The sequence below is a fragment of the Arthrobacter sp. 05T420 genome, from assembly GCF_056396305.1.
Window position 1 is genome coordinate 1 of the sequence record NZ_JBFTLG010000026.1, and the last position, 56,496, is coordinate 56,496.

Below are 56,496 nucleotides of genomic sequence, written 5' to 3' on the forward strand. Positions count from 1 at the left end.
GCAACCTGGTCAATTCAACCAATTCAATACAATAAATTGGTATCAACAAACTTGGCACACTATTGAGTTCTCAAACAACAGACACACCCGGCACCACCACAACCACTACAGTCAAGGATCGCTCCGGAGCAACTTTTCAAACTTACCCGGCCGCTTCACCCTAGTCAAATCGGCGTTCCAAACTCAGCTTGCCATTGGCTTCTGGGTTTTTGTGGCCGTTCAACTCCGGGGAGCAGCGCGGAAATAAACTCTACCACCACTTCGCGTGGCTGACAAAGCAGCCTGGAAGAGGGTGCAGAAAAGCCCGGAATCACGCGGATTCCGGGCCTCTCACGGACCTACTTCGGCGCCACCCGCCCGGCTACCCGGGCGCTCCCCCTAGCCCAGCGGCTTGAAGTACGCCGCCCCGAGCGGAGGCAGGGTCACGACGAGTGCGGCCGGCTGCCCGTCGAGGGCGTCCTTCGTTGCAATCAGGGTGCCGGCGTTCTCCACCCCGGAACCGCCGTAGCTGGCGGCGTCGGTGTTGAGCACTTCCTGCCATTCGCCGGCCGCCGGAACACCCAGGAGATAGTCCGTGTGCGGGCCGCCGGAGAAGTTCACCGCGCAGACAAGCGGGTTGCCGTCCGCATCGCGGCGGATGAACGTCAGCACGTTGCGGTCCGAGTCTCCCCCGTTGATCCACTGGAAGCCTTCGGGTTGGTTGTCCTGCTCGTACAGGGCCGGCGTGGAACGGTAGAGCTCGTTGAGGTCCTTGGTCAGCAGCTGCATGCCCTTGTGTGCCGGGATGTCCGCCAGCCACCAGTCCAGGCCGTACTGCTCCGACCATTCCGCTTCCTGGCCGAATTCTGTGCCCATGAAGATCAGCTGCTTGCCCGGGTGGGCCCACTGGTAGCCCAGGAAGGCGCGCAGGTTTGCCAGCTGCTGCCACCGGTCACCGGGCATCTTGCGCAGCATGGAGCCCTTACCGTGCACAACTTCGTCGTGGCTGATCGGCAGGAGGAAGTTTTCCGTGAAGGCATAGACCATCGAGAACGTGATGGTGCCGTGGTGCCACCGGCGGTTGTACGGGTCCTCGGCCATGTACTTGAGCGAGTCGTGCATCCAGCCCATGTTCCACTTGAGGCCGAAGCCCAGGCCGCCGCCGCTCGTGGGGGCGGTGACGCCGGGGAATGCGGTGGATTCCTCGGCGATCATGACCGCGCCAGGGTGGGTCTTGTAGACGGTGGCGTTGACCTCCTGGAGGAAGGAGATCGCTTCTAGGTTCTCGCGGCCGCCATAGCGGTTTGGCTGCCATTGCCCCTCTTCGCGCGAGTAGTCGAGGTACAGCATGGAGGCGACGGCGTCCACGCGCAGTCCGTCGATGTGAAACTCCTCGAGCCAGTACAGCGCATTGGCCACCAGAAAGTTGCGCACCTCCGTGCGGCCGAAGTCGAAGATCAGCGTGCCCCAGTCCGGGTGTTCGCCCAGGTTCGGATCGGCGTGCTCGTAGAGGGCTTCGCCGTCGAACCGGGCCAGAGCCCATTCGTCCTTCGGGAAGTGCGCCGGGACCCAGTCAAGGAGGACGCCTATCCCGGCCTGGTGGAGTTCGTCGACGAGGTGGCGGAATTCGTCCGGGTGCCCGAAGCGCGAGGTCGGTGCGAAGTAGGAGGTGACCTGGTAGCCCCACGAGCCGCCGAAGGGGTGCTCGGCCACGGGCATGAATTCCACGTGGGTGAAGCCCAGCCACTTGACGTATTCGACCAGTTCCTTGGCCAGTTCCTTGTAGCCCAGTCCCACCCGCCACGAGCCGAGGTGGACCTCGTAGACGCTCATGGGCGAGTTGTGCGGATCGCGGGCAGCGCGGGCGTCCATCCACTCGGCGTCCTTGAAGACATAGGAGGGCTCAACCACGCGGGATGCCGTCAGCGGGGGGACCTCGGTCCCGAATGCCAGCGGGTCCGCCTTTTCCACCCAGTATCCATGCCGTGTCCGCAGTTCAAACTTATAGCACGCCCCTGCTACAACCCCCGGGATGAAGACTTCCCACACGCCGGTGGAACCCAGGGAGCGCATGGAGTGTTCGCGGCCGTCCCAGCCGTTGAAGTCGCCCTTGACGCGCACTGCCTGAGCGTTCGGGGCCCAGACGGCGAAGGACACACCGTCGACGTCGCCCAGCGAGGACTTGTAGTGCTGGACATGCGCGCCCAGCACATCCCACAGGCGTTCGTGCCGGCCCTCACCGATCAGGTGAAGGTCCACTTCGCCAATGGTCGGCAGGTAGCGGTAGGGCTCGTCCATGACCTGCGGCTCGTGGTCCTTGTACGTCACTTCGAGCCGGTAATCCGGCACGTGGCCGTGCTCGAGCGGTTCCATCACGGCCACCCACACGCCGCCCGATTCGTGCGTCATGGGCGTGGTGCCCGCCGACGTCACGACAGAAACTTCTTCCGCCAGGTGCTTGACCGTCCGGATCGTGACGTGGCCGTGGTCGTCAAGGTGGGCGCCCAGGACCGAGTGGGGCGCGTGGTGTTCGCCGCTGGAGACCCTCGCAAGGGTCTCGCCGTCCACGGGCAGTGGTGCGCCGGGCCGATCGATACGTGCTGATCCTGTCATTTTTATACCTTCCGCTGCGGCTTCGGCGGCGACGCCGGAACCTGTACTACCGAGGAGACGACGCGATGCATTCACCGGAATGGGGAGCCAGTCCGGCCTGTTCCTTAATTCGTAAATGACTTCGTAGAGGGCTTTGTCGAGCCACAGCGCCACAAAGAGCGGCGAGTCGCGGTCGATGCTGCCGGGGATGACTTCGGCGTAGCCGGCCAGGAAGGCCTCGGCGCAGTCATCCACCCAGGTTCCCGGCACCACGGCACCGGGATTTTCGCGGACGGCGGCGCCGGCGGCGTAGTCGAAGGACCGCAGCATGCCCACGACATCGCGAAGGGGGACGTCAGGGAAGTTGCGTTCCGAGATGGGGCGCAGAGGCTCGCCCTCGAAGTCGAGAATGGCCCAGCGCGGCGCGGCCCCGGGCTCGCCCGGGACGGTGCTGGCCGGGACAGTACTGGCCGGAACCTGCAGGATCTGCCCGAGATGGAGGTCGCCGTGGATCCGCTGGAGCGGTCCGGCACTGGTGCCTTCGAGCCGGCCGAGGAGAGCGTCCAGCGCTTCCTCGTACGGCCCGACGGCGTTGGACGCCTGGGCCCAGGACTCGCGGACACGCTGGGCTACTCCCGGAGCGATGTCCTGCCCCGGCACGGTTTCGGCGGCTGTACCCAGTGCCTCGGCAAGCCTCCGGTGCACGGTGGCTGTTGCGGCGCCCAGCGCGTGGGCTTCGGCTGTGAACCCGGTTCCCCGGCTGGCCGCGTCCACGGCGAGCCCCCAGGCATCGAGCCCACCGGCGAGGAATTCGTGCCCAACAGCGAGTTCGCCGCGGGCAGGTCGGGCGGCGCCCGACGGTTCCGTCCCGAGGGCGGCCGCCGGAGTCTCCCACTCACCGGTTACCCAGCCAAGGGTTGCCGGGACCTCCTCGGTGCGCCCTGCGGTCAGCGCCGCACCGATTTCAACCTCGGGGTTCTGGCCTTCCGAGAGCACACGGAAGAACTTCACGATGGCGGCCGAGCCGCCGTCGTCGACTATCACTGAACTGTTCGATTGCTCGCCGGCGAGCACCTTGACCTTGCCCGTCGCGAACGGCAGGCGGTAGCCGGACTCCACCAGGTGGCCGGTGGCATTCCCCGACGGCGTGCTCCCGCCGTGACGCATGAGCTCGAGCCAGGCGGCGACGAAGGCGGCGTCATGGACGCCGTCGTAGACCCACCGGTGCGCGGCATCAGCACGGCTGCCGGGAAGTTCGCCGATCAACGCGCGCTCTGCCCCCGGCAGGGGTTCCGGCCGGAAACTGAGCGGCACCTGGACGATGTCGGTCCGGCTGCCCCCGGGAGTGGGGTAGGACACCGCAACGAGCAACACCTCAAAGGCTGCCCCGCCGGGGACACCCTCGTCCGAGGCGGTCTCCAGGCGCAGGCTGCCCGCCGGCTCGAAGGTGAACTCGGCAGTCTTGACGGGGAACCATCGCTGGCGCGGAAGCCAGGCGCCAAGCAGTCCGCTCAAGGCTGGGGCAAGTGCTGGTCGAGTCATCTCAACCCTCAATGGACAGGACGGGCATCGCCTGCGTGAACGGTGATGCCGGGTTGGAGGCGGCGGACCGGATCCGCAGCCAGAAGAAATCGTGGCTGCCCAGGGTCAGCGTCAGGGTTCCGTCCTCGCCAATGCCCGGGAACGCCTGGCCGCCGAAGACATCCCGGAGGCCCCTGCCGGCAAAGCTTGGCACGCGCAGCGTGGTCGCCACGGGATGCTGGGAGAGGTTGAAGGCGCACAGAATGGTCTCAGCGTCCGCCCCGGCGGCGTTGCCTTCCGGGAGTTCACGCAGGTAAGCGAGGACGACGTCGTGGTCAGCCTCCACGTGCTTGAATCCGCCCAACCCGAAGGCGGGGTGGTTCTTGCGGACGCTCAGGATCTGCCGCGTCCAGCGCAGGAGTGAACCGGAATGGGCGGCCTCGGCCTCCACATTCGCCATGCTGTAGTTGTAGACCAGCGACTGGATCACTGGCAGGTACAGCTTGCCGGGGTCGGCGGCGGAGAACCCGGCGTTTCGGTCCGGGTTCCATTGCATCGGGGTGCGGACGGCGTCGCGGTCCTCGAGCCAGATGTTGTCCCCCATGCCGATCTCGTCCCCGTAGTACAGGAACGGGCTGCCCGGCAGGGACAGCAGCAGGGCATTGATGAGCTCAATTTCGGAGCGGGAGTTATCCAGCAGCGGAGCCAGCCTGCGTCGGATACCGATGTTGGCGCGCATGCGCGGATCCGGCGCGTACCAGCCGAGCATCGCGGCGCGCTCATCGGAGGTGACCATTTCCAGCGTCAGTTCGTCGTGGTTGCGCAAGAACGTTCCCCACTGGGCGCCTTCGGGGATGTCCGGCGTGTCCTTCATCGTCTCGATGATGGGGGCCGCCTTCTGGTCACGCAGCGCGTAGTAGAGGCGCGGCATGATCGGGAAGTGGAACGCCATGTGGCACTCCGGTTCCTCTTCGGTGCCGAAGTACTCCACCACCTCCGCGGGAGGCTGGTTGGCCTCAGCAATGATTACCCGGCCCGGATAGCTTTCATCGACCATCCGGCGCAACTGGCGCAGGAATTCGTGGGTCTGGGGCAGGTTCTCGCAGTTGGTGCCCTCTTCCTCGAACAGGTAGGGAATGGCGTCGGCCCGGAAGCCGTCGATGCCCTGGTCCAGCCAGAACCGCACGACGTCGAAGAGCGCGTCGATGACCTTGGGGTTCTCGAAGTTGAGGTCGGGCTGGTGGCTGAAGAACCGGTGCCAGAAGAACTGCCGGCGGATGGGGTCGAAGGTCCAGTTGGATTCCTCCGTGTCCACGAAGATGATGCGGGCGTCTTCATACTTCTCGTCCGTGTCGCTCCAGACATAGAAATCGCCGAACGGGCCGTCGGGGTCCTTGCGCGACTCCTGGAACCACGGGTGCTGGTCGGAGGTGTGGTTCAGCGGGAGGTCGATGATCACCCGGACGCCCCGGGCATGCGCCTCCGCCACGAGCCGTTTGAAGTCGCTGATGGTGCCAAACTCGTCCAGCACGGAGTTGTAGTCCGAGATGTCGTAGCCGCCGTCGCGCAGCGGTGACTGGAAGAACGGCGGGAGCCAGAGGCAGTCCACCCCCAGCCACTGCAGGTAGTCCAGCTTGTCGATCAGGCCGTGGAAATCGCCCGAGCCGTCTCCGTTGCCGTCGGCGAAGCCCCGGACGAGCACCTCGTAGAAGACCGCCTTGCGGTACCAGAGGGGATCGTGCTGGAGCCCTGGAGCGTTCAGTTCAAAGCTCCCCCTCGGGCTGAAGTGCTGGCTCGGGTTCTGCGGGCTGAAACTCACTGGCACTACCTCCGGATGCTAAGAACGTGAACGGGCTCGACGTGCGGGTCCAGGCGGACGTAGTTGTACTCCCCCCATTCCCAACTCTCGCCGGTCAGCAGGTCATCAACCATGAAGCGGCCGTTGTGGGTGAAGTTCTCCGGGTCCAGTTCCAGCGCCGGCAAATCCAGGGATACGGTGCTCTCCCGGGTGCCGTGCGGGTCCACGTTGACCACGACGATCAAGGTGTCCTTGGTCCCGTCCGGGAGGGTCTTGTGCTTGGAGTACACCACGGTGGAAGTGTCCGAGCTCTGGTGCACCGTCAGGTTCTGCAGGTCCCCGAGGGCCGGGTGCGCGCGGCGGATTGCGTTGAGCCGGGTCAGGTACGGAGCCAGGCTGCGTCCGGATTCGGCCGCCGCGTCCCATTCGCGGGACTTGTACTCAAACTTTTCGTTGTCGATGTACTCCTCGGCGCCGGGACGTGCCACGTGTTCGTAGAGCTCAAAGCCGGCGTAGACGCCCCAGATGGGGCTCGCCGTCGCGGCCAGGGCGGCACGGATCTTGAAGGCCGCCGGGCCGCCGAACTGCAGGTATTCGGTGAGGATGTCAGGGGTGTTGACGAAGAAATTCGGCCGGAAGTAGGCCGCCGATTCGTGGCTGACCTCCTGGAAGTACGTCTCCAGTTCCTCCTTGGTGTTCCGCCAGGTGAAGTACGTGTAGGACTGCTGGAAGCCGGCCCGGCCAAGAGCGTGCATCATGGCCGGGCGGGTGAATGCCTCGGCCAGGAACACGACGTCGGGGTGCTTCTTGTTGACCTTGGCGATCAGCCATTCCCAGAACCACACGGGTTTGGTGTGCGGATTATCCACCCGGAAGATCTTGACGCCGTGGCTAACCCAGAGCATCACGATCCGGAAAATTTCGTTGGACAGCCCGGCGGGGTCGTTGTCGAAATTCAGCGGGAAAATGTCCTGGTATTTCTTCGGCGGATTCTCCGCGTATGCAATAGTGCCATCGACGCGGGTGGTGAACCATTCCGGGTTGCTTTGCACCCATGGGTGGTCCGGCGCTGCCTGCAGCGCCAGGTCCAAGGCCACTTCCAGTCCCAGTTCGCCGGCCCGGGCCACGAAGGCGTCGAAGTCCTCGAAGGTGCCCAGATCCGGGTGGATGGCGTCATGGCCGCCCTCGTGGGACCCGATGGCCCACGGCGAGCCGGGATCGTGCGGCCCGGCGATCAGGGTGTTATTCGGTCCCTTGCGGTGCTGGACACCGATCGGGTGGATCGGCGGCATATAGATGATGTCAAAACCCATGGCGGCGACGGCGTCGAGGCGCCGCGCTGCCGTGCGGAAGTTACCGGAGGTCCATTCGCCCGTCTCGTGGTTGCGCACGGCGCCTTCGGAACGCGGAAAGAATTCGTACCAGGAGCCGGACCCGGCCAGCGCACGCTCCACCAGCAGCGGGTAGGGCTCTGAAACCGTCACAAATTCCCGGATGGGCTGGCGTTCCACCACGGCAGCGACGTCGGCGCCGAAGCCGGCGGCGAGGCGCTCCTCGGGTGACCGGGAAGTATCGGAGAGGACGACGACGGCCATCCGCAGCGTTCTGCGGTCACCGGAGGGGCGCGAGGCGTCCTCGGAGGCCTCCGCCAGCAGTGCGGCGCCTTCGGCCAGCATCAGCTCGACGTCGATCCCGGCCTCCACCTTGACCTCGGCGTTGTGGTGCCAGGTGCCGTAGCGGTCGTGCCAGGCTTCGATGACGAAGGACCAGTTGCCGGTGGCGGGCGGGGTCAGGAGGCCTTCCCAGCGGTCCGTGCCCATCCCTCGCGGTCCGCGCGGCGGGGCGAGGCGGACTCGCTGCCGCTCTTTGCCGCGGGGGTCGAGCAAAACGGCGCTGACGCCGAGCTGATCGTGTCCCTCCCGGAACGCAGTGGCTCCCACGACTATGGTTTGGCCCTCGACGGCTTTGGCGGGGAACTTTCCGCCCTCTACCGAAGGCTGCACGGCGGTGATCGGAAAGCGGCCAAATCGCAGGCCATCCGTGATCAGGGCCTTGGGCTTTTGCTTGGACACGGCACTGGTTCGCGAGTTATTTGTCACAGGCTCGACGTTATCTACAAAACGGCCAGAATGCTAAGCCCCCGAACCTTTTTGGGACGTTTCCGGTTCTGGCGGACCCATAACCGTCATTTACGGGAAAGAATCTTAAAGTCGTTCCGGGGCAACGACTTGTCCGTTAGTGTTTCGCTGGTGAAGGCAATCCGCAGATTTACTGTTCGAACCGTTCTCCCGGAGTCGATCCGGCCGCTGGCCCGGCTCGCCACCAATCTCCGGTGGTCCTGGCACCGGCCCACCCGGGAGCTTTTTGAGGGGCTCAACCCCGGGATCTGGGCGGAGAGCGCCCACGACCCCGTGACTTTCCTGGGCCTGGTCAGCCGGGAAGAGCTGCAGCGGCTCGCGGCGGACCAGGATGTGGTTCAGCGGGTCCATGCCGCGGCCGACGACCTCGACCGGTACCTGGAACAGCCGCGCTGGTACCAGGGCCTGGGCGACGGCGCCCCGGCATGCATCGCCTACTTCTCGCCCGAATTCGGCATCACCGAAGTCCTGCCCCAGTACTCCGGCGGCCTTGGCATCCTGGCCGGCGACCACCTGAAAGCGGCCTCGGATCTTGGCGTCCCGCTAATCGGCGTCGGTCTCCTCTACCAGGCCGGCTACTTTAAGCAGTCGCTCTCCCGGGACGCTTGGCAGCAGGAAACGTACCCGGTTCTCGACCCGGACGGTCTGCCCCTGACGCTCCTGCGCGAGGCCGCCCCGGACGGCAACGGCAAACCGATCCAGATCTCCCTGCCCCTCCCTCAGGGCCGCCGCCTGCTGGCGCACGTGTGGCGGGCCGACGTCGGGCGCGTTCCGCTGCTGCTTCTGGACTCCAACGTTCCGGGCAACGACGAAGCCGCCCGCGGCATCACCGACCGTCTGTACGGCGGCGGCGGTGACCACCGGCTCCAGCAGGAACTCCTGCTGGGCATGGGCGGGGTCAAGGCGCTGCGCGAGTTCCAGCGGCTCACGGGCGTCCCCGCGCCGGAGGTGTTCCACACCAACGAGGGCCACGCCGGGTTCCTTGGCGTCGAGCGGATCCAGGAATTGATGTCCGGCACGGCGCCGTTGAGCTGGGAGGAAGCTCTGGCCGCCGGGCGGGCGTCCACGGTCTTCACCACCCACACGCCGGTCCCCGCGGGGATCGACCGCTTCGAGATTTCCCAGATCCAGCACTTCTTCGAGGCCGGCCTCGCCCCGGACGTCCCCGTGGCAAAGATCCTGGACCTGGGCCGGGAAGACTTCGCTGACGGCAACCCGTTCGTGTTCAACATGGCCGTCATGGGACTGCGGCTGGCCCAGCGGGCCAACGGTGTGGCCAAACTGCACGGCGTAGTCTCCCGTGGAATGTTCTCCGCCCTGTGGCCGGGCTTCGACCACTCCGAAATCCCCATCACCTCCGTCACCAACGGCGTGCATGTCCCCACCTGGGTGGACCCCCGGATCTCGGCGTTGGCGCGGGACCAGTTCGGCGCCGAGGCGGAGGCGCAGGGCCGCTGGGACCTGGCGTACAACGTCACCGACGAGGACCTGTGGGCATTGCGGCGCGAGATGCGGGTGTCCCTGGTCGAAGATGTCCGGCGCCGGCTCCGGGCAGCCTGGAAGAAGCGCGGCGCGGCCGACGCCGAGCTGGCCTGGACGGACTCCGTCCTGGACCCGGACATCCTGACCATTGGCTTTGCCCGCCGCGTGCCGACGTACAAGCGGCTGACCCTGATGCTGCGGGACCCCGAGCGCCTCAAGGCGCTGCTGCTGCACAAGACGCACCCGATCCAGCTGGTCATAGCCGGGAAGTCGCACCCGGCCGACGACGCCGGCAAGAAAATGATCCAGGACCTGGTCCGGTTCACCGACGACCCCGCCGTGCGGCACCGGATCGCGTTCCTGCCCAACTACGACATCGCCATGGCCCGGACCCTGTTCCCCGGCTGCGATGTGTGGCTGAACAACCCGCTGCGCCCGCTGGAGGCCTGCGGAACGTCCGGCATGAAGGCTGCCCTGAACGGTTCGCTGAACCTCTCGGTCATGGACGGCTGGTGGGATGAGATGTACGACGGCGAGAACGGCTGGGCGATCCCGACCGCCAACAATGACGCCTCCCCGGAAGAACGTGACGACATCGAGGCGGCGGCACTGTACGAGCTGCTCGAGACGCAGGTGGCACCGCGGTTCTACGGGCTCACCGTGTCCGCCGAGGCCGGAGCCGCCGGACCGTCCCAGCCCGGCCCGCAGAAGGTTCCCACCCACTGGGTCTCCATGATCAAGCACACCATGTCCCACCTTGGGCCGGCGGTCTCCGCGGAACGGATGCTCCGGGACTACGTCAATGTGCTGTACCGGCCCGCCGCAATCGCGGGACGCCACGCCGTGGCGGACAACTACGCGCAGGCCAAGGCGCTGGCGGCGTGGACGTCCCGGATCCGGACCGCGTGGCCGCAGATCCAGGTGGAACACGTCGACTCTGTGGGGGTTTCCGAGGACCCGCAGATCGGCGATCTGCTGCAGGTCAATGCGTACGTTGCCCTGCGTGAGCTCTCCCCGGACGACGTCTATGTTGAAGTGGCCTACGGCCGGGCCGGGGACACGGACGAGCTGACGGACATCACGGTCGCGGAGCTGAAGGCCGCCGAGGACCTCGGCAAGGGCCGGCATCTCTTCAGCGGCACGCTGGTGATCGACCGTTCGGGGTCCTTCGGCTACACCGTGCGCGTGCTCCCCAAGAATGAGGCGCTGGCCTCCAAGGCGGAACTGGGCCTGATCGTCAACGCCTGATGTCCTCTAAAGGCAGACGGCGATGACGTCCAGGCTCTTGCCGGCATAGCCTTCGGCGTCCTGCAGCGTTTCGCAGATGACTGCAAACGAGAGATCTGCGCGGAAGGCGGCAGGCACCTGCCAGATGAAGGTGACAGGGGCCTCGCCGTCGTCCGTCACCGCATCCGCGACGTCGTGCAGCGAATCGTGCAGGGCATCCAGGTCGGTGCCGTACTCATCGGGAATGTCCAGAAGTTCGCCGAACCTGTCCAGGACCCCTTGCTTGGTATCAGCGGCGGGGACCACCAAGGCGCGGCGGCCGGCGTCGCCGATTTGGGCCGTGAGTTCTTCGATGGTCCAGGTCTCGGCCGAATAAATCTTCATGGGGTCCTTAATCTCGAAATAATTACGTGCGGTAGATATTGATCGTGTTGGCCTGGACGAGGTCCCGTTCACCGGAGGCAACGCGGGCGCCCTGACGCCGGTCATGGAGTTCGGAGGTGGTCACGCGAAGCTCGAAGAGCCGGTGCCCAGTTCCGTCCTCGTTCCTCAGCTGCGGCAACGTGACCTTGACATCGTCGGCGCCGCCGTTGACCACCACGAGGCCGTCCACGTGCCCATCGTCGGAGCCGAGCAGGAGCTGGATCACCCGGTGGCCGGGGTCATGCCACGTGTCCGCTGACATCGGCTTGCCGTCCACATCGAACCAGTGGAAGTAGGACTGCTTGTCTCGCGCAGGGTAATCATGCGGCTGGCTGGCCAGGAACTCCTTGCGTAGCCGGATGACGCGCTTGGTGGTGCGCAGCATCGCATGGGATTCCGTGGTGCTGGTCCAGTCGATCCAGGTAATCGCATTGTCCTGGCAGTAGGCGTTGTTGTTGCCGTGCTGGGTCCGGCCGATCTCGTCCCCGGCGGTGATCATGGGTACGCCTTGGGAAATCATCAGGCAGGCCATCAGGTTACGCCGGCTTTGGGCGCGCCTGGCGAGGATATCGACGTCTTCGGTGGGGCCCTCGAAGCCGTGGTTGTAGCTTCGATTGTCGCCGTGGCCGTCCCGGTTCTGCTCGCCGTTGGCCTCGTTGTGCTTGCGGTCGTAGGCGGTTAGGTCGGCCAGAGTGAAGCCATCGTGGGCTGTGATCAGGTTCAGCGAGGCAAGCCGGGTCCGGCCCGAGGACTCGAACAGCCGGGCGGAACCAGAGAGAGCGTCCGCGAGGCGCGCCACCGGACCGCCGCTACCGCCGCCGTCGATCGCGGCGCGGTCGGCGAGCCAGAAGCTGCGGACGGCGTCGCGGAAGTGGTCGTTCCAGTCCACCCACCCGGCCGGAAACCGGCCGGTCTGCCAGCCGCCGTAGCCGACGTCCCAGGGTTCGGCAATCAGCTTGACCCCGGACAGGACAGGATCGGCGCCCACCGCGACGAGGAAGGGGTGCCGCGGATCGAATTCGTTGGCGCTGTTCCGGCATAGCGTGACGGCCAGGTCGAAGCGGAAGCCGTCGATGTGGAACTCGCTCACCCAGTAGCGCAGGGAGTCCAGCACCAGCTGCACCACGCGGGGTTCGCCAAAGTTCAGGCTGTTGCCGCAGCCTGTGGTGTCCACATACTTGCCGTGGCCGTCGTTGCGGTAGTACTGCATCTCGCCCAGGCCGCGGAAGTTCAGGGTGGGACCGTCCGTGCCGCCCTCGGCGGTGTGGTTGTACACGACGTCGAGGATGACCTCGAGCCCGGCGGCGTGCAGCAGCTTGACCATGCCCTTGAACTCGTCCTGGACTGCGCGGGCACCGGCGGCCTGGGCGGCCGCGGTGGCGTAACCGGGGTGCGGGGCAAAGAAGGCGGCTGTGTTGTAGCCCCAGTAGTTCGTCAGCCCAAGCTGCTGCAGGTGAGGCTCGTCCACATGGAAATGGACGGGCAGCAGTTGGATGGCCGTGACACCCAGGGAGACCAGGTGCTCGATCATGGCCGGGTGGGCCATCCCGGCGTACGTCCCCTGCAGTTCCTCCGGAATATCCGGGTGCAGCTTCGTCTGGCCCTTCACGTGGGCCTCGTAGACGATCGTGTTGCGCCATGGGACGCGCGGGCTGCGGTCCAGCCCCCAGTCAAAGTCGTCGCCGACCCGGACGCTGGTGATCAGGCCCTCACGTTCGTCGACGCCCCGGCCATAGGGGTCCATCAGCAACGGTTGCTCGCCGACACCATCAAAATCTGTGGAGGGCATGGACAGCGGGAGGGCCTCGTGTTCCGGCGAAGCCCGGAAGCCGTAGCGCGAACCGGCGGGAATGCCCTCCACAATGCCGTGGTGCACGCCGTCGGTGTAATTGGGCAGGGTCTTTACCTGCCAGGTGCCCCCCGGTGCCTGATACGCAATCTCCAAGGTGGCCACGCCGGGCGCGTAGACGGCCACGTTGGCGCACTCACCCCGGGGATCGTCCACTGCCGGTGATCCGGTGTGCGGAGTGCTGATCCCCAGCGGAAACGCCCGCGAAGCGTCTACGGTGGAAGCGGTATCTATGTAAGACATAACCATTGCTTAAAGCTTAGCCGGGCCGGACAAGTGGCCCCCGTTTTCGTTTTCATGACGTTTTGCAGTGTACGGACCGCCGCACTGCATACTGTAATGAAGCGCCGACTTGGAGGTAAATGTGCGCGTTGCACTAGCCCAAATCATCACCGGCCGCGATCTGGCCGCGAACCTGGCCCTCGTGGACTCCTACGCGCGCCAGGCCAAGGCCGGCGGCGCGGACCTGGTGGTGTTCCCGGAAGCGACCATGCGGGCCTTCGGCAATTCGCTCCTGGACATCGCGGAACGGCTGGACGGTCCGTGGGCTGCCCGCGTGCGCGCCCTCGCCGCGGAACTCGGCATCGTGATCATCGCGGGCATGTTCACCCCTGGGACTGCCGGCAATGGCGCTAAGGTGCGCAACACCTTGCTGGTCACCGGCCCCGGCCTCGAGGCCAGCTACGACAAAATCCACCTGTTCGATGCCTTCGGTTTCGCCGAGTCGGACACGGTTGACGCCGGCACCGCCCCCGTCACCTTCGAGCTCGACGGCGTGACGTTCGGCCTCGCCACCTGCTACGACGTCCGTTTCCCGAACCTGTTCACGGAAAACGCGGATCGCGGTGCCGACGTGAACATTGTGTGCGCCTCGTGGGGATCGGGCCCCGGCAAGGCCGACCAGTGGAAGCTCCTGGCCCGTTCCCGCGCCCTGGACTCAACGACCTTTGTCCTCGCCTGTGGCCAGGGCGATCCCGCCAGCCAGGGCCTCCCGGTCAAGGGTTCCGCCCCTACCGGCGTCGGGCACTCCGTGGTGATCTCCCCCATGGGCGACATCCTGGGCCAGCTCGACGGCGCCCCGGGCCTGCTATTCACCGACCTCGACACCGCCGCCGTCAAGGAAGCCCGCGCCAAACTCCCGGTCCTAGCCAACCGGCATAAGTTCTAAGCCGCCCGATTTTCTAGGCCGAGGCGTCTGGTTGTGGTCACCACTTTTCTGGTCACCACCCGCGGACACCGGTGCCCTGCCGTCGCTTAGACACCTCCCGACGCCTACTTCGGCCGCTGGGCGGCCTCATCCGGCTCTGGTCGGCGATGCGCTCCTTTGCAGGACCCCGGCGCCCGCTCGAATTCAGCCCACCCCGCGCTGTAGTACTTAGAGGACCAACGGCGCTCCCGACCGACGGCAAAACGCCACCACGACAAGCAAGTAGCCGAGGGACGATGCCAACAGCAACGCGGGGTCAGATCGCGCCCATCCGAGGCCTCAGGATGGGCGCGAAGTGACCCCGCGTTGCTGTTGGCCGTTTTCGCGTTAAACGGCGACGCTCCCCCACGAGATGTGAGGGAGCGTTCCGTACGGCGCGAAAGGTGACATAGCCCCAACGAAGCTGGGACTACTCCGCGGCGCGCTGGCGGGAGATTTCGTAGAGGGAGATGCCCACTGCCATGGAGGCGTTCAAGGATTCCATGGCGGAGTCGATCGGGATCGAGACGATCTGGTCGCAGTTTTCGCGGACCAGGCGGCTCAAGCCCTTGCCCTCAGACCCTACGACGATGCATACCGGTTCGGTGGCCAGGGCGAGTGCGGGCAGCGAGACGTCGCCGTCGCCGTCGAGGCCCAGGACGTAAATGCCCATGTTCTTGAAGGCCTTGAGCGTGTTGTTCAGGTTGGCCGCGCGTGCGACGGGGACGCGGACCGCCGCGCCGGCGCTGGTCTTCCAGGCTGAGGCGGTGACGCCAACGGAGCGGCGCTCCGGGACGATGACGCCGTGGCCGCTGAAGGCCGAGACGGAGCGGATGATCGCGCCCAAGTTGCGGGGATCGGTGATGCCGTCGAGGGCAACGAAGAGCGGAGCGTTGGATACGTGGCCCTTTTTCCAGGACTCCAGAGTTTCCTCGGCGAGCTCGTAGGCGTCCTGGTACTCGTACGGCGGGATTTGCAGCACGAGGCCCTGGTGGATGGCGTCGTCGGTCATGCGATCGAGCTCGGGCTTGCCGGTTTCCATCAGCGGGATGCCGCGTTCGGCGGCGAGCTTCAGGGATTCCTTGACGCGGTCGTCCATTTCGATGCGGACGGCGACGTGCAGGGCCTTGGCCGGGATGCCGGCGCGCAGGGCTTCGACCACGGAGTTGCGTCCGGTGACAACTTCTTCCGTGGCGCGACCCTTGGGACCGGAGCGGCCGGTGCGGGCGGCGGCGCTGGTAGTGCGGCTGCCACTGGCGCGCTTGGCCTCGGATCGCTCCGAGAGCTGCTTGTTCTTGAACGCCTTGTGATAGGGGCGGTCCTCCGCCTTCGGCGTGGGGCCCTTGCCCTCAAGTGCCTTGCGACCGTGACCGCCGGTTCCGACGGAGGGGCCCTTCTTCAATTTGACCGAGCGGCGACCGTTGTTGGCCATGAGTTTCACCCTTTAAATACGCGATTCGTTGATAAGTCTGACCTCCAGTCTACTGACTCGAGTAAAATCCTCGACCGGAGGGGACGACGGCGGCTCGCTTCACCGGCCGCCGGCAACGAGGTTCAGCCGCGCTTGAGGCTCCAGCTCGCCCCGTCCGGACCGTCTTCAACCACGACGCCGGCTGCGGTCAGGGTGTCCCGGATGGCGTCGGACGCCGCCCAGTCTTTGGCTGCCCGGGCGTCTGCACGCGCCGCCAGCTGCGCCTCGACCAGGACGCCGAGGGCGGTGTTGGCGTGTTCGTCGGCCGCCGGCGTCGTGGTGGCGTTGAGGCCGAGGACCTCCACCATGGCGGTGACGCTCGCGAGTGCCTGCCCCGCGGCGTCGAGGTCCCCGTCGGTGAGGGCCGTGTTGCCGGCCCGGACGGTTTCGTGGAGCGCCGCCAGGGCCTGCGGGACGTTCAGGTCATCGTCCATGGCCGAAGCAAAAGCCTCCGGGACGGAAGCTGCGGACGTCTCCGTTCCCGCGTCGGGGAGGATCCGGCCGGCACGGGTGAGGAAGCCGTCGATCCGTTCGACGGCGGCGGCGGCCTCCTGCAGCGACGTCGGCTGATAGTCCAGAACCGAGCGGTACTGTGCCTGCCCGAGGTAATACCGGACAACGCGCGGAGGGGCGAGTTCGAGCATTTCCGCCGGGCTGACGGTGTTGCCGATGGACTTGGACATCTTCTCGCCGGCATAGGTGACCATGCCGTTGTGCATCCAGAAGTTGGCGAACCCGTGGCCGGCCGCCTGGGACTGTGCCATTTCGTTCTCGTGGTGCGGGAAGCGCAGGTCCAGTCCGCCGCCGTGGATGTCGAACTCGGTGCCGAGGTACTTGGTGACCATCGCGGAGCATTCGAGGTGCCAGCCCGGGCGGCCGGGGCCCCACGGGGAGGCCCAGCTCGCGGTCGTCGGTTCCCCGTCCTTGTAGCCCTTCCACAGCGCGAAGTCCCGGGGGTCCTTCTTGCCGCGCGGGTCCGCGTCCGGGGCACCCTGCATGTCGTCGAGTTTTTGCCGCGTCAGCGTGCCGTACTTGGACCAGGAACGCACGTCGAAGTAGACGTCGCCGGAGTCGTCGAGGGCCGGGTAGGCGTGGCCGCGGTCGATCAGCTGCTGGATGAGGGCGTGCATTTCCGGGATATGGCCGGTGGCGCGGGGCTCATAGGTGGGGCGGGAGACGCCCAGGGTGTCGTAGGCCTTGAGGAATTCCTGCTCGTAGCGGTAGGCCAGGGCCCACCATTCCTCGTTGCGCAGCGCACCGGGCTCGTCCTCAAAATCGGGGTCGAAGGACGCGGCGGACTTGGCGAGGATTTTGTCGTCGATGTCGGTGACGTTGCGGACCGCCGTCACACGGAAGCCGCGGTACTGCAGCCAGCGGGTCAGCTGGTCGAAGGCGATGGCCGAGCGGATGTGGCCGACGTGTGGCATGCCCTGCACGGTGGCTCCGCAGTAGTACAGGCTCACGTTGCCAGGTACCAGGGGGACGAAGTCGCGGACTTCGGCGGATGCAGTGTCGTAAAAGCGCAGGGTCACCGCTCCAGATTAGCCGATGGCGCTCCGCGGCCTTACCCGCGGCATGACCTACGGCTTACCAGCGGCTATACCGGCTGGCGACAGGCCCGGAGTCCGGGGAGCCTCCGGTCCGGCAGCCTACTTGCAGTATTGCCCAATCTTGTTGATCTGCTCCGTGAGCTTGGCTGTCTGTTCGGCGGTCTTGGTTCCCGTGGGGCTCGTCGCAACCTGCTTCATGACGTCGGCCATCTGCTGGATGGGGGCGCCCACTTCCGGCGCCACCTTGTCAGCAACTTCCTGGTAATGCTGGCCAATCTGGGCGGCCTGCTCCTTCGCGCTCCCGGAGGGCACGAAGGTGTCGGTGTTGAGGAATTTGCAGCTCTCCTCGACACTCATCTTTGGTGTGGCATTGGGTGCCGTCGTCGAGCCGGCACAGCCACTCAGCATGGTCCCTGCCACGAGTACGACGGCGGTCAACAGCTTTTTCACGGCGGGTCTCCTGGCGATTCGGAACGGGAGGTAACGGTCGGGTCTTGCCCCTCAAGCGTAGGGGACCGGGGCCGCCCGTATTCAAAGTGATTAGGCTGCGGTGGCTAGCCGGCCGGGTAGACGAGCGCTGTTGCGACGGCCGAGATCCCCTCGCCCCGGCCGGTAAATCCGAGCCCGTCGCTCGTGGTTGCCGTGACGCTGACCGGCGCTGCGGCAGCGTCGCTGAGGACCCGCTGGGATTCCTCCCGCCGCGGGCCGAATTTGGGCCGGTTGGCCACGAACTGAACGGCGATATTGCCGATTTCAAACCCGTGGGCGCGAACAATCCTGGCGGCCTCGGCCAGCAGGGTCACGCCGGACGCTCCGGCATACTCGGGCCGGTCCGTACCGAAATGCGTGCCGAGGTCCCCGATCCCGCAGGCCGAGAAAAGCGCGTCGGCTGCGGCGTGCGCCACGGGGTCGCCGTCGGAGTGGCCGGAGAGTCCCCGTTCCCCCTCCCAGAAGAGGCCACCGAGCCACAACGGCTGCGGCTTGTCGTCTGCGGCGAAGGCATGGACATCGATCCCGATCCCGGTCCTGGGGATCAAGTGCGCGTTGGTGGACATGCTCATCCCTCCACCCAGCGCACACCCAGGGGGCCCTCGAGGAGCCCTTCGGCCAGAATCAGGTCCAGGGGCGTGGTGATCTTCAGCGACTGGCTGGCGCCGCGCACGGCGTGGACGGGGACACCGATCAGCTCCACGAGCATGGCATCGTCCGTGACGAGGGCGGCCTGGCCGGCGTCGAACCCCGCGGCAGCCTCGTGGGCGCGTTTGAGGGTGGCGAAGGCGAACCCCTGCGGCGTCTGCACGGCACGGAGCGACTCCCGCGGCGCCGTCCCGGTGACCAGCTCGGGGGCCACCGCTGCGCCGTCGCCGGTGGTCGGCTCGACGGTCTTGACCGTGTCGACCACCGGAATCACCGGAATGACGGCCGAGGCACCGGCGCCAAGCGCCGCTGCCACCCGGTGAAAAACGGCCTCTGGCACCAATGCCCGGGCGGCATCGTGGACCAGAACTGATTCAGTATCAGGCAGGAGGGCGGCCATCGCGGCGCGGACTGAATCGGCGCGGTTCGCACCGCCGTCGACCACTGTGACGACCGGGACCTGGACGCCGTGGCCCGGCGCCGTGAGGCCGTGCACCGCCTCAAGCTCTTGCGCGAAGGCCTCGCACAGCGCCCGCAGCTCGGTGTCCCCCGGGGGGATCGCAACGCAGATCTGCTGCGCGATCCCGGCGGCTGCAACGCCGCGCAGGGCGTGGGTGAGGATGCTGTCCCCGCCTAGAGGCACTTTTGCTTTCGGCATGCCATAGCCCAGCCGCTGGCCGGAACCGGCGGCCACAACAATGACCGCGGTGGTGGGACCGGCTGGTGACGTATTCGTCGGTGCAGTATCCATGCGCACAAGACTACGTCCCCGCGCCTTCGACTATCCCGTCGCCCTGTCAGTTGTGGCTGCGACCATATGACCCTGCCACGCTCAGAGGGACCCCGAGTGATAGCGCAACCGGGGGCGGCGGTTGAAAAAAGGCAAAAAGAAGCCCCGGCGGCCGGAGGCCACCGGGGTTCGATTCTTATCTGCGCCGGCCCTGCTGGGGCCGGCCCTGTGCTAGGAAGCCAGGACCTCGTCGAGAACGCTTGCGGCCTTCTCTTCATCAGTCTTCTCAGCCAGTGCCAGTTCCGAAATCAGGATCTGGCGGGCCTTGGCCAGCATGCGCTTCTCTCCGGCGGAGAGACCCCGGTCGTGATCACGGCGCCAGAGGTCGCGGACGACCTCTGCTACCTTGATGACGTCACCGGAAGCAAGCTTTTCCAGGTTTGCCTTGTAACGACGTGACCAGTTGGTGGGTTCCTCAGTGAACTCGGCCCGCAGCACATCGAACACGTGCTCCAAGCCTTCTTTGCCCACTACGTCCCGAACCCCAACCAGGTCAACGTTTTCTGCTGGAACTTCAATGGTCAGATCACCCTGAGCCACCTTGAGCTTGAGATACATCTTCTCTTCGCCCTTGACAGTGCGCATCTTGATTTCTTCAATTTTCGCTGCACCGTGGTGAGGGTAAACTACTGTCTCGCCGACCTCAAAAACCATGTGGACATTCCCCTTTCCCGCAGACCAGTTTATCACGATTAAGGCATACAACTGGCATCGAAAGGTGCCGAGAACCGCATGAATCCGGGGAAAATGGCCTCAATCGACCCCCCCAAACCCCTTGACGAATGCGGATAATAGTGCCTTTGGCCTTAACTGCCAAGAGGTTTCCGGCCCCCGCCAAGCGAGCTCCGGCCGCGGGGAGTGGCACGCGTCTGCGCGCTTATGTGTAGGCGCCGAGTCCTTGTTTGAGGCCGATTGCGGATAGGCTATGGCTGAATAATGTTCCAAGACTCTCAAGGAGTGCGTGACGTGCGTTTCACTGCGATGAACCGGGGCCAGCGCGGCAAGCTGGCAATGGCTACGGCTGCACTGGGCATTGGCCTGCTGTCCGTGACCGGCTGTGGCTACATCAACCCCCAGCAGACCTCGGAGCAGTACTCGGCATCCGACGGAACCCGCACTGATCTCGGAGCGCTGGAGCTGCGCAACTTCATCATCATCGCCGACGGCGAGGACAAGCCGGGCCGCGTGATCGGCGCCGTGTACAACACGTCCTCCAAGGACGTTGTGCTGACCATCAAGGGCGCGGCGGGATCGCAGGCCGAAGTTCCGGTCAAGCAGAAGTCCTACACCCTGCTCAACGACTCCACCGCCCCGGCGATCCTGAGCGCCGCCGGCGCCAAGCCGGGATCCGTGGCCGAGGTGACCATCTCCGAGGACGGCACCAGCCAGGACGCCAAGTTCAAGGTTCCGGTCATGGACGGCACGATCGCCGACTACAAGAAGTACCTGCCGACGCCGGAGCCCACCGCCACGGACGCGGCGACGTCGCCTGAGACGGCACCTGCGGCCGAGACGCCCACGCCGAGCAGCACTGCCGGCCACTAGCTTCAACTGGATCCAACGCAAAAGGAGGGACACCTGCGGGTGCCCCTCCTTTTGCATGTCGGCTGGATGTAGCTGCCTGGTCTTAGACGTGCCCGGGACCTTCAGCTGCCCGGCCAGGCCGCCGGGCAGCTGAACTCCGGCTTTAGGGCTCGAACTTGTAACCCAGCCCGCGAACGGTAATCAGGTAACGCGGCGCGGAGGCATCCGGTTCGATCTTGCTGCGCAGCCGCTTGACGTGGACGTCGAGGGTCTTGGTGTCCCCCACATAGTCGGAGCCCCAGACCCTGTCGATCAGCTGACCGCGGGTCAGGACCCGGCCGGAGTTCCGCAGCAGCATTTCCAGCAGCTCGAACTCCTTGAGCGGCAAGGCGATCTGCTCGCCCCCGACGCTGACCACGTGGCGTTCGATGTCCATCCGGACCGGACCGGCCTGCACCGTACTGGAGACGAGTTCCTCCGGTTCGCTCTGGCGCCGCAGGACGGCGCGGACCCGGGCCACGAGCTCCCGCGAGGAGTAGGGCTTGGTGACGTAGTCGTCGGCTCCCAGCTCCAGCCCTACCACCTTGTCGATTTCCGAGTCCTTGGCGGTCAGCATGATCACGGGCACGCCGGAGCGCTGCCGGAGTTGGCGGCAGACCTCGGTGCCCGACTGGCCCGGCAGCTGCAGGTCCAGGAGGACGAGGTCGGCGCCGTTGCGGTCGAATTCGGTGATGGCGTCCAGTCCGTTGTCCACCACCTCGACCTCAAAGCCTTCTTTACCCAACAGATAGGACAGGGGGTCGCTGAAGGACTCCTCGTCCTCGACAATCAGAATCCGGCTCAAGCGGTAGCTCCTTGCTCATGGACGCCGGCGGCGTCACGTCGTTGCGGTCTGGGGTCCCGACCGGAAGTGTGGGCAGCGGGCTTGCCGGCGTCGGAAGCGTCGCCGTCGTCCTGCCCTTCCATCTCGGGAAGTCGAATGGTGAACGTGGAACCCTGGCCGGGCTGGGACCACAGGGTCACCTCGCCGCCGTGGTTGGAAATGACGTGCTTGACGATGCTCAGGCCAAGCCCCGTGCCTCCGGTCTGACGGGACCGGGCGGCATCCACCCGGTAGAAGCGCTCGAAGACACGCTCCTGGTCCTCGGCGCTGAGCCCGTCGCCCTGGTCCGTCACCGAGACCCCCACGAGGCCGTCCTTGACCCGGATGCCCACTCCAACCTTGGTGTTCTCCGGCGAGTACCGGATGGCGTTGTCGATCAGGTTGCGCAGGGCGGTCACGAGGAGGTCCTGGTCGCCGTAGACCATGGCATCAGCGTGCCGGCCAACCACCAGCTGGATGTTCTTGCTCTCGGCCGGCAGCTGGGAGCGGTCCACGGCCTCGTTGACCACCGTATTGATGTCCACCGGGCGGCCCTGCTGCGCAACGTTGGCGCCCTGAAGACGGGAGAGCTCAATGATGTCCTGCACCAGGGCCGCAAGCCGGGTCGATTCCTTGTGCATGCGCTTGGCGAACCGCTTAACCGCTTCGGGGTCGTCAGCGGACGATTCGAGTGCCTCAGCCAGGAGGGAGATCGCCCCAACGGGTGTCTTCAGTTCGTGGGAGACGTTCGCGACAAAGTCGTTGCGGACTTCCTCGGTGCGGGTGAGTTCGGTCCGGTCATCGGCCAGCAGCAGGATGTATTCCTCCGTAATGACGGCTGCCCGGACCTGGACAATAATCGTTCCCTGGCCGAGCGGGCCGCGCGGCAGCTCCAGTTGCTTTTCGAGGATGACACCGTCCCGCCGCACCTTGGCCGTCAGTTCCAGCAGCTGCTGGTGCACCACTGTGTGCCCGCGGACCAGACCGTAGGCATAGGCGGCGGGGCTGGCGCGGACCACGCCGTCGATCGCATCCACCACCACAAAAGCGCGGCCGAGGACGGCCAGCACCTCCGCGGCGCCCTCGGGCAGGGAGGGGTCGTCGACGTCGACGTCGACAATGTGCCGCTGCTGCTCACTCACCCGGAACGCGAGAACGCCGAACATGCCAAACGAGAGGCCGATCAGGCCGGCGATCACGCCGATGAGCATTGGATCCACGGCTCCAGCTTATGCCGTGCCACGGGGCCGAAACCGAAATCTCCTGCGATTCGGGCCCCGGTTCAGCTAACGTTCACCTATTGGGGCGTAACAGTTCACCGGATACTGAAAGAGTTGAGCGTTGGAGCGCCGGTAGGTGAACCGAAATAGGCCCGCCACTTCGATTGCAGGCAATATTTCCGAGGAAAGGACGCACACGTGCGTAAGGTTTTTCAGGAGGAGCTCGCCCAGGTAAGGGAACAGCTCGTCGAGATCTCAACGCTGGTCACAGAGGCCATCGACAAGGCCACGACAGCCTTCGAAGGCGCCGACATCGACCTCGCCGAGGACGTGATTGCCGCCGATGCCCGCATCGACTTCCTGCAGAACAGCCTCGACGAGCGCGCCATCGACATCCTTGCCCTTCAGGGTCCGGTGGCGAGCGATCTGCGCATGCTGGTCGGTTCGCTCCGGATGAGCGCCTCGCTGGAGCGCATGGGTGACCTCGCCCGCCACCTGGCCCAGCTGGCGCGTCTGCGTTACCCGGCGTCGGTGGTCCCGGACCAGCTGCGCGAGACTTTCAAGAGCTTCGCGGAGCAGGACCTGCTGATCGCCCAGAAGCTCACGGAACTGCTGGCCACCCGCGACCTTGGCGTGGCACGGGAGATCATGAAGGCCAACAGCGCCGTCAACGACCTGCACCTGAGCGTTTTCAAGGCGATCGCGCGCAGCGACTGGCAGGAGTCGCCGGCCACCACTGTGGACGTTGCCCTGGCCAGCCGCTACTTTGAGCGCTTCGCCGACCACGGCGTCTCCGTTGCCCAGAAGGTCACCTACCTGGTCACCGGAGCGTGGCAGCCGAACACTACCGAGCACATCTGACGCCGGCTGCGCGCTGACGCAACTGCACTGACGCAACTGCACTGATACAACGACGGCGTCCGGTCACCTTGGGGGTGGCCGGACGCCGTCGTTTGTTCTTGCGCTTTATGCCTCGCGCTTGCTTTTGCTTCTTGCCCTGCCGTGCCGCCTACTTCTTGCCCTGGTTGGCGACTGCCTGGATGGCCTCGGCCGCGGCCTCAGGGTCGAGGTAGGTGCCGCCCGGGTTCAGCGGCTTGAAGTCCTCATCCAGTTCGTAGACCAGCGGGATGCCGGTGGGGATGTTCAGGCCGGCGATGGCCTCGTCGCTGATCCCGTCGAGGTGCTTAACGAGGGCGCGGAGCGAGTTGCCGTGGGCTGTGACCAGGACGGTCTTCCCGGCCTTGAGGTCTTCCTTGATGTCCGATTCCCAGTACGGCATGAGTCGGATCAGGACATCCTTGAGGCATTCGGTGCGCGGGATGGCGTCACCAAGGTCTGCGTAGCGCGGGTCCCCCACCTGGGAGAACTCGGAATCGTCGGCCAGGGGCGGCGGCGGGGTGTCGTAGGACCGGCGCCACAGCATGAACTGCTCCTCGCCGAATTCGGCGAGGGTCTGAGCCTTGTCCTTGCCCTGCAGTGCGCCGTAGTGGCGCTCGTTGAGCCGCCAGTCGCGCTTGACGTCGATCCAGCCGCGGTCGGCCACTTCGAGGGTCATGTTCGCCGTGTTGATGGCCCGCTTCAACCGCGAGGTGTAGAGGATGTCGGGGAGGATGTTGTTCTCCACGAGCAGCTCGCCGCCGCGTACGGCCTCGGCACGGCCCTGGTCATTGAGGTCGACGTCCACCCAGCCGGTGAAGAGGTTCTTGGCATTCCAGTCGCTGTGGCCGTGGCGCAGCAGAATCAGCTTGTAAGTCATGGTTTTTATCCTAGCCGAGCGGTTGGCGGCGGTGCCGTGCGTTACACGGCGTGCGCTTCACCACAACGCGGGGTCACATCGCGCCCATCCCGCGGCCTGTAATGGGCCGCAAGTGACCCCGCGTTGGAGGGTAGGAGTGCGTTGGAGGATAGGCTTGGCCGGTGGTGCAGAAGGCTGAACGGGTGCTGTCCCCCCGGAACCAGGGCGGAACGAGAAGCGGCGCGCGTGGTGGCAGGCCCGTGGGCAACGTGACCCGTGGAACCACGAACCCCAACCGGATGCGACGGGTGGACCGCTGGCTGACCGGGCCGCAGGCCTGGCGGCTGCGCGCTGCGGCCCATCCCCTCGCCGTCGACCTCGGCTACGGCGCCTCGCCGGCCACCGCCGTCGAACTCTTCGAACGCCTCGCCGCGGTCCGCACGGATATGCAGGTGGTGGGCATCGAAATCGAACCGGAGCGTGTCCGGCAGGCCCAGGCACTGGAACGGCCCGGCCTGATGTTCCAGCTGGGCGGCTTCGAACTGCCAGTGACCGGAAATCCCGTGCTGGTCCGCGCCTTCAACGTGCTGCGGCAGTACGAGGAAGCCGACGTGCCGGGCATCTGGCGGCTGGTGCAGGACCGTCTCGCGCCGGGCGGGCTGTTCATCGACGGCACGTGCGATGAAATCGGGCGGCGCTCCGCCTGGGTGGCGCTCGACGTCGAGCGGCCGCTGAGCTTGAGCTTATCCATGCGGTTCGGCGCCTTCGCTCTGCCCTCCGACGTGGCCGAAAGGCTGCCAAAAGCCCTGATCCACCGCAATGTGCCCGGCGAGAAAATTCACGCCTACCTGCAGGCGATGGACAAAGCCTGGCTGGACGCGGCGCCGCTGGCGTCGTTCGGCAGCCGGCAGCGCTTTACAGCAATGTGCCGTGCGCTGCTCGACGCCGGCTGGCCCATCCAGGACGGCCCGTCCCGCTGGCGGCTGGGCGAAGTGACGGTCGGCTGGGAAGCCGTGGCGCCAAGGACTTAGCTTGTGCGCTTAGGGCCCACGCCGGCAGGGTTCCCAAAGCGAGCTTGCGAGCTTAGGGGCGGCGGGTGGGCCCACGCCGGCAGGGTTCCCAAAGCGAGCTTGCGAGCTTTAGGGAGCCGGCGGGGACTACCAGGGGCCGTAGGGGCCCATGTTGCGGCCGCGGCCGGCGTCTTTGACCGCGGGACGGACGTCGGCAAGGTACACGGACGCGGCCGTCACGGCCGCAAGGCCGAAAATGCCGAGCGAACCGGCGCCGCCGCCGCTGCCAAGCTGCGCGAGCAGGGAGAATAGGCCCACGGCGAACGCGCCGCCGGTCAGGGCCAGCCAGAAGGTCTTGGTCCGCTTCGATACGGCCTCGAACGCGTTGGCCTTGTGCCGGAGGCAGTCGAAAAACGCCCATGCCTCCAGGGCAAAGGCCACGACGGCCAGGACCAGGTAAACCCCGGATTCGACAAAGTAAATGAGTATGCGTCCGTCCACTCCCCCAGCCTAGCCGTCCAGCGAGCGCAATGCCTGTTCCAAATCGGCCCAAAGGTCTTCGACGTTCTCAATGCCCACGCTCATCCGGACCAGATTCTCCGGCACGCTCTCCGGCTCGGCGGTGTGCCGGCGGCGGCGTTCGATCAGGGATTCCACCCCGCCCAGCGACGTGGCGGGGAGCCAGAGGCGCAGGGCGCGGATCATCCGGTCCGCGGCTTCCGCGCCGCTGCTGCCACTGTCCTGCCCAACTACCGGAGCCACCTCAATGCACAGGATGGACCCGAACCCCTTCATCTGCTCCTTGGCCCGCACGTGGCCAGGGTCCGAGGCCAGGCCGGGAAAGCGGATGCCGGCAACCCGCGGATGGCCGTTGAGCCTTTCGGCCAGGACCTGGGCCGACGCCTGCGAACGCTCGATCCGCAGCGCCAGGGTCCGGAGCCCGCGGAGCGCCAGCCACGCCTCGAATGGTCCGGCGATCCCGCCGTGGATGGTGCGGTGGTGCAGCAAGGCGGCGCGGAGATCGGCGTCGGAGGTGACCAGCGCACCGAGCACGACGTCGGAATGGCCGGAGAGGTATTTGGTCACCGAATGCAGCACGACGTCGGAGCCCAGGCTCAGGGGCTGCTGCACCAAGGGCGTGGAAAAGGTGTTGTCGGTGACGACGATCGCGCCGGCCTCATGCGCCGCGGCGGTCAGGGCCCGTATGTCCGCGACGCCGAGCATGGGGTTGGTGGGACTCTCCAGCCACAGCATGCTGGCGGCGCGTCCGCCGGCCGGGGCAAGTGCGGCCACGACGGCGTCGGTGTCCGCGATATCCACAGTCCGCAATTCGAGGAAGCCCTTGGCGGCCAGTTCGGTGGCCATGGTGACCGAGCCCGCGTAGCTGTGCGACGGCATCACGAGCACGCCCTGGGCAGGCACCAGGGACAGGGCCGAACTCACGGCGGCGAGTCCCGAGGCGTAAAGCAGGCCCGGCAGGTCCGCGCCTTCCAGCCGAGCCAGCGCCTCTTCGAAGGGGTCCCACGTGGGATTGGAATACCGGCCGTAGCCGCGGTCGCCATCTCCCAGCGGCCCAGTGCCAAAGTAGGTCGAGGACAGCACTAGCGGCGGGTTGACCGGTTCGTCGCGGGTGCGCGGCGGGCGCCCTGCCGCCACAACCAGGGAATCCGGCGAAAGCGTGGCGGCCTGCTCTTCAGAAAGACTCATGGGGACAGGGTACGTTGGCGCCCCGCAGGGTACCCAGCCGTTACGCCGGACACGGAAGTGTCGGTGATTGTCGGTACTCTTGAACAGTGACTACCCAGAGCCCCGGAGCGTCCCCTCAACAGTTGCCAGGCCCGTTGCCCGGACTGTTTATTGCCTTCGAGGGCGGAGACGGCGCCGGCAAGTCCACGCAGGCGGCTAAACTCGCCAAAGCGCTGGAATCAGGCGGCTTCACAGTGCTGCGGACCCGGGAACCGGGCGGCACGGCGATCGGCGAGAAGCTGCGTTCGCTGGTGCTGGATCACGGCCATGGCCACATCGACGCCCATACCGAGGCTCTTATTTTCGCGGCGTCCCGCGCCGCGCACGCAAGCCAGGTAATCCGGCCCGCCCTGGAACGCGGCGAGATCGTGCTCACGGACCGGTACATCGACTCCTCGGTCGCCTACCAGGGCGCCGGGCGCGGCCTCGGGACGGAGGCAGTCCGGGACATCAATGCGTGGGCGACATCGGACCTGCAGCCGGACCTGACGGTACTTCTCGACGTCGAGCCCGCCGTTGGCCGGCAGCGGCGCACAGCCGGCGAGGCCGCCGAAGACCGCCTCGAGTCCGAGGCCGACGAATTCCACGCCAAGATCCGGGCGGCCTTCCTGGACTTGGCCGCGGCCCGGCCCGACGCCTACCTGGTGCTGCCCGCCCGCCTGCCCGTCGCCGAACTCGCCGCCCGGATCTTCGAGCGCGTCGAGTTCCTGCTGGCCATCACCCAAAGCAGCACAGCATGAGCGTCTGGGACGACCTCCAGGGCCAGGACGCCGTCGTGGCCCAGCTGCGCCAGGCTGCCCAGGGTGAGGGGCTGACGCACGCGTGGCTTTTCACCGGGCCGCCCGGCTCAGGCCGTTCCAACGCCGCGAAGGCCTTCGCCGCCGCCCTGAACTGTGACCAGGAGGACGTCAGCCTGCGGGGCTGCGGCGAATGCCCTGCGTGCCTGACCATCCTGGGCGAAACCCATTCCGACGTCGCGTTCGTGCGCACGGAGAAGGTCACCATCACCATCGATGAGGCACGCGAGCTCGTGTCCACCGCCGGGAACCGCCCGTCGTCCGCCCGATGGCGGATCATCGTGGTGGAGGATGCGGACCGGATGGCCGAGCGGACCACCAACGTGCTGCTCAAGGCCATCGAGGAACCCACGCCCCGCACAGTCTGGATGCTCTGCGCGCCCTCCCCCGCCGATGTCCTCGTGACGATCCGCTCCCGCTGCCGGGCGGTGGCGCTGCGGCTTCCGCCAGCCGCCGCCGTCGCGGCCCTGCTGGTCAAGCGCGATGGCGTGGACCCGGCGGTTGCCGAGCGCGCCGCTCGAGCCGCGCAAAGCCACGTCGGGATCGCCCGCCGTCTGGCCCGCGATCCGGAGGCCCGGGAGCGACGCCTTGAGACGGTGCGGTTTCCGTTGTCCCTTCGCGGCGTCACGGCGGCGGTCATGATGGCCGAGAAGCTGGTCAAGATCGCCACCGAGGAAGCCAACAGCTCCAATGACGAGCGCGACGCCACCGAGAAAACTGCACTGCTGGCCACCCTCGGGGCGCCTGAAAGCGGGACGTTGCCGCCGGCCATGCGGAGCCAGGTCAAGCAACTCGAGGACGACCAGAAACGCCGCGCCAAGCGTTCCGTCACCGATTCCCTTGACCGCACTCTGACGGACCTGCTGTCCTTTTACCGGGATGTCCTGATCATCCAGATGGGGAACGCAGTGGAACTTGTCAACGTTGAACTCAGAAGCGAACTCGAAGACTTCGCCTCCCGTTCCACCGCCGAAGTGACTCTTGCCCGCATGGACGCCGTCAACAAAGCCCGCACGCGGATCACCACCACCAACGTGGCTCCGCTGCTGACGATCGAGTCCATGGCTGCCAGCCTTATTTGATGGCCCCGGCCGCACCAACAACATCAACGCTGTCGTTCCTATCCTCCAAGGAGAACCGCATGAAGCCTGCTCGACCCCAGCCCGCAAGATCCCGATCCCTGGCGATCGGCGTGCGGGCCGTCGGCGCCATGGCACTGGCCATCACACTGGCCTCATGCACCCTTTTCGGCGGTGGAAGCGACGGCGGGTCCAGTGCCGCGCCATCGGTGGCACAGGGGAAGGCGGACCCGTCAATTGTCGACGCCGCGCCAGCGGAACTGCGCAGCTACTACTCCCAGCAGATCGACTGGAAGCCGTGCGAAGGGGACGGCTTCCAGTGCGCCAAGATCAAGGTTCCGTTGGACTACAGCAAGCCCGACGGCGACCGCATTGAACTTGCCGCTATCAAGCTCGCCACGACAGGCGAAAAGAAGGGCACTCTGCTGGTCAATCCGGGCGGCCCCGGCGGCTCGGGTTACGACTTCGTCAGGGACGCGGCCAACACCAACATTTCGGACAAAGTCCGGTCCGCCTATGACATTGTGGGCTTCGATCCCCGCGGTGTGAAGCGTTCCGCCCCGGTCACCTGCCTCACGGACAAGGAACGGGACGCGTCCCGCGCCAAGAGCTACGCCCTGGACACTGACGCCGGACTGGACGAGGCCCTCGCCGACAACAAGGCCATCGCGGCCAAGTGTGTGGAGAAGACCGGCCCGGTCCTGGCCCACATCGACACCATCAGCGCCGCGAAGGACCTCGACATCCTGCGTGGGGTGGCCAACGACGCGAAGCTGAACTACCTCGGATACTCCTACGGAACCCTCCTGGGCTCCACCTACGCGTCGTTGTTCCCGGACAACGTGGGCCGGCTGGTCCTCGACGGCGCCATTGACCCGTCGCTGAGCTACGAGGAACTGACCCGCGGCCAGGCCGCGGCCTTCGAAAAGGCCCTCCACTCCTATGTTGCCAAGTGCCAGCAGACTTCCGGATGCCCGCTCACGGGAAGCGTCGAGGCAGGCGTCCAGCAGATCCATAACGCCATCACCGCGGCCGAGGCGAATCCGCTGCCGACGAAGGACGGCCGGAAGGTCTCCGGCTCGACGTTTGTCAGCGGCCTCATTATCCCGCTCTACAACAATGACAACTGGCCAATTCTCACCCGCGCACTTGCGACGGCCCTCACCGGCGACGGCACGGGCATGCTGCAGCTCGCCGACTTCGGCGCCGACCGGGACCCCAGCGGCACGTACACCTCGAACAGCACTTTCGCCTTCAACGCCATCAACTGCCTGGATTATCCGATGGTGTCCGACACCGCTTCCATGCGCGCCGAGGACCAAGAGCTCCGGAAGGCATCACCCACTCTGGGTTACTACTTCGCCTACGGCGGCAGCAATTGCAAGGACTGGCCGTACAAGAACGTCCGGACCCCTGCCCCGGCGGAGTACAAGGGTTCGGCCCCGATTGTTGTTGTGGGTACCACCGGCGATCCGGCCACCCCGGTGCAATGGGCCAGCGCCCTGCGCAAGCAGCTCGGGAACGCCTCGCTGCTGACCTGGAAGGGCGAGGGCCACACGGCCTACGGCCGCTCCAACAGCTGCATCGGCAACGCCGTGGATGACTACCTGGTGGATGGCAAGGCCCCGGCGGACAACACCGTCTGCTAGGCCCGCCAGGGAGCCGCAATGCGGACCCAGACGCTCATTTTGACCCGGACGCCGGGACTCTATTACAGTTGTCTCTTGCATGATCCGCCCGGTTCGCCGGGCATTCATGTGGTTGCTTCCTTAGCTCAGTTGGTAGAGCGTCTCACTCGTAATGAGAAGGTCGCCAGTTCGATTCTGGCAGGAAGCTCTGACGGCAAGCCAAGGAAACCCCCGGAAATCAATGATTTCCGGGGGTTTCTTTCGTTTTCATTGACAACGGCGTCGACGTATCTTTCTTTTCCCGGCAATTTCGAGCCTTTGCCGGGGTCTTCGTCAGTAGGCTGGGCCGTTGCTACTCATGTGGTTTGAGTGCGGATCGCACCACAATGATGGCAGCGCCGTACTTGCTGTCCAGTTCCCGCTGGATGGTGCCGTCATCGTACGCAACCAATATGACCAGGTAGCCATTCTGGATCCCTGATAGGAGGATGGGCTGGCCACCTGCAGATTGAAGATCGCGTTGAATCTGCGCCCAGGCAAAACACCGGAGGGTGACACAGGGTTCGTGACCTCATGCGCGGCGGGCGGCGACCGCTGCCCGTATCAGTCTTCGTGAGGGTCGGTACGGTCTGGCTCGGCGTTATCCTCGGCCTCCCTGTAGCGGATTTCGGCGATCTTTTTCCGGGCGTCCTCCCGGACATCGGAAAATCTGATGACGGGCCAGTCGTAATTTGCAATCAGGTCCGTGAGGCGCTCGATGATGAGGCTCCCCTCGAGCTGGTCATCGATATAGGCCAAGGTGACGGGAACGGCCCGTCCGATGTCGGCGATGACTTCCCCTTGCCCGGGCGTGGCAAAATCGGGCCGGCCGGTTGTTGTGGTCAGAAATGTCCGCTCTTCAGCGTTGAGATAGGCGATCCTGTCGATCCGTGTGACGTTGAGGGCGTCCGTGGATGTCTGAAGAATGCGCATGCTCAATGCCTTTCTCGCTTGTGCTGTCAGGCTACTCCGGTGCCGTCCTCATCGGGAGACGCCGGCGCGTGGGCTCATGCGCGCTGACTCATGTCTGTCACGGTGGGCTGAGGCCCTTGCCATCCCCTCGGACGTTCGGGATGATGCCTAGGCGCGGTGCTTTAGCACCTATGCCGAAAGGGGTGCCGATGCTGCAGGCATTTGGCTGGGGTCTGCTTGCCGGGTCCTCGTACTTCTTGGGTGGACTGCTCGCCCTGCGGTGGCGCGTTGGCAACAGCGTCCTGCTCGGCATCCTGACCGGGCTCGGTGCAGGCGCCCTGCTCTCGGCCGTCGCCTATAAGCTCGTCGCCGAGGCCGGGCGGCTGGCCGGCGGAAGCGGTTATGTCGGGGTGGGACTGATCGGCGGGGCCGTGGCGACGGCGTGGGTGGTGACGGGTGCCGTGCCCGGCCGTCGGCTGTCCGAACCTCCCGTCCACGAGCCCAGGTTCCTTGTGATCGGGCTGTCCGTGGTCGCCGAAGCGGTTGTTATCACCGGTGCGCTACTTGGCGGCTACGGCATCAGTGCCGCGGTGCTTGCCGCTGTTTTCCTCTGCGGCGTGCCCGAGGCCATGGCCGACACCGGACCGCTGCGCAAGTCAGGGATGACCACCCGCCGCGTCATGTCCGCCTGGCTGGCCACGACGCTCTTGTGCGCCGCGTCGGTGGCCCTCTTCACGGTGCTGCTGCAGGCAGCCCCGCCCGAGGTGGTGGCCTTCGCGCTGGCTTTCGCCGGCGGCGGCGTCCTGACGAACGTAACGACCCGCATGGTGCCGGAGGGGCTCCGGGACGCCGGCGCCGCCACCGGCATCGCGATCGCCGTCGGATTCGGCCTCTCGTATGCCCTCGTGGAGATCCTCGGCGGGCACTGAGGTCACGGCCGGTTTCATCCCTCGGCTCTCCCGGGACCGGCATGACGCAGAAGACATCATGGCCACGGCCTTCCTCGGATTTTGGAGGCGCCGCGACACGGTGCGGGTCGTGGAGGGGCGCTACAGTCAGGCGCTGGACCCTGGGGTGAAGTAATTGTGGACGTCCAGATACTTCACCGTAGGTGGCGAGGGGATGCCGGCCTCGGCAGAGTAGGGGCCGATCTGGTCCTTCGCGAAGGCGTCGTAGAGCTCCTTCGACTGCCAGAGGTCGGTGACGAGGATCCCGTCGTCGGTGGCGGCCACCCAGTGTCCGAGGGCGCCGGCCGGCGCGGGCCCTCCCGGCGTAAGGCCCATCTTGCCTATGACTTGGTCGTACTGCTCCAGCGTGGCACCGGCGAATTCCATGATGACTGCGACGGCCATTTTCTTCTCCTCACAGGCGGCAGGCCGCAAGGCAACGACCTGCGATTGGTTTGATACGGCATGGTCTACGCCGGAGCCGGGCAGCCGTCAATACGCCGCGGGTTGAGGGCATCGTGAGCCCCGCGGACCGCCGTCAGGACCGCCGTCGAAAGTTCACAAGCACGCCATTTCCCCCAAGCAAGCGCCTAGTCAAAAACATGCAGCGGTCTTACGCGGCATGCTACTTCAGCGTCAGCACCGGGTTGACTGGGGCTTTTAGCGAATCCACCTGCAGGCCCACGGACAGCTTCTGGCCGGCGGCGATCTTGGTGGCCCAGTCCAAGCCGCCGCAGGTCACGGACACCTTGGGGACCACCGTGCAGTTGATGCCCCAGGAGTTGGCCACCCTGGTGACGTTCGGATCGGGCCAGCTCACGCTCCAGCTGGGGGCCGCCCGGAGCCCGGTGACCTCGATGTTGGCCACGTAGCCGCCGGTCCACGAACTGCCGAGTTTCCAGACCGCGCTGATCGACCCGCCTGTCGTCGGCGCGGGAGACACCGTCGGCGACGGCGACGCGGTGGCAGTAGGCGTCGGGGAAACCGACGGCGAGGCAGTGGCGGTCGGCGACGGCGACGGCGTGCCTTTCAGGATGGGCGCGAGCGCGGTCAGTTTGGCGGCCTCCGGGGTGCGCCAGTCCGCCTGGACGAGTCCTCCAGTGATTCCGCTGTTCGGATTGAACGACCAGTACGCGAAACTCATGGCATTGGTCCCGAGGTAGGAGACGATCTTCGCCATCCACTGCTTGTCGGATGTGGTCTGCAGCGCGGTTCCAAACTCGCCGAGCAAAACCGGAGCGATGCCCTGCTTCTGGATGTAACCCCAGTTGGCATCCCACACGGCTGGCAGGTTGTTGGGGTAGCTGGGGTCGCTGAACCACTTCTGGGCATACAGCGACGCCGGGTAATCGTGCGGGGAATAGACCACGCGATTGGGCGTGGCCAGGGTGACCGGCTTGTTCTTGACGTCGGCCAGGCCGCCGCCCCACCAGGTGGAGGTACCGTTGCCCTGGTTTTCAATGCCCTCAATGATGATCAGCAGATTGGGGTTGGAGGCAAGGACGGCGTTGCCTCCACGAGTGGACGCAGCCTGCCAGTCGGTGGCGGCGGCCCCGCCCCAGGTCGCTGCCCCGGCGGGCTCATTGTGGAGATCGGCGCCGATGACGGTGGAATCGTTCTTGTACCGGGTGGCGAGCATCTTCCAGTCGGCGATCCACTTCGACTCCGGGTAGGCGGAGGTGTACCAGAGCGGGGACTGATCGGCGGAGGAGGGCCGGTGCCGGTCCAGGATGATTTTCAGGCCGTTGGCCTTGGCGCGGGCGATGACGGTGTCCATCAGGACCAGGGGCGTTTTGCCCTCAAGCGCGTAGGCGCGGTTGGCCCAGTAGTTCAGGTTGCCCTTGATGGAAGTCGCTGCGAGGCACTCGTTGGAGAAGGGCAGGCGGACCGTGTTGAACCCCATCGACTTAATGTTGACCAGGGCGTCGTCGATGGTCAGGGTCCCCCAGAGGCCGTGAGGCATGCAGTCAGGGGTTTCCATGCCGAACCAAGACGCGGCCTTGATGGTGTACGGGGCGTTGTTCGAGTCCAGGATCGTCCCGCCGGAGGTGTGCAGCCAGCCGGTGGGCGCCGGAGTCGCTGCCGCTCGCACGGCGAGGGGCGCGCCGCCCGTCGCTGCCGGCGCCGAGACGGCGAGGACGGAAAGCGCGAGCACGCCCGCCAGGGCGGAGCCGAGCAGGGCCGCGGCGGCAGGTTTGAGCCGCTGGCCGGTATGGCGGGGCGGGTTCGAGAATAGCTTCACAGTTCCTCCGTGAGGGCGTGGGCGGTTGCCAGGTTCGCCGGAAGCGTCGCTGGGAGCAGTAATGGCCGGCTGCGTCAGGGCCGTCCGGCCTGAGCCGGGAAGTGCCGTCGGCGCCCCTTTGGCTGTTCCCCGGGGGCGCACAGAATTTCTACAGCTGTGAGCTCATGGTTGTGAAGCCTTTCAATCCGTCATTGTGGGTCCCCCCGGCCCACACAATGCGGATCGGCTCTCAAAAAGTACCAAGCCGCAGGCAAGAAATGACCCACTTTGGTTAATATTTCCTTCCGCGTTTTCTTCCTTGCCTCGGCCCGGCAACAGGGGCCTGACCTGCGTATTGTCTTTTTCCCAGGCCGTCCGCTAGCTTAGGGCTGCAGGGACACAGGCTGGCGTCGCCGGCTCACGGGCCCGCGAGGAGCGGACCTAGCGCGCCCAGACGGAAGCTGCACCCGAATGTCCCGTGATGATGCTCTGGTAGATGAAGAAGGCGCCTGCCACGGCGCCGGCAATCAGGAACGCCACCCGGACGGCCCTGTTGCGCCGAAGTCCGCCGAGGAACACCAGGCTCCGGCCGAAGGGCTCGTAGGTGACCACCAGCATCGCCGCGACCAGGACGAAAAAGATCACGGAAACGACCTTGAGCACATCGCCCTGCTGGGCGTGCTCGTGAATGAGGGCCGACGCCGGACGTGCCTTCTCCAGCTGCTCGCCTGCCTGCGCCGTCAGCAATGTCACCGGCACCAGTCCCACCGACAAGACGCCTAAGGGCCAGGCCAGATAGGTCCCCCAGCGCGGTGCCACGGCGTATACAACGGCGCCCAAGCCTGCGATCGGCGCGAGCACCACCACAGCGTGGACGAGAAGGACGTGGGCCGGTAGCCCGCCAATTTCGATCAAGTGAGCATTCCTCCGCAACCTGGCGCCGGCTGGTCTCATGAAGTGGCCCCGAGCTGGGCGTTCGTGGCGGGGCCGGACTCCTATGATTCTTGCATGGGAACGCGGGAGTTTGAGGGCATTGCAGGGCCGCTGTATGCATTGCCGTATGGCGAGTTCGTGGCGGCAAGAACGGCCGCGGCCAAAGACGTCGGCACAGTTGACCTGACTGCGGCCGAGCAGCGTGCCCTGGCGGCCGATGTCCGAGCCCTGCCCAAACCGTCGGTGGCGGCGTGGGCCGTGAACATGATGGCGGCGCACAGCCCCGAAATCCTGCGCGAGCTGGCCGGCCTGGGAACATCGATGCAGGCTGCGCAGGACGCCTTGGATGCCGCCGACCTCCGCCGCCTCGCACAGGAGCGGCGCCGGCTTCTGGCCGGCGCGGTAAAGACGGCACAAGCCCTGGCAGCCGAGCATGGACGGGCCATCAGCGCCGCCGTGGCGACGGAAGTGGAGCAGACCCTGCGTGCCGCCACCGCCGACCCCGGGGCCGCAGCGGCCGTGCAGAGCGGCTGGCTGCTCCGGGCACTTTCGGCGGACGGGGTCGACGTCGTCGATCTCGCCGGCGCCGTGGCTGTCCCCGGGAGCCACGCGCCCGCGGCAACCGGTACTGGAACCGCGCGGGGAACGGCCTCCGTCCGCGGGACAGAGCCGGGGACCGGCGCCCCCGGGACCGAACCGGCGGCAGTCGCTCGCGGGACCGAACCCCCGTCGCGGACCGCACCCTCGTCAATGACCGCATCCGACAGCGCTGGCGGCGGAAAGTCACCGGAACAGCCCCGCCTCCGGGCTGTCGGGAAAGCACGGGTGACGCCCACGCCGTCGGCGGTGGAGCGGGCGCGGGCCGGCCTGGAGGCGGCCGAGGAGGCCGCAGCGGAGGCCGATGGGGAAGCACGCCGCGCGGCCGCGGAGTTGGCGGAGGCGATGGCGGAAACCACCCGGCTGGCCGATGAGGCGCGCGACCTCCGACGGCGTCTGGACGCCGCAGACGCCGGGCTCAAGGGAGCACGGAAACGCTCCGAGCTGGCGGCGGCCCTGGCGCAGCAAACGGCCCGGGCCGCGGACCGGGAACGCCGCAAGGAAGTCCTGGCGCGGGAACGGGTGCTGCGGCTTGGCAACACGCCGGAGTAGTGAAGTCTTACTGTCGGAGGTCGGTTGCACACTGGAATCATGGAGAACAACCAGAATTTCCAGCACAGTTTCGAACCGGATTTCAACGGCGCACAGGACGGCGCACTGTATTTCGCGGTCACCTACCTGGACACCGATTGCGGCCGGATCCGGACCGAGAGCTTCGATGACGCTGCCGCTGCGGACCGCTTCGCCAGCCGGTGCATCGCGGGCGAAGATGGCTGGGCCGTCGTCGATGCGATCCCGGCGAAAGAGCACCGAGCCGCCGCATAGGCAGCAAGGAGGGCCTCCACCCGTCCGGGTGAAGGCCCTCCGCGAACGTCGGCTGGCTGCCGGCGTCGTGGGATTGTTGCTTAGGCGAAGTCGGAGACAGCCGGGTCCGGGCCGATCCGGCCGGCGTCTTCGGCGGTACGGTCCAGTCCGTTGATGGCCTGGATGTCGGTCTCGTCGAGGGTAACGTCCAGTGCCGCGTAGTTCTCGCGGATTCGGGACTCGGTCACCGACTTCGGGATGACCACGTTGCCGATGGCCAGGTGCCACGCGATGACAACCTGAGCCGGGGTGGCGCCGTGCTTGGCGGCAATCTCGGAAATGACGGCGCTCTCCAGAAGCTCGCCGCCCTGGCCCAGCGGCGACCAGGCCTGGGTGAGGATGCCCTTGGACGCGTTGAATTCGCGCAGTCCGGCCTGGCTGAAGAACGGGTGCAGCTCGACCTGGTTGATGGCCGGAACCACGCCGGTCTCATCGATCAGGCGCTGCAGGCCCTCCTTGGTGAAGTTGGAGACGCCAATGGTCTTGACCCGGCCCTGCTTCTGGAGCTCGATGAGGGCCTTCCATGTGTCGACATATTTGTCCTGCTTGGGCTGCATCCAGTGGATCAGGTACAGGTCCAGGGTTTCGAGGCCCAGCCGCTCCATGGACTCCTCGAACGCCTTCAGGGTGGACTCGTAGCCCTGATCCGCGTTCCACAGCTTGGTGGTGATGAAAATTTCCTCGGGTTTGAGGCCGGAACGCTCAATGGCGCGGCCCACCCCTGCTTCGTTGCCGTAGATCTTGGCCGTGTCGATGTGGCGGAAGCCGGCCTCAAACGCCTGCACAACCACCTTTTCGGCCACGTCATCTTCAACCTGCCACACCCCGTAGCCGAGCTGGGGGATGGTGTTGCCGTCATTGAAAGTCAGTTCCGGTGAAAAAGTCATATAACTATCCTGCCAACATCGGCGGAGTCCGGCCAGTGTTTGAGCGAAGCTAAGCTAGGCGCGTAACCGGGAATACCGGGAATATCGGGATTACAGGGACTTTCAGGACTGCTGGCAAAGCCGGAGCCAGCCACCGCCGACGCCAATGAGCGGAACGGCTCAGGCGGGCGTCGACCCGGTGCCGTCCGCCTCGGCAAGCCGCCGCTCGGCGTCGTGGACCTGCTCCAGCACGGAATCGGCGCGCCGCCGCACCGACGCAGCCCCCGCCGGGACCGGGCCAACGGCGAGCCGGAGCATCGCGGCCGCCTCAGCCGTCATGGCCAGAGAATTGCCCGCCGTCGACAGGGCCCGGTGAACCCCTGCCAGCGGCCCTGGGATATCCAATCCATTGCTGGGAAACCGCCGCTGGGCCTCCACGCAGACCTGCCGCACCCGGGGCGCGAGAGCGGAGAGCTGGTTGGCGATGTCGACGAGTTCGCCGTACAGCGCATCGTCCTCGACCCCCTCGAGGACCTGGTGGTAGCGGTCAAGTCCGCGGTTGAATCGGTCATGGGCGCGCCGCCAGAGGCCCTTGCCGAGTTCGGCGTCGTCCCTGCGGCCTTGCCGTGCTGCGCTGAAAAAGCCCAAGGTCGCGCTAGAGGTACTGGCCCGGGCCGTGGTCCGGGTCCACGGGTTCAGGGGTCTCCGAGGAATCCGCGCCGCGGCGCGGCGACGCGGCCCGGACCGGTTCGCCGTTCTCCCCGATGATGACACCCGGCGCGATCACTGTTCCCGGCGGCAGCTGGCGCAGCTGCATCTGGGCGTAGGTGTGTTCCCTGGCGGCGTGCTGCGCCGCGATGGCCGCCTGGATGCCGTGGAAGAGTCCCTCCAGCCAGCCGACCAGCTGGGCCTGGGCTATCCTCAGCTCCGCGTCGGAGGGGGTGGCGTTCTCCGAAAAGGGAAGGTTGATCCGCTCGAGCTCCTCAACGAGCTCCGGGGCCAGTCCGTCCTCGAGTTCCTTGATGGAACGGTCGTGGATTTCGGCGAGCCTGATGCGGGCCTTGTCGTCCAGGGGTGCGGACTTCACCTCGTCCAGCAACTGCTTGACCATGGTGCCGATCCGCATGACCTTCGCGGGTTGGTCCACGAGGTCCTGTAGTTCGCTTCCGCGGGGCGGCCTGGGCCCGGAACCGTGTCCACCGGCGTGGCCGGCCGGCGCTGCAGCCGGTGATGCCAAGGGCGTGCCGGGCCGGGCGTCGTCCAGGGGCGTGCCTTCCACGGGGACGTCGTCGGCCGGTTGGGCGCCGGGCTGAGTGTCATGCTGATCGCTCATGGCTTCATACTCTCACGCGCCGGGCGACGCGGACCCGGCATCCGCCGGAAGCGGAAAGGGCGGCGTCGGACACTCTTGTGCCCAACACCGCCCCTCCCCCAGCCTTGCCGGACACCTGCTCACAGTAGCGCCACTCAGGAGCAGAGCTCAGCAGCACCGCTCAGCAGCACCGCCCCTGCGGACTGGTGTCCTGCCGGTCTGTCCGGTCACGCCAGAACTCCCGCTCCGTCAGGGGCGGCCCGGTGTGCCCGGAGGCCTCATGGTGCTCCAGGTACTTCTCGTAGGCGTCGGCGCCCAGCACTCCGCTGAGGTACCCGGCAAACCCGCGGAACCCGGCAAGTACCGCGTTCACGTCCGGCTCCGCATCAGTGGTGCCCGGACTTTTCGAGCCGTTCCCCGGCCGGGTGCTGGTTCCACTCGGTCATGAGGTCGCGCTCCGCCGCCGTGGGAACAAACCCAGCCGGAGCGAAGACTCGGGAGGCCCGCGCGGGGTCTTCGTTCTCGGCGTTGGGGAGCCCCGCCGCGGTGTTCCGCAAAGCCTTGATGGTTGCCATCACTGCAGTGATGATGACGACGATGCTCAGCACCACGAAGATGATCGACAGCCACCCCTGGACCATGGTGTTGCGGACCACGGCTTCCATGGCGGCCTGGGTCTTGGCGGTTCCAAAGGACGTTTTGCCGTCCGCAAGAGCCTTGGCGAAGGCTGCGTTGTTGGCGAAGTAACCCACCGCCGGTACGGGCGAGAAGATCTTGTAGAAGCTCGCCATGATGGTCACGACAGCGGCGAACGCCAGCGGCACCGCCACGATCCACAGGTACTTCAGGGCGGTGCGCTTGGCTGCAATGGCCAGGCAGACCGAGAGGGCGATGGCCGCCAGCAACTGGTTGGCGATGCCGAACAGCGGGAACAGGGTGTTGATGCCGCCCAGCGGGTCGGTGACGCCCATGATCAGGACCGCGCCCCAGGCCGCCACCATGATGGCCGTGCAGAGCCACGCGCCCGGGCGCCAGGAGTGCTCCTTGAACTTCGGGACGAAGTTGCCGATCGAGTCCTGGAGCATGAAGCGGGCAACGCGGGTGCCGGCGTCGACCGCCGTGAGGATAAACAGTGCCTCGAACATGATGGCGAAGTGGTACCAGAACGCCATCATCGCGGTGCCGCCGATGAACTGCTGCATGATATGCGCCAGGCCGACGGCGAGCGTGGGCGCGCCGCCGGAGCGGGACACGATGCTTTGCTCCCCCACGTCCTTCGCCGTCTGCGCGAGATCGCCGGCCGTGATGTTGACGCCGGACAGGCCCAGGCTGTTGACCCAGGCGGCCGCCGTCTCGACCGTTCCGCCGGTCAGCGCCACGGGGGCGTTCATGGCGAAGTAAATGCCGCGGTCAATGGAGATCGCGGCCACGAGGGCCATGATCGCCACGAAGGATTCCATGAGCATGCCGCCGTAGCCGATCAGGCGCGTCTGGCGTTCCTTCTCGATCAGTTTAGGTGTGGTGCCTGAGGCGATCAGGGCGTGGAACCCCGAGAGCGCGCCGCAGGCGATCGTGACGAACAGGAACGGGAACAAGGCTCCGGAGAAGACCGGACCGTTGTCGCGGCCGGCGTACTCACTGAACGCCGGCACAGTGATCTCGGGGCGGACCACGATGATGGCCAGCGCCAGCATCACGATCACGCCGATCTTCATGAAGGTGGAGAGGTAGTCGCGGGGGGCCAGAAGGAGCCAGACGGGGAGGATGGCGGCGATGAAGCCGTAGATGATGAGGCCCCATGCGATGGTGACCTTGTCCAGGTGGAAGAACGCGGCACCCCACTCGGTGCCTGCAACAGCACCGCCGCCAATGATGGCGGCCATGAGCAGCACGAATCCGATCAGGGAGACCTCCATGACCTTGCCCGGCCGGATGAAGCGCAGGTACACGCCCATGAAGAGGGCGATCGGAATGGTCATGCCTACCGAGAAGACACCCCACGGGCTTTCGCCCAGGGCGTTGACCACCACCAGGGCAAGGATGGCGACGATGATCACCATGATCAGCAGGGTCGCGACGAGGGCGGCGGTGCCGCCGATCACGCCGAGTTCCTCGCGGGCCATCTGTCCCAGCGACCGGCCTCCGCGGCGCATGGAGAAGAACAGGACGAGGTAGTCCTGGACGGCGCCGGCCAGGACGACGCCGATGATGATCCAGATCGTGCCGGGAAGGTAGCCCATCTGGGCCGCGATGACCGGGCCCACCAGGGGTCCGGCGCCGGCGATGGCGGCGAAGTGGTGGCCGAACAGGACGTTGCGGTCCGTGCGGACGTAGTCCTTGCCATCGGCCTTGTATTCGGCCGGGGTGGCACGGCGGTCGTTGGGCTTGGCCAGGTAGCGCTCAATGACCTTGGAGTAGAAGCGGTAGCCGATCAGGTACGTGCAGACCGACGCGAACACAAACCAGATGGCGTTGACGGTCTCGCCGCGGATGATAGCGAGCATGAACCAGGCGACGCCGCCCAGTAGCGCGATGGCCGCCCACAGCGCGATCTTGGCCGGCGTCCAGGTGCGGTCCGCGGAGTCGCGGACAGACTCATCCACCGACGTCGGTGGGAGGGACGGATCCGGGACGATCCCGTCGTCGAGTTGTACTGTTCCGTGCGTGCTGCTGCCCTGCGTACTGCCGCTGTGCATGTCGCTGTTCGTGCTGTCGCGTTTTGTGCCATCTGGCATTGTGCCCATGTCTCCTCCTTGAGAAACCCAGCTGGGCAGTCCACCGGTACAGAACTGCCCCCCGCACCCTACCAATGCGGCCGCCCTCTGGCGGCCCTCCTGCGCCCGGCGGCAGGGTTCGCGCGACGAGCGGTGCGCCAGGCTACCCCTGGAGGTTGCTGAGCTGCATGAGGCGGGCCTCGCAGAGGTCCAGCCAGCGCACTTCGGCTTCGGTCTGGAAGATGAGGGAGTCCAGCACCAGGAGCCTCGCGGTGTCGGCCGGGCGCTGGAGCGCGGCCGTGTCGCGGCGGGACTTTGTGTACTCCTGCAGCGCCCGGATGGACACGGCCCGCTGGGCCTGGATGATGGCGCCGACGTCGGTCCCGGGGATCGTGAGGCCGACCGCGAGCTTGATAGCCAGTTCATTGCGGGGCGGGTTCGCTCGGGATACCGGGGCCGCGAACCAGTCACGGACTTCTGCCTGGCCGGCCGTGGTGATGCTGTAGATGACGTGCCCGTCGCCGTCGCCGCCGTCGTTGCGGACCAGCCCGTCGCGTTCCAGCCGGTCAAGGGTGGTGTAGACCTGCCCGATGTTCAGCGGCCAGGAGGAACCCGTGCGGTCCTCGAATTCGGTCCTGAGCTGGTAGCCGTAGCGCGGGCGGTCCTGCAAGAGGGCGAGGAGACTGTGACGGATAGACATGGCGCTCCCGGAGGTCACGAAACCACACAGCATACACGCGCCCCAAGACGCGTGTATACCGCGTATGGACCTACGCTATCGCTTTTACTGCCCCTGCCGCAAAACAACGCATGCTCCGGACGGAATAAGTAGCTCCCGGCCTGCGGTTTAATCCAGCCGGTGCCCTGCTACATGACCAGCAGGACCTTGCCCACATGGTCGCCGGAATCGAAGTACGTGTGCGCGGCGGCCACCTGGGCCAGCGGGAAGGTCTTGGCCACGAGGGGCCTGATCCTGCCGTCAGTGAGCATAGGCCACACGGCGTCGCGGACGGCGTTCATGATCACGGTCTTTTCCTCGACCGGGCGGGGACGCAGCGCGGTGGCGATGATGGCGGCCCGCTTCCGCAACAGCTGCCCAAGGTCCAGTTCCGCCCTCGCACCGCCCTGCAGCCCGATCACCACGAGCCGCCCGTAGTCGGCGAGCGCATCGATGTTCTGCTCGAGGTATCTGGCTCCGACGACGTCGAGGATGACATCTGCGCCTTTGCCGCCGTTCTGCGCGCGCAGGCTCGCCGGGAAGTCTTCCTCCGCGTAGTTGATGGCGATGTCCGCACCGAGGAAGGCCTTGGCTGTGCCGACCTTTTCCGCGTTCCCCGCCGTGGTCGCCACCCGGGCGCCAACCGCCTTGGCCAGCTGGATGGCCATGGTGCCAATACCGCCCGTGGCCCCATGGATCAGGACCGTTTCGCCCGGCTGCAGCTGCGCCGTCATGATCAGGTTGGAATAGACCGTCGCCGCGACCTCGGGCAACGCTGCCGCGGTGACCAGATCCACGCCGTCGGGGATCCTCAGGACCTGCCCGGCAGGAACAGCCACTTGCTGGGCATAACCGCCTCCGGCGAGCAGCGCCACCACCTTGTCCCCCACGGAAAATGCCTTGGTTACCCCCGGGCCGAACCCTGCAATCCGGCCGGAGACCTCCAGCCCGGGGACCTCGGAGGCACCCGGGGGCGGAGGGTAGAGCCCTTTGCGCTGTTGGACATCGGCACGGTTAAGGCCCGCGGCCACGACGTCGATCAGCACCTCGCCGGGGCCGGCCACCGGGGCCTGAACCTCACGGACTTCCAGGACCTCGGGTCCGCCGGGCTCTGAAATGTAGACAGCCTTCATGGAGCACTCCCGATTCCTAACTGGCTCCGCGCACGTTCGCCGCGATCGCCAGGTCCGATCAACATCACTCCCCAGAATATGGCGGGGAACGGCACGCGTCCGCAAGCGCACCGTGTTTATGGTTTTTGTTGCAGCCGACTGCCTATGAAAGACTACTCGTTAGGGAAGGTTGTCCGAGCGGCCGATGGAGCTGGTCTTGAAAACCAGTGTGCGGTGACCCCGTACCAAGAGTTCGAATCTCTTACCTTCCGCGAACAATGCCCCCGTTTCCTGCATTTCATGCCGGAAACGGGGGCATTTTTGCGCTGTGGCCGCTGCCCCCATTGCGGTTTCGGGGGGCGGTCGCATTCTGGGGGCAGATCAGGGCGCATCCATCCCCGGTATTCGCCCTGATCTGCCCTGCAGCCGTCTGCCTACCGCCATGAGCCAGGAGCGCGGAGGACCTCAGCCGGGCCACCCCTGTGCCCGCAACGCCTGCCTCACGCGCACCAGCACCCAGGCCTCACCGGCCCTGACATCCACGTTGCTGAGCACAAGTTGGCGCCACCCCGCGCCAATAGTGCGTTCGGCACGGAGCGCGTCTGCCTGAGGCTGGGCTGGCGTCAGGTGATGTCCGCCGTCGTACTCAACCGCAAGCTTGTAGTCCGGGCACCCAAGATCCACCCACAAAGGGAGTCCTTGCTCGTCGATCAGCACGAAATCCGGCTCAAGGCGCGGCAATCCGGAGCGGCCAAAGAGCAGGCGCAACCGTGTCTCCGGCGGTGAATCGACGCCCACCCGCACCAGCGTGAGCGCCTTCCGGAGCAATGGAAGACCGGCCGCGCAGCGCTGGCGTGCTGTGTAGTCCCGGAGATCCGTCAGGGGAAGCTGCGCAGTTTTCGAGTGCGGCCAGCGGAGATGCTCACACACCAGGCCCTCGGCAATGACCACGAGGTCCTCAAGGGTCAGGTGGCCGGTTCCGGCCAAGTCCAGCAGGGTACGGGCCTCGCTCGTCACTGGCACGCCCGCACGGCGCACGACGTCGGAAGGGTCCAAGGTCGCGCGGTGACCAACCACCCCCTTTCGGCGGGGAGCAGCGGATCCATTCCGAGTCAGGTGAAGCAAGTGGGCCGACGGCGGAAGGCGGGTCCCCACGCGTCAGGCATGCGGAAAGCGTGGACCTGGGCCGCGGAATAGAAACTTACGGCATCCGGCGGGCCCAACTGCGTGTACGGCCGGGCTCGGGCGAGCAGCGACTGCCCCTGGGTTGCCGGAACCCTGATGCCGCGGCTGGGCACGTGGAGATCACGAGCCTTGATCCGTCCGGGTGACAGGCCGTGGAGGCGCCCCTCGCCGATCGTAAAGGAACCTGCCGACAGTGCGCTAGGCAAGGGTTTAGCCGTCGCCATTGGACCATTAGGCCACATTGAGCACCCGCGCGTTCCCCGTTATCCACAGGCTCGGTGGCCGACTACGAGCGCCGCAGGGGGCAAGTTCATCTGACGGGCAGGTCAGGGCGGATCCGGGACCCGTATTCGCCCTAATCTGCCCGCCAACGGCAGCTCCCCCTGCCGGGCCATTGAAAGTGTCGGTGCCCCGTCATAGTCTCTCTGTGTCTCCACCACCAAGTCTCCAACCCCTTCTCCACCACCCACCAGAGCCCGGCGGCCGCACAACGATGCCCGTGCCGCCGCAGAGAGCAGGAGCCCTCATGCCTACACCCGACCACTCCAACGGCGCACCGTGCTGGATCGACCTCATGACATCCGATGCCGAGACGGCCAAGTCGTTCTACGCGGCGTTGTTCGGCTGGACCTACCAGACCGGCGACGAAGAAAAATACGGCGGCTACATCACTGCCTGGAAGGACGGCAAGTCCGTGGCCGGCCTGATGCAGAAGCAGGCGGATCAGTCCGCCTGGCCGGACATGTGGTCCACGTACCTGCGCTCGGAGGATGCCGCCGCCACCGTCAAAGCCGCCACGGAGCACGGCGGCCAGGTCTACATGCAGCCCATGGAGGTTCCCGAGCAGGGCAGCATGGCGATGATCGCGGACGCCACCGGCGCGTCGGTCGGCGTCTGGCAGCCGGCTGAAATGACGGGCTACGAACTGGCGGCCGAGCCCGGCGCCCCGGCCTGGCACGAGCTCCACACCAAGGATTACGCCGCCGCCGTCAAGTTCTACCAGGACGTGTTCGGCTGGGACACCGACGTCATGTCCGACACTCCGGAATTCCGTTACACCACACTGGGCGCAGGCCAGGCGGCCAAGGCCGGGATCATGGATGCTTCGGCCTACCTCCCCGCCGAGGTCCCGTCCAACTGGCAGGTCTACTTCGCCGTAGCGGACACCGACGCCACGATCGCGCAGGCCCTCGCCCTGGGCGCCAAGGTGATCGACGGACCGGACGACACCCCGTTCGGACGGCTTGCCACGCTGACCGACCCCACCGGTGCCATGTTCAAGATCGTGGCTGATACCGGACAGGGCGATCAGCCCGCCGCGGACGCCTAGCCCCGCACGCCTAGATGGAGCGGGGCCGGAGGGCCCGTCCCACCTAATTACAAAAATTGTTGTAAGAAATACCGGCCAGACCCTTTCCCAAGGGCTACTGGCCGGTATTCTGCTGTGGAGCGTCCGGTGGAGGCACCCGGCTGCCGCTCACCTGCAACACCAGTCACCATTGCCCGGGGCTTTCGAGCCGCTCCGGGAAGGCTGCGGCGCGTCTCGCTGGGGGACGTCCCGCCGAATGCACGTTTATTCCATGCGTTGTTCATTCACCCCTGTTTGGATGGGCCCGGCGCGACTTGACCAGGAGTTCAGGCCGGCCATTGTCCGCTGCACCCTGCGGACGCACTGCACCCTGCCTTTAACGGCACCCTGCCTCTTACCCGGGGCACCCTAATGAGAGTTAGAGCGGATGAAACCAACACCTTGGAAAACAGTGCTTGGCACAGCCTTGTCGGCGGCGCTTATCGCGGCTCCGCTGGCGGCGGTGCCGGCCAATGCCGTGGAGGCCGCCCCGGCGGCAACCGGAACCTCGCCGGTGGTCATTAACGAGGCCTACCTCAGCGGCGGCAGCTCCGGCGCGGCCTTTAAGAACAAGTTCGTCGAGCTCTACAACGGCTCCGATGAGCCCGTCTCGCTGGAGGGCTGGTCCCTCCAGTACCGCTCCGGCACCGGGACCGGGACGCCGAGCTCGGTGGCTGCCCTGACCGGGAGTATCCCCGCCAAGGGCTACTACCTGCTTAAGGGCGGCAGCAACGGCACGGCCGGCGCGGACCTGCCGACCGCAGACGCCACCGCCACCGGTTTCAATCCTGCCGGGGCTGGCGGCACGATCGTGCTGGCCAGGCAGGCCGGCGCGCTCAACCCGCTGCCGACCGGCTCAGTCATTGAACCGGCCAATGTCGCCGACCTGCTCGGTTACGGCACCTCCAACACGTTCGAGATGCAGGCGGCCGCCGCGCCGTCGGGTAATACCGACGTCAAGAGCCTGAACCGCAGCAACGGCGCGGACACCAACAACAACTCCGCGGACGCCACGCTCAACGCGGCCATCACGCCGAAGGCCGCCAATGGCGCCGCCCCCGCTCCTGTCGACCCTCCCGTAGACCCGCCTGTGGATCCGGGCCCGGGCACTCCCCCGGCCGCCAAGACCATTGCCGAAATCCAGGGCAACGGCGCCGCGAGCCCGCTGGCCGGATCAGTTGTCACCACGCGCGGCAGGGTCACTGCCACGTTCCCCACCGGCGGCTTTGCCGGCTACTACGTCCAGACGCCCGGCACGGGCGGCGATCTCACGCCGACCAACCACGCGGCGTCGGACGCTGTGTTCGTCTACTCGCCGTCCACGGTCGGCTCCGTCAGGATCGGTGACTACGTCGAACTCACCGGCGCAGTCAGCGAATTCTTCGGCATGACCCAGCTGAACGTCACCGCGGCGGCCGATCTGAAGAAGCTTACCGAGGCCGCCCCCGAGGTCAAGGCCACCGGCTTCGCCCTCCCCGCCGACGAGGCCTTCCGCGAGTCCCTCGAAGGCATGCTGCTCACCCCGCAGGGTCCGGTCACTGTGGCGGACAACTTCTCGCTGAACCAGTACGGCGAGATCGGCCTGGCCGGCGGCAGCACAGCCCTGGTACAGCCCACCGCCGTCGCGCCTTTCGGCTCCGCGGAGTACACGGCCACGGTCGCGGCCAACGCCGCCCGCGGCATCAAGCTCGACGACGGCGCCACCACGAACTTCCTCAAGGACGCCGCCACCAAGGCCCAGGTGCTCCCGTATCTGACCCGGGCCGATCACGTCCGGGTCGGCGCGCCCGTGACGTTCAAAACCAACGTGGTGCTCAGCTATGCGAACAGTGCCTGGAAGTTCCAGCCCCTGACCCAGCTGACGTCCGCCAACGCGGACACCGTCCAGCCGGCAAGCTTCGGCGCCACCCGGGCGGACACTCCGGCCGCCGTGGGCGGGAACCTCAAGCTCGCCTCCTTCAACGTGCTCAACTACTTCCCCACCACGGGCGACCAGGTGGCGGGCTGCACCTTCTACCCGGACCGGGACGGCAACCCCATCACAGTCAAGGGCGGCTGCGACGTCCGCGGCGCCGCGAACGCGGAAAACCTCAAACGGCAGCAGGACAAGATTGTCGCCGCCATCTCCAAGTCCGGGGCCGACGTCGTCACCCTGATGGAGGTCGAAAACTCTGCCCAGTTCGGCAAGACCCGGGACGACGCGCTCGCCAAGCTGGTGGATGCGCTCAACATCGCCACCCCGGGGATCTGGGATTATGTCCGTACGCCCGCCAACGCACCCCCGCTGGCCGATGAAGACATGATCCGCACCGCGTTCATCTACAAGAAAGCTGCCGCGGAACCGATCGGCGAGTCCATCATCCACAACGACACGGTCGCTTTCGCCAGCGCCCGCAAGCCGATGGCCCAGGTCTTCAAGCCCGTGGGCGCCGCCGATGACAAGAAGTTCATCGCGATCGCCAACCACTTCAAGTCCAAGGGTTCCGCCGCCACACCGGAGGACACCGACAAGGGCCAGGGCGCCTCCAACCTCGCCCGCACCGCCCAGGCCAAGTCCCTGCTGGCGTTCTCCGACGAACTGCAGAAGTCCAAGGGCACCGACAAGGTCTTCCTGATCGGCGACTTCAACTCCTACGCCAAGGAAGACCCGATCAACGTCCTCACGGGCGCCGGATACGTCAACCAGGACGAGAAGGCGAAAAACGCCGACGGTTCTGCCAAGCATTCCTATCTGTTCGGCGGCCTCGTGGGCTCGCTGGATCACATCCTCGCCTCGCCGGCGGCCAACGCCGCCGTCACCGGCGCGGACATCTGGAACATCAACTCCGTGGAGTCCGTGGCCCTGGAGTACAGCCGCTACAACAACAACGTCACCGACTACTACGCTCCGGACCAGTTCCGCGCCAGCGACCACGATCCGGTGGTGGTGGGCCTGAACTTGCCCGTCACCCCGGCCAGCGTGGAGCTGAACTTCCTGGGCATCAACGACTTCCACGGCCGCATCGATTCCAACACCGTGTTCTTCGCTGGGACCATCGAGAAGTTGCGCGCCGCCGCCGCCCCGGGCGCCACGGCGTTCATTTCGGCCGGCGACAACATCGGCGCCTCCTTGTTCGCCTCAGCGGTGGCCAAGGACCAGCCGACGATTGACGTGCTGAACGCGCTGGACCTGCGCACCTCCGCGGTGGGCAACCACGAGTTCGACGGCGGCTGGGCTGACCTGCGCGACCGCGTCACCGCCGGCGGGACCAACGCCAAGTTCCCGTACCTGGGCGCCAGCGTCTATGCGAAAGGCACCACCACCCCGGTCCTGCCGGAATACACCGTCCTGGACATGAACGGCGTCAAGGTGGCCGTGATCGGCACCGTCACGCAGGAAGTGCCCTCCCTGGTCACACCCTCGGGCATTGCGGACCTTGAGTTCGGCGATCCCGTCGACGCCATCAACCGGGTCGCGGCAAAGATCAAGGCGGACAAACTCGCCGACGTCATCATCGCGGAGAACCACGACGGCGCCGGGTCAGGCGCGCCCGACGGCGCCACTTTGGAGCAGGAAATCGCCGCCGGCGGCCCCTTCGCCAAGATGGTCCAGAAGGTCACCCCGGATGTTGCCGCGATCTTCAACGGCCACACCCACAAGCAGTACTCCTGGGACGCGCCCATCCTGGATGCGGCAGGCCAGCCCACCGGCAGGACCCGCCCGATCGTCCAGACCGGAAACTACGGCGAGTTCATCGGCCAGATCCAGCTGACCATCGACACCAAGACCATGTCGGTGACCGGGTACAAGGCCGGCAACGTCCAGCGCACCACCAGCGCCGCGCAGCCGGCTGCCGACCTGGTGGCGCAGTACCCGCGGGTCGCGGCCGTGAAGACCATCGTGGACAAGGCCCTGGCCGACGCCGCCGTGGTCGGCAACCAGCCAGTCGGGAAGGTCACCGCGGATATCACCACGGCGTTCGCCGGTTCCCCGGCCGTGCGCGATGACCGGGCCAGCGAGTCCACTCTCGGCAACCTGGTGGCGGACTCCCTGGTGGATGCGCTGAAGGCGCCGGACCTCGGCTCCGCCGAAATCGGCGTCGTCAACCCCGGCGGCCTGCGCAACGAGCTGTACTACGCGCCCGACGGCACCATCACGTACGCCGAGGCCAACGCGGTACTGCCGTTCGTGAACAATCTGTGGACCACGTCCCTCACCGGTGCCCAGTTCAAGACCCTGCTGGAGCAGCAGTGGCAGACCAACCCGGACGGCACGGTTCCCAGCCGCGCGTACCAGCAGCTGGGCCTGTCCAAGAATGTGAACTACACCTACGACGCCGCCCGCGCCGCCGGTGACCGGATCACCTCGATCCGGGTCAACGGTGCAGTGATTGACCCGGCAAAGTCCTACCGGATCGGGACGTTCAACTTCCTGGCCACCGGTGGCGACAACTTCCGCATCTTCAAGGAAGGCGCAGGCACCAAGGACTCAGGGCTCGTGGACCGCGATGCCTGGATCAAGTACTTGCAGACCCACAACCCGGTCTCGCCCGACTTCGCCCGACGCTCCGTGGCCGTGGTGAACACGACGGCGGCCGAGGTCAAGGGCGGGGAATCCATCACCCTGGCCGTTTCGAAGCTGGACCTCACCTCGCTGGGCAGCCCGGTGAACGCCTCGCTGCGCGTCGAGTTCACGGATGCTGCAGGTAAGGTGACGTCCCTTGGCACGGTACCGGTGAGCGCCGGCGCCGCCAATGTGAGTGTGTTGGTTCCGGCCGGCGCCGCCGCAGGCACGGGCACCCTGGCGCTCACCGCCGTCGAATCCGGCACCGTAGTGAAAGCGGCCGCGTTGGTCGCGGCCAGCGTCCCCGTCCCGCCAAAGTGCACGCCTCCGGTCAAGCCGACGAAGTGGTACGACGTGTTCGGCTGGATCAAGTATTCAATTGCATGGATCCAGTACCAGAAGTGCCTCAAGGGCTAGGCGCGTAGCACCGCATCAGTGGACATGCCCTCCCCTGGCCCGCAGCACTGGACATAAGCACCACGTGTCCAGTGCCCGGCCCCAAGGAAGGGCATGTCCGTTTTTGCGAGGCAGGCTAACCACGGGTCATGTCCATCCTTGGCCCGCAGCACTGGACATAAGCACCACATGTCCAGTGCCCGGCCCCAAGGAAGGACATGTCCGTTCCTGAGAACCGGTCGAGGGCGGGCTAATGAGCCAGGATGTCGCGGGCGATCTCGTCGGCGTCGCGGAGGGTACGCTGTCCGCTGCGGTAGACGGGGCCTGACTTCGGCCGGGCCTCGGCGGCAATGGCCGTTCCCCATTGCGTGGCGGAGAGCTGGAGCCCCAACACGTAGAGTCCCGGCGTCACGGACCCGTTGGCACCCACCGGCCGATACGGATGCGGGACGACCTCCAGCCCGGAGGTCTCCACCGGGGTTCCCTCCACGGTCATCATGAGGCGCGGCCGCACCAACCCCTCGGCGAGCAGCTGTTCCAGCAGAGGCGAGGAATTGACGGCTACCCGGTTGGCCGGTGCCAGGGCCTCGATCATCGCCGTCGCGGACACCGCACCCGGCACGGCGCTCTCCGTCCGCGCCCTCGCTGAGCCAGGGCCCCGAACAGCGGCGCTGTGCATGCCCGCGCCACCCACGACGCCGCTGCCAGCGCCAACACTCGCGCCGACCGCACTCGCGCCAGCGGAAGCCCCGGCGCCAGCACTAACAGAGCCCACGCCCACACGGTCCAGTCCGGCCCTGTCCAGTCCAGCGCTGTCCAGTCCGGCGCCCTCTGACCCTTCGCCCAGGGTCTCATCGGTTTCGCCGCCCACCCAGGGCGACGCCGCCGTGAACGTCCGGGCCCGGCGGTCCACGCCGAATTTGGGGTCCGGACCCACAAAGCGTACGACTCCCGCCCGGGCCAGCGCCGCGAGCTGCTCAGCGCGCAGCGCCGGCGGCCCGCTAGCCAGGCCTTCGACGAAGGATTCGAACCAGCCGCGGAGGCCCGCGACCCAGGATTCGTCCGTGATGCCGCTGTCGGCCACGGCGGTCTTCAGTACCGCCCGGCCGTGGTGCAGCGCGCCGATCGCCATCTTCACGGGGTCGTCCTCGCCCAGTGCCGAGCGCAGGGCGTCGTCGAGAAGGTAGTCGACGACGGCGGCGTCCAGTTCAATCCGGGAGCCAAACGAGCGCCGGGCCAGGGGCGCCGCGAGACCGAGCAGGTCCAGACGGTGGGCTGCCCGGACATGGACGGAAATCACCGATTCCGCGGCGTTCTCCCACTTAGCGGTCGAGTGAGCGTGCGGCCGTAGGGCCTCCTCCAGGGCGCGCAGGAACTCGACCGGCCCGGTCAGGATGGCATCGGGCTGCGAGCGCGCGAGGGTCGAGTAGTAGGCCCAGATCGCGTCCCGGTGCAGCAGCGGCCAGAGGTCGAAGTCGAAAGAGGGCCGGATTCCGGATTCGGCGAACTTCGCGATCGCGTCCTCGGTGCAGTACCGCAACTGGACCTCGCCCGGGTAGTAGCCGGTAAGCGTCGCCTTCGCCCGGTACGGGGTTCCGCGGCGCGAGGCGGCGATGATGAGCGGCTCGCGGCCGGATGGCAGGTACGTCAGTTCTGTGTTGCTTTCCCCGGCAACGAACCGGCCGCCGCGCCCTTCCGTCAGCTGTCCCATCACGTCGAAGAAGTTCAGGCCCATGCCGCGCACCAGGACAGGTTTTCCGGCCGGCACCACGGACCAGTCGACGTCGGCGGGCGCCGCAGGCGGGACGTACAGGAGTCCGAGTTCCTCCGCAGCGGAGAGCAGCTCCCGCTGTTCGGCGTTCAGCCGTGCGTCCAGATGGCCCATGGCAAGCACCACGGAGTCGACGGTAAGCACCGTCCCGTCGTCGAGCACGACGTCGAACCGCACCGACGATTCCGCAGGGGCGGCGTCCGCCGGGTCGACCGGCTCGGCGGCGGCGTGACGGACGGAGGTCGCCGTCGCCGGGTGGAAGTCCACGCTGACGCCGGCCGGCAGCACGGAGAGTAGTTCTTCGAGGGTGGACCGCAGGTAACGGCCATAGAGGGCCCGGCTGGGGAAGTCCGCCTCGCCGAGCCTGGACACCTCGTCGCGTTCCTCGTCAGTGAGTGCTGGCTGGGGGTGGCCCTGCTGGAGTTCGCGCCACTGGTCGAACGTGTGCCCGGCAAGTGGCGGAGCAAGTTCCGGGTCCTCGGGGACCAGGGTGGGGTAGAAGGATTGTGTGTTCATCAGGTACAGCCGCGACTGTCCGGGCTGCCAGACGTGCCCCGGGCCCGCCGGGTAGGGGTCGATCACGTCGACGTGCAGGGTTCCCCCGGCGCCGGCGGAGGCCCAATTGGCGAGGAGCCGTTCCAGCACGCTCGTGCCCCGGGGACCGGCGCCTATCACTGCCGTCCGGATGCTTCGCGATGTGCCCACGGCATCCAGCGTATCGGCAACCCGGCCGCTGGCTTGACGCCGGCGTGACTTGCTACTGCCGCACCGATGTTCTTGGATTGAGAAATGACCACCACAGAAGCTGATCACCCGTCCGCGTCCGGCCAAGCCAGCGGCGCCCTCCCGGCGGCAGGGACTTCCCCCGAACCCGTCGACGAGAACATCTGGCTGGAGGACATCTACGGCCAGGAGCAGCTGGCGTGGGTCCGTGAACAGAACGCCCGCACCGAGGAGCTCCTCGAAGATACCGAGTACGCCGCCCTGGAGGGCAGGATCCTGGAGGTCCTCGACTCCACCGACCGGATCCCCATGGTGGGCAAGCACGGCGAGTGGTACTACAACTTTTGGAAGGACCGGGACAACCCCAAGGGCCTGTGGCGCCGAACCAGCTGGGACAGCTACCGGGCCGGGACTCCAGAGTGGGATGTCCTGCTGGATGTCGACGCCCTCGCCGCTGCCGAGGGCCAGGACTGGGTCTTCCACGGCGCCAACTTCCTCCGTCCGGGCCCGGGTGAACCGCACCGGCGGGCCCTGCTGGCCTTCTCGCCCGACGGCGGGGACGCGAACCGCCACAGGGAGTTCGACGTCGAGGCCCGCGGCTTCGTGGACCCGGCCGACGGCGGATTCGACCTCCCGACCGGCAAGGGCAACGCCTCCTGGCTGGACGGGGACACCCTGCTCGTCGCCACCACCGCCCAGGACCTGCCACAGACCACCTCGTCCTATGCCCGGACCGGGGTGAAGCTGCACCGGGGGTCTTCCTTGGCGCAGGCAGAGCAGATTTTCGAGATTCCCGAGGACCACATGATGGCGATCGTGGCCCACGACTCCACTCCGGGCTTCGAACGCACATTCGCCGTCGACTGGATCAGCTTCTTCGAGAAGAACACCTCCGTGCTGCGCGACGGCCAGTGGCTACAGATCGACGTGCCCGCCGACGTGAACCTGAGTTCGCACCGCGAATGGCTCCTGTTCCGCCCGCAGCGTGACTGGACCGTCAACGGCACCACGCACCCGGCGGGTTCCCTGCTCGCTGCCGGGTTCGAGGACTTCCTCGCCGGTTCCAGGGACCTCGCCGTGCTCTTCACGCCCGATCCGCACACCTCACTGCAGTCTTGGAGCTGGACCAGGGACTTCCTGCTGCTGAACCTGCTCCGGGACGTGTCCTCGGAAATCCACGTCCTGGATCCGCGGCGCCCGGGGACGGACGCCGCGTGGGAGGCCACCGTGCTGGACGCCTGCCCGCCCCTGCACGACGTCAATGCTTTCGCGGTGGATGACGAAGACGACGCCGAGGGCTCGGACGACGACGGCACCGGCGGCGACGCCTCGGTGGCCGAGGGCGAGGCTCCGGGAGCAGGGAACGACTTCTGGCTCGTGGCCACCGGCTTCACGACGCCCACCACCGTGACCCGCGGGACCCTTGGACGCGACGGTGGCTCCGTCACCAGTACGCACGAGGTGATCCGGACTTCGCCGTCGTTCTTCAACGAGGCCGACTACGAAGTCCAGCAGCACTTCGCGATCTCAAGCGATGGGACGAAGGTTCCGTACTTCCAGGTGGCCGCCAAGGACCTGGTGCTGGACGGCCAGAACCCCACCCAGCTGTCCGGCTACGGCGGCTTCGAGATTTCGCGGACTCCGGCATACAGCGGCGCGATCGGCCGGGCGTGGCTGGAGCGACGGACTGCGGAGTCCAGCGGCGCCGTGGGTGAGGCCCCGCACCGCCGCGGCGGCGTCTACGTTGTGGCGAACATCCGCGGCGGCGGCGAGTACGGGCCGGCCTGGCACCGCGCCGCGCTGCAGGGCAACCGCCACCGCGCCTACGAGGACTTCGCCGCCGTGGCGAAGGACCTGATCTCCCGCGGCGTCACGTCCCGGGAGCGGCTCGGCTGCGTGGGCGGCTCCAACGGCGGACTGCTGGTGGGCAACATGCTCACGCAGTACCCGGAGCTGTTCGGCGCCGTGTCCTGCGGGGTCCCGCTCCTGGACATGCGCCGGTACACCAAACTCTCCGCGGGCTATTCCTGGATCGGCGAATACGGCGACCCCGATGTGCCGGAACAGTGGGAGTTCCTGAAGACGTTCTCCCCGTACCACCTGCTCAAAGACGGCGTGGACTACCCGGAGACGTTTATCTGGACGGCCACCTCGGATGACCGGGTGGGCCCGGTCCAGGCCAGGAAGATGGCGGCCCGCATGCAGGCCATGGGCATCCCCAATGTCTGGTTCCACGAAGCCCTCGAGGGCGGCCACGCGGGGGCCTCGGACAACCGGCAGGCGGCTGCCCTGCAGAGCCGCAGCCAGCATTTCCTGTGGCGGGCCCTGGCCGGCCGGGAGGCCTGATCCCGCACCCCCGAAAGCAATGGGCATCGCGGGGTCACTTAGCCCCCATCCCGACGCGGCAAAGTCAATCAGTGGGAGCAACGCAGGGGGTTAGGCTGCGTGCAGCAGCTGGTTCAGCCGGTTGGCTGGGGTTTCCAGGTTCAGGGTGGGCCGGGGCCGGCGGTTGAGTTTCGCGGCGACCTGCCGGAGGTCCTCGGGGGTGTGA

43 protein-coding genes and 2 tRNA genes are annotated in these 56,496 nt (G+C 66.6%); 16 read left to right on the top strand and 29 right to left on the bottom strand.

What is annotated here, in order from left to right:
- Positions 1–378: 378 nt before the first annotated feature.
- From AC1DEM_RS20390 to AC1DEM_RS20400, 3 genes are read right to left on the bottom strand one after another with little or no spacing between them, the layout of a single operon-like run.
- Entirely contained in the window at positions 379–4,113 is a 3,735-nt protein-coding gene (locus AC1DEM_RS20390) for a 1,4-alpha-glucan branching enzyme (RefSeq protein WP_476886104.1), read from the bottom strand.
- Position 4,114: 1 nt separating this feature from the next.
- A complete protein-coding gene (treS, locus tag AC1DEM_RS20395) occupies positions 4,115–5,911 on the bottom strand; it encodes a maltose alpha-D-glucosyltransferase (protein ID WP_277526480.1) in 1,797 nt (598 codons plus the stop codon).
- 5 nt (positions 5,912–5,916) lie between these two features.
- Entirely contained in the window at positions 5,917–7,989 is a 2,073-nt protein-coding gene (locus AC1DEM_RS20400; protein ID WP_476886105.1) for an alpha-1,4-glucan--maltose-1-phosphate maltosyltransferase, read from the bottom strand.
- 150 nt (positions 7,990–8,139) lie between these two features.
- On the opposite strand from AC1DEM_RS20400, the gene glgP reads away from it, so the two are divergent.
- Complete coding sequence (gene glgP, locus AC1DEM_RS20405; protein WP_476886106.1) at positions 8,140–10,758, top strand: alpha-glucan family phosphorylase; 2,619 nt, start codon at positions 8,140–8,142, stop codon at positions 10,756–10,758.
- A 6-nt stretch (positions 10,759–10,764) separates the two neighbouring features.
- Here glgP and AC1DEM_RS20410 read toward each other — a convergent pair whose 3' ends face one another.
- Together AC1DEM_RS20410 and glgX are read right to left on the bottom strand one after the other, a co-directional pair.
- Complete coding sequence (locus AC1DEM_RS20410; RefSeq protein ID WP_476886107.1) at positions 10,765–11,121, bottom strand: barstar family protein; 357 nt, start codon at positions 11,119–11,121, stop codon at positions 10,765–10,767.
- A gap of 22 nt (positions 11,122–11,143) precedes the next feature.
- Positions 11,144–13,258, bottom strand: a complete 2,115-nt coding sequence (gene glgX, locus AC1DEM_RS20415) for a glycogen debranching protein GlgX (RefSeq protein WP_476886108.1) — start codon at positions 13,256–13,258, stop codon at positions 11,144–11,146.
- Positions 13,259–13,373: 115 nt separating this feature from the next.
- Here glgX and AC1DEM_RS20420 point away from each other — a divergent pair, with 115 nt between their 5' ends.
- Positions 13,374–14,177 carry a carbon-nitrogen hydrolase family protein gene (locus AC1DEM_RS20420; RefSeq protein ID WP_476886109.1) on the top strand — a complete coding sequence of 268 codons (804 nt, stop codon included), beginning with the start codon at positions 13,374–13,376 and terminating at the stop codon, positions 14,175–14,177.
- Positions 14,178–14,625: 448 nt separating this feature from the next.
- On the opposite strand, the gene rlmB is transcribed toward AC1DEM_RS20420, so the two are convergent.
- The 6 genes from rlmB to AC1DEM_RS20450 form a co-directional block, all read right to left on the bottom strand.
- The gene (gene rlmB / locus AC1DEM_RS20425; protein WP_476886110.1) at positions 14,626–15,627 is read right to left on the bottom strand and encodes a 23S rRNA (guanosine(2251)-2'-O)-methyltransferase RlmB; all 1,002 of its coding nucleotides are present in this window, start codon (positions 15,625–15,627) and stop codon (positions 14,626–14,628) included.
- 122 nt (positions 15,628–15,749) lie between these two features.
- Positions 15,750–17,198 (bottom strand): cysteine--tRNA ligase, encoded by a 1,449-nt coding sequence (cysS, locus tag AC1DEM_RS20430; RefSeq protein WP_476886111.1) that lies wholly within the window; start codon positions 17,196–17,198, stop codon positions 15,750–15,752.
- A gap of 117 nt (positions 17,199–17,315) precedes the next feature.
- Positions 17,316–17,666, bottom strand: coding sequence for a hypothetical protein (locus tag AC1DEM_RS20435; protein WP_476886112.1), 351 nt, complete (start codon positions 17,664–17,666; stop codon positions 17,316–17,318).
- A gap of 104 nt (positions 17,667–17,770) precedes the next feature.
- Entirely contained in the window at positions 17,771–18,277 is a 507-nt protein-coding gene (ispF, locus tag AC1DEM_RS20440) for a 2-C-methyl-D-erythritol 2,4-cyclodiphosphate synthase (protein ID WP_476886113.1), read from the bottom strand.
- Positions 18,274–19,104: a 2-C-methyl-D-erythritol 4-phosphate cytidylyltransferase gene (ispD, locus tag AC1DEM_RS20445; protein ID WP_476886114.1), complete on the bottom strand. Its 831-nt coding sequence runs from the start codon at positions 19,102–19,104 to the stop codon at positions 18,274–18,276. Before ispD ends, ispF begins: the two co-directional genes overlap by 4 nt.
- A 210-nt stretch (positions 19,105–19,314) precedes the next feature.
- Positions 19,315–19,797, bottom strand: coding sequence for a CarD family transcriptional regulator (locus tag AC1DEM_RS20450; protein ID WP_026266570.1), 483 nt, complete (start codon positions 19,795–19,797; stop codon positions 19,315–19,317).
- A 327-nt stretch (positions 19,798–20,124) separates the two neighbouring features.
- Here AC1DEM_RS20450 and AC1DEM_RS20455 point away from each other — a divergent pair, with 327 nt between their 5' ends.
- Complete coding sequence (locus tag AC1DEM_RS20455) at positions 20,125–20,688, top strand: hypothetical protein (protein ID WP_476886141.1); 564 nt, start codon at positions 20,125–20,127, stop codon at positions 20,686–20,688.
- Between the two features lie 142 nt (positions 20,689–20,830).
- Here the strand turns inward: AC1DEM_RS20455 and AC1DEM_RS20460 are convergent, their stop codons facing one another.
- Positions 20,831–21,511, bottom strand: a complete 681-nt coding sequence (locus AC1DEM_RS20460; RefSeq protein ID WP_090583992.1) for a response regulator transcription factor — start codon at positions 21,509–21,511, stop codon at positions 20,831–20,833.
- Positions 21,508–22,740 (bottom strand): sensor histidine kinase, encoded by a 1,233-nt coding sequence (locus AC1DEM_RS20465; RefSeq protein WP_476886142.1) that lies wholly within the window; start codon positions 22,738–22,740, stop codon positions 21,508–21,510. The genes AC1DEM_RS20460 and AC1DEM_RS20465 overlap by 4 nt, the downstream gene beginning before the upstream one ends.
- Before the next feature lie 207 nt (positions 22,741–22,947).
- Here AC1DEM_RS20465 and phoU point away from each other — a divergent pair, with 207 nt between their 5' ends.
- On the top strand, positions 22,948–23,610 hold the full coding sequence (phoU, locus tag AC1DEM_RS20470; protein WP_476886115.1) for a phosphate signaling complex protein PhoU: 663 nt from the start codon (positions 22,948–22,950) through the stop codon (positions 23,608–23,610).
- Between the two features lie 148 nt (positions 23,611–23,758).
- On the opposite strand, the gene AC1DEM_RS20475 is transcribed toward phoU, so the two are convergent.
- Complete coding sequence (locus tag AC1DEM_RS20475) at positions 23,759–24,505, bottom strand: phosphoglyceromutase (RefSeq protein ID WP_476886116.1); 747 nt, start codon at positions 24,503–24,505, stop codon at positions 23,759–23,761.
- A 161-nt stretch (positions 24,506–24,666) separates the two neighbouring features.
- Between AC1DEM_RS20475 and AC1DEM_RS20480 the strand changes: the two genes are divergently transcribed.
- The gene (locus AC1DEM_RS20480; RefSeq protein ID WP_476886117.1) at positions 24,667–25,515 is read left to right on the top strand and encodes a class I SAM-dependent methyltransferase; all 849 of its coding nucleotides are present in this window, start codon (positions 24,667–24,669) and stop codon (positions 25,513–25,515) included.
- Positions 25,516–25,641: 126 nt separating this feature from the next.
- Here the strand turns inward: AC1DEM_RS20480 and AC1DEM_RS20485 are convergent, their stop codons facing one another.
- Both AC1DEM_RS20485 and AC1DEM_RS20490 read right to left on the bottom strand, forming a co-directional pair.
- Positions 25,642–25,995 carry a DUF2516 family protein gene (locus tag AC1DEM_RS20485; RefSeq protein ID WP_476886118.1) on the bottom strand — a complete coding sequence of 118 codons (354 nt, stop codon included), beginning with the start codon at positions 25,993–25,995 and terminating at the stop codon, positions 25,642–25,644.
- Positions 25,996–26,004: 9 nt separating this feature from the next.
- Positions 26,005–27,201: a trans-sulfuration enzyme family protein gene (locus AC1DEM_RS20490; RefSeq protein WP_476886119.1), complete on the bottom strand. Its 1,197-nt coding sequence runs from the start codon at positions 27,199–27,201 to the stop codon at positions 26,005–26,007.
- An 86-nt stretch (positions 27,202–27,287) separates the two neighbouring features.
- Between AC1DEM_RS20490 and tmk the strand changes: the two genes are divergently transcribed.
- The 4 genes from tmk (at position 27,288) to AC1DEM_RS20510 (ending at position 30,952) form a co-directional block, all read left to right on the top strand.
- Complete coding sequence (gene tmk / locus AC1DEM_RS20495; protein WP_476886120.1) at positions 27,288–27,980, top strand: dTMP kinase; 693 nt, start codon at positions 27,288–27,290, stop codon at positions 27,978–27,980.
- Positions 27,977–29,119, top strand: coding sequence for a DNA polymerase III subunit delta' (locus tag AC1DEM_RS20500; RefSeq protein ID WP_476886121.1), 1,143 nt, complete (start codon positions 27,977–27,979; stop codon positions 29,117–29,119). The genes tmk and AC1DEM_RS20500 overlap by 4 nt, the downstream gene beginning before the upstream one ends.
- A 59-nt stretch (positions 29,120–29,178) precedes the next feature.
- Positions 29,179–30,765 (top strand): alpha/beta hydrolase, encoded by a 1,587-nt coding sequence (locus AC1DEM_RS20505; RefSeq protein ID WP_476886122.1) that lies wholly within the window; start codon positions 29,179–29,181, stop codon positions 30,763–30,765.
- Between the two features lie 114 nt (positions 30,766–30,879).
- Positions 30,880–30,952: transfer RNA gene (locus AC1DEM_RS20510), tRNA-Thr, on the top strand.
- 395 nt (positions 30,953–31,347) lie between these two features.
- Here AC1DEM_RS20510 and AC1DEM_RS20515 read toward each other — a convergent pair.
- Positions 31,348–31,716 (bottom strand): hypothetical protein, encoded by a 369-nt coding sequence (locus AC1DEM_RS20515; RefSeq protein ID WP_476886123.1) that lies wholly within the window; start codon positions 31,714–31,716, stop codon positions 31,348–31,350.
- Between the two features lie 188 nt (positions 31,717–31,904).
- On the opposite strand from AC1DEM_RS20515, the gene AC1DEM_RS20520 reads away from it, so the two are divergent.
- Complete coding sequence (locus AC1DEM_RS20520) at positions 31,905–32,624, top strand: ZIP family metal transporter (RefSeq protein WP_476886124.1); 720 nt, start codon at positions 31,905–31,907, stop codon at positions 32,622–32,624.
- Positions 32,625–32,750: 126 nt separating this feature from the next.
- On the opposite strand, the gene AC1DEM_RS20525 is transcribed toward AC1DEM_RS20520, so the two are convergent.
- The 3 genes from AC1DEM_RS20525 to AC1DEM_RS20535 form a co-directional block, all read right to left on the bottom strand.
- Complete coding sequence (locus tag AC1DEM_RS20525) at positions 32,751–33,047, bottom strand: hypothetical protein (RefSeq protein WP_476886125.1); 297 nt, start codon at positions 33,045–33,047, stop codon at positions 32,751–32,753.
- Positions 33,048–33,267: 220 nt separating this feature from the next.
- Positions 33,268–34,884, bottom strand: a complete 1,617-nt coding sequence (locus AC1DEM_RS20530) for a cellulase family glycosylhydrolase (RefSeq protein WP_476886126.1) — start codon at positions 34,882–34,884, stop codon at positions 33,268–33,270.
- A 420-nt stretch (positions 34,885–35,304) separates the two neighbouring features.
- Positions 35,305–35,778, bottom strand: a complete 474-nt coding sequence (locus tag AC1DEM_RS20535; RefSeq protein ID WP_476886127.1) for a hypothetical protein — start codon at positions 35,776–35,778, stop codon at positions 35,305–35,307.
- Between the two features lie 93 nt (positions 35,779–35,871).
- Here AC1DEM_RS20535 and AC1DEM_RS20540 point away from each other — a divergent pair, with 93 nt between their 5' ends.
- On the top strand, positions 35,872–36,945 hold the full coding sequence (locus AC1DEM_RS20540) for a hypothetical protein (RefSeq protein WP_476886128.1): 1,074 nt from the start codon (positions 35,872–35,874) through the stop codon (positions 36,943–36,945).
- Positions 36,946–36,984: 39 nt separating this feature from the next.
- Positions 36,985–37,218, top strand: a complete 234-nt coding sequence (locus AC1DEM_RS20545; protein WP_476886129.1) for a hypothetical protein — start codon at positions 36,985–36,987, stop codon at positions 37,216–37,218.
- 80 nt (positions 37,219–37,298) lie between these two features.
- On the opposite strand, the gene AC1DEM_RS20550 is transcribed toward AC1DEM_RS20545, so the two are convergent.
- The 7 genes from AC1DEM_RS20550 to AC1DEM_RS20580 all read right to left on the bottom strand — a co-directional run bounded on the left by AC1DEM_RS20550 (position 37,299) and on the right by AC1DEM_RS20580 (position 44,000).
- Entirely contained in the window at positions 37,299–38,144 is an 846-nt protein-coding gene (locus tag AC1DEM_RS20550; RefSeq protein WP_476886130.1) for an aldo/keto reductase, read from the bottom strand.
- A gap of 159 nt (positions 38,145–38,303) precedes the next feature.
- Positions 38,304–38,771, bottom strand: a complete 468-nt coding sequence (locus AC1DEM_RS20555; protein WP_476886131.1) for a hypothetical protein — start codon at positions 38,769–38,771, stop codon at positions 38,304–38,306.
- A 7-nt stretch (positions 38,772–38,778) separates the two neighbouring features.
- Positions 38,779–39,456, bottom strand: coding sequence for a bacterial proteasome activator family protein (locus AC1DEM_RS20560; RefSeq protein WP_476886132.1), 678 nt, complete (start codon positions 39,454–39,456; stop codon positions 38,779–38,781).
- 160 nt (positions 39,457–39,616) lie between these two features.
- Positions 39,617–39,808, bottom strand: a complete 192-nt coding sequence (locus tag AC1DEM_RS20565) for a YbdD/YjiX family protein (RefSeq protein ID WP_476886133.1) — start codon at positions 39,806–39,808, stop codon at positions 39,617–39,619.
- Positions 39,809–39,821: 13 nt separating this feature from the next.
- Positions 39,822–42,179 (bottom strand): carbon starvation CstA family protein, encoded by a 2,358-nt coding sequence (locus tag AC1DEM_RS20570; RefSeq protein WP_476886134.1) that lies wholly within the window; start codon positions 42,177–42,179, stop codon positions 39,822–39,824.
- A gap of 133 nt (positions 42,180–42,312) precedes the next feature.
- Positions 42,313–42,849: a PadR family transcriptional regulator gene (locus AC1DEM_RS20575; RefSeq protein WP_277526513.1), complete on the bottom strand. Its 537-nt coding sequence runs from the start codon at positions 42,847–42,849 to the stop codon at positions 42,313–42,315.
- A 167-nt stretch (positions 42,850–43,016) separates the two neighbouring features.
- Positions 43,017–44,000 (bottom strand): NAD(P)H-quinone oxidoreductase, encoded by a 984-nt coding sequence (locus tag AC1DEM_RS20580; protein WP_476886135.1) that lies wholly within the window; start codon positions 43,998–44,000, stop codon positions 43,017–43,019.
- Positions 44,001–44,163: 163 nt separating this feature from the next.
- Here AC1DEM_RS20580 and AC1DEM_RS20585 point away from each other — a divergent pair.
- A tRNA-Ser gene (locus tag AC1DEM_RS20585) sits at positions 44,164–44,251 on the top strand.
- A gap of 193 nt (positions 44,252–44,444) precedes the next feature.
- On the opposite strand, the gene AC1DEM_RS20590 is transcribed toward AC1DEM_RS20585, so the two are convergent.
- On the bottom strand, positions 44,445–45,035 hold the full coding sequence (locus AC1DEM_RS20590; protein ID WP_476886136.1) for an endonuclease domain-containing protein: 591 nt from the start codon (positions 45,033–45,035) through the stop codon (positions 44,445–44,447).
- 655 nt (positions 45,036–45,690) lie between these two features.
- Between AC1DEM_RS20590 and AC1DEM_RS20595 the strand changes: the two genes are divergently transcribed.
- The gene (locus AC1DEM_RS20595; protein ID WP_476886137.1) at positions 45,691–46,494 is read left to right on the top strand and encodes a VOC family protein; all 804 of its coding nucleotides are present in this window, start codon (positions 45,691–45,693) and stop codon (positions 46,492–46,494) included.
- A 406-nt stretch (positions 46,495–46,900) separates the two neighbouring features.
- Positions 46,901–51,472: an ExeM/NucH family extracellular endonuclease gene (locus tag AC1DEM_RS20600; protein WP_476886138.1), complete on the top strand. Its 4,572-nt coding sequence runs from the start codon at positions 46,901–46,903 to the stop codon at positions 51,470–51,472.
- A 229-nt stretch (positions 51,473–51,701) separates the two neighbouring features.
- Here AC1DEM_RS20600 and AC1DEM_RS20605 read toward each other — a convergent pair whose 3' ends face one another.
- Entirely contained in the window at positions 51,702–53,927 is a 2,226-nt protein-coding gene (locus AC1DEM_RS20605) for an FAD/NAD(P)-binding protein (RefSeq protein WP_476886139.1), read from the bottom strand.
- Positions 53,928–54,011: 84 nt separating this feature from the next.
- Here AC1DEM_RS20605 and AC1DEM_RS20610 point away from each other — a divergent pair, with 84 nt between their 5' ends.
- Positions 54,012–56,291 (top strand): prolyl oligopeptidase family serine peptidase, encoded by a 2,280-nt coding sequence (locus tag AC1DEM_RS20610; protein ID WP_476886140.1) that lies wholly within the window; start codon positions 54,012–54,014, stop codon positions 56,289–56,291.
- Positions 56,292–56,496 lie beyond the last annotated feature (205 nt).

What these genes read in the sequence shown, in the direction of transcription:
- AC1DEM_RS20390 (WP_476886104.1), bottom strand. Translation starts at nt 4,113, where the DNA reads ATGACTCGACCAGCACTTGCCCCAGCCTTGAGCGGACTGCTTGGCGCC.
- AC1DEM_RS20410 (WP_476886107.1), bottom strand. Translation starts at nt 11,121, where the DNA reads ATGAAGATTTATTCGGCCGAGACCTGGACCATCGAAGAACTCACGGCC.
- glgX (WP_476886108.1), bottom strand. Translation starts at nt 13,258, where the DNA reads ATGGTTATGTCTTACATAGATACCGCTTCCACCGTAGACGCTTCGCGG.
- rlmB (WP_476886110.1), bottom strand. Translation starts at nt 15,627, where the DNA reads ATGGCCAACAACGGTCGCCGCTCGGTCAAATTGAAGAAGGGCCCCTCC.
- ispF (WP_476886113.1), bottom strand. Translation starts at nt 18,277, where the DNA reads ATGAGCATGTCCACCAACGCGCACTTGATCCCCAGGACCGGGATCGGG.
- ispD (WP_476886114.1), bottom strand. Translation starts at nt 19,104, where the DNA reads ATGGATACTGCACCGACGAATACGTCACCAGCCGGTCCCACCACCGCG.
- AC1DEM_RS20450 (WP_026266570.1), bottom strand. Translation starts at nt 19,797, where the DNA reads ATGGTTTTTGAGGTCGGCGAGACAGTAGTTTACCCTCACCACGGTGCA.
- AC1DEM_RS20455 (WP_476886141.1), top strand. Translation starts at nt 20,125, where the DNA reads ATGAACCGGGGCCAGCGCGGCAAGCTGGCAATGGCTACGGCTGCACTG.
- AC1DEM_RS20465 (WP_476886142.1), bottom strand. Translation starts at nt 22,740, where the DNA reads ATGCTCATCGGCGTGATCGCCGGCCTGATCGGCCTCTCGTTTGGCATG.
- AC1DEM_RS20475 (WP_476886116.1), bottom strand. Translation starts at nt 24,505, where the DNA reads ATGACTTACAAGCTGATTCTGCTGCGCCACGGCCACAGCGACTGGAAT.
- AC1DEM_RS20490 (WP_476886119.1), bottom strand. Translation starts at nt 27,201, where the DNA reads ATGAGTCTTTCTGAAGAGCAGGCCGCCACGCTTTCGCCGGATTCCCTG.
- AC1DEM_RS20500 (WP_476886121.1), top strand. Translation starts at nt 27,977, where the DNA reads ATGAGCGTCTGGGACGACCTCCAGGGCCAGGACGCCGTCGTGGCCCAG.
- AC1DEM_RS20505 (WP_476886122.1), top strand. Translation starts at nt 29,179, where the DNA reads ATGAAGCCTGCTCGACCCCAGCCCGCAAGATCCCGATCCCTGGCGATC.
- AC1DEM_RS20515 (WP_476886123.1), bottom strand. Translation starts at nt 31,716, where the DNA reads ATGCGCATTCTTCAGACATCCACGGACGCCCTCAACGTCACACGGATC.
- AC1DEM_RS20520 (WP_476886124.1), top strand. Translation starts at nt 31,905, where the DNA reads ATGCTGCAGGCATTTGGCTGGGGTCTGCTTGCCGGGTCCTCGTACTTC.
- AC1DEM_RS20525 (WP_476886125.1), bottom strand. Translation starts at nt 33,047, where the DNA reads ATGGCCGTCGCAGTCATCATGGAATTCGCCGGTGCCACGCTGGAGCAG.
- AC1DEM_RS20540 (WP_476886128.1), top strand. Translation starts at nt 35,872, where the DNA reads ATGGGAACGCGGGAGTTTGAGGGCATTGCAGGGCCGCTGTATGCATTG.
- AC1DEM_RS20545 (WP_476886129.1), top strand. Translation starts at nt 36,985, where the DNA reads ATGGAGAACAACCAGAATTTCCAGCACAGTTTCGAACCGGATTTCAAC.
- AC1DEM_RS20550 (WP_476886130.1), bottom strand. Translation starts at nt 38,144, where the DNA reads ATGACTTTTTCACCGGAACTGACTTTCAATGACGGCAACACCATCCCC.
- AC1DEM_RS20560 (WP_476886132.1), bottom strand. Translation starts at nt 39,456, where the DNA reads ATGAGCGATCAGCATGACACTCAGCCCGGCGCCCAACCGGCCGACGAC.
- AC1DEM_RS20570 (WP_476886134.1), bottom strand. Translation starts at nt 42,179, where the DNA reads ATGGGCACAATGCCAGATGGCACAAAACGCGACAGCACGAACAGCGAC.
- AC1DEM_RS20575 (WP_277526513.1), bottom strand. Translation starts at nt 42,849, where the DNA reads ATGTCTATCCGTCACAGTCTCCTCGCCCTCTTGCAGGACCGCCCGCGC.
- AC1DEM_RS20580 (WP_476886135.1), bottom strand. Translation starts at nt 44,000, where the DNA reads ATGAAGGCTGTCTACATTTCAGAGCCCGGCGGACCCGAGGTCCTGGAA.
- AC1DEM_RS20595 (WP_476886137.1), top strand. Translation starts at nt 45,691, where the DNA reads ATGCCTACACCCGACCACTCCAACGGCGCACCGTGCTGGATCGACCTC.
- AC1DEM_RS20600 (WP_476886138.1), top strand. Translation starts at nt 46,901, where the DNA reads ATGAAACCAACACCTTGGAAAACAGTGCTTGGCACAGCCTTGTCGGCG.
- AC1DEM_RS20610 (WP_476886140.1), top strand. Translation starts at nt 54,012, where the DNA reads ATGACCACCACAGAAGCTGATCACCCGTCCGCGTCCGGCCAAGCCAGC.